Origin of the sequence: Bauldia sp., assembly GCA_037200845.1 — a bacterium.
In the GTDB taxonomy this organism is placed as follows: Bacteria; Pseudomonadota; Alphaproteobacteria; order Rhizobiales; family Kaistiaceae; genus DASZQY01.
In genome coordinates this window covers 2,101,693-2,156,323 of record JBBCGQ010000001.1, presented here as the reverse complement: position 1 = coordinate 2,156,323, position 54,631 = coordinate 2,101,693, and the positions used below count along the sequence as shown (strand labels likewise).

Here is a 54,631-nt window from a genome sequence, read left to right as displayed (position 1 = left end):
GAAAGCCTTTGTTTGTCATAGGGAAGCCTGTACTCTCGCCCACCTCTGGTGGCGGCCGGCGGAACTCCGCGCGAGACGGAGAGTCCCGGGTAGGGAAACGGATGACGGCGACGGTCACTGCTTCGCTGGACGTGATGGGCGGCGACAGGGGGGCGGAAGTTGTCCTGCCCGGCGCCGCGATTGCGCTCTCCCGCCATCCCGACATGAAGTTCCGCCTGTTCGGCGAAAAGGCCGTCGTGCTGCCGCTGCTCGACCGCGAGCCTGCCCTCAAGGCCGCGGCGACCTTCGAGCATTGCGATGTGTCGGTCAAAATGGACGACAAGCCCAGCCAGGCGCTCCGCCGTGGGCGCCGCGTCTCGTCGATGTGGCGCTCGATCGAGGCGGTGAAGGACGGTGCGGCCGGCTATGCCGTTTCGGCCGGCAATACCGGGGCGCTCATGGCGATGGCGAAATTCTGCCTGCGCTCGCCGGCCGGCATCGACCGCCCGGCGATCGCCGGCATCTGGCCGACGCTCACCGGCAAGTGCGTGGTGCTCGATTGCGGCGCCTCGATCGGCGCCGATGCCGACGCGCTGTTCGAGTTTGCGGTGATGGGCGCGGCGATGGCGCGCACGCTGCTCGCCAAGCGGCGGCCGACGGTCGGCCTGCTCAACATCGGCGTCGAGGAGGTCAAGGGGCTGGAACCGATCCGCCTCGCCGGGCAGATGCTGAAGGATGCCGCGCTCGCCGATCTCGACTACGTCGGCTTCGTCGAGGCCGACGACATCGGCAAGGGCCGGGCGGACGTCGTGGTGACGGAAGGCTTCGCCGGCAACATCGCGCTCAAGGCCGCCGAGGGCACCGCCAAGCAGATCGCCGGCTACATCCGCGAGGCGATGAACGCGTCGCTGATGGCGCGCATCGGCTACCTGTTCGCGCGCGGCGCTTTCCGGTCGCTGCGCGTCAAGCTCGATCCGAACGCGTCGAACGGCGGCGTCTTCCTCGGCCTCAACGGCATCGTCATCAAGAGCCACGGCGGCACAGACGCGGAAGGCTTCGCATCGGCCATCGAGATCGGCTACACGATGGCGCGGAGCAGCATCGTCGACGAGATCAACAGCGACCTTGCGGCGTATAGAGAGACGCAGGCGCGCATGACCGAGACGGTGGCCCAGAAGACGGGTGCGATGTGACGGCCATCCGTTCGGTCGTCGTGGGCCACGGTTCGTACCTGCCCGAAAAAATCCTGACGAATGCCGATCTCGCCAAGATCGTCGACACGTCCGACGAGTGGATCCAGCAGCGCACCGGCATCCGCGAACGCCACATCGCGGCGGACGGCGAACTGACCTCCGACCTTGCCACCAACGCCGCCCTGAAGGCGCTGGAATCCGCCAATCTCGGGCCCGACGACATCGACATGATCGTCATGGCGACGGCGACGCCGGACAACACCTTTCCCGCCGCTGCCGTCACCGTGCAAGAGAAACTCGGCATGACGCGCGGCGCGGCCTTCGACGTGCAGGCGGTGTGCTCCGGCTTCGTCTACGGCCTCTCCACCGCGGACGCGATGCTGCGCGCCGGCCACGCCGACAAGGCGCTGGTGATCGGCGCCGAGACCTTCTCGCGGCTGCTCGACTGGACCGACCGCTCGACGTGCGTGCTGTTCGGCGACGGCGCCGGCGCGGTGGTGCTGTCGCGCGAAGTGCAGCCGGGCACGATGCAGGATCGCGGCCTGCTGTCGTCGCATCTGCGCTCCGACGGACGATACAAAGATAAGTTGTATGTCGACGGCGGGCCGTCTTCGACGGGCACCGTCGGCCACCTCCGCATGGAGGGGCGCGAGGTCTACAAGCACGCCGTCGCGAAGGTCAGCGACGTCATCGAAGATGCCTTCGCCGCGACCGGCTTCACTGCTGCCGACATCGACTGGTTCGTGCCGCACCAGGCGAACGTGCGCATCATCGACTCCACCGCGATCAAGTTCGGCATCCCGACCGAGAAGGTGGTGCGCACCGTCGCCCGGCACGGCAACACATCGGCCGCATCGATCCCGCTCGCGCTCGCGGAAGCGTGTGACGACGGTCGCATCAAGCAGGGCGACCTCCTGCTATTGGAAGCCATGGGTGGCGGCTTCACGTGGGGCTCCGCAATTCTCCGGTGGTAGACCGTTCCGATTGCCAATCGTGGCGCTCATGTCACGGCGGCGCGAATCAGCCGGGGTCGGTTGATTCTCGCAACGGCTGCTAATAGGGTAACGTATTGGTTTGATTGGAAAGAATTCCGCATTGCGGCACCATCCATCGGAAGCGAGGCCATGGCTGGCAAGACGGTGACGCGCGCCGATCTGTGCGAGGCGGTCTACCAGACGGTAGGGCTGTCTCGGACGGAATCCGCCGATCTGGTCGAGCTGGTGCTCGATGAGATCTGCGGCTCCATCGTGCGCGGCGAGGCCGTGAAGCTCTCCTCCTTCGGCTCTTTCGTCGTCCGCAAAAAGGGCGAACGCGTCGGGCGCAACCCGAAAACCGGCGAAGAAGTGCCGATTTCTCCCCGCCGCGTCATGGTCTTCAAGCCGAGCAACGTGCTCAAGCAGAAGATCAACGAGACGCTGGTCGATGGCAGCGGCGAGGGTCACGACGCCGCCAAGGCGAACGGGAGCGGGTAGGGGCGAGCCTCCCGGGAACGCATGGCGTCCAAGGGCCCGCAAGCCTTCCGCACGATAAGCGAGGTCGCCGAGGAGCTCGAGCTGCCGCAGCATGTGCTGCGCTTCTGGGAGACGCGTTTCGCCCAGATACGCCCGATGAAGCGCGGCGGCGGCCGGCGCTACTACCGCCCCGACGACATCGATCTGCTCCGCGGCATCTGCTACCTGCTCTACGGCGAGGGCTACACGATCCGCGGCGTCCAGCGCATCCTCAAGGAGCAGGGCCCGCGTTTCGTCATCGGCGCCGGCCGCGGCGACATGTCGGAAGCCTTCACGCCGCAGCCGGAAGACATCGGCGAGGACGAGGAAGTCGAGGCGCTGGCGCTGCCCGAGGATGAAGGCGACGAGGCTGTGGCCGCCGACGGCGACGCAGAGGCCGACGACCACATCGAACCGACGTTCGACCCGCGGGAATTCCGCACGGCACCGCCGCCGTCGAGCGGCGGGCGGGCAACGGCCGGGTTGGCACCGGACGAAATCCGGCGGTTGCAGTCGACGCTGTCGGATTTGCTGGAACTGAAGCGGCTGCTGGATCAGGCGAGAGACTGACGTCGCCAGTTGGTCACCTCTCCCTCCAGGGAGAGGGGAGCTAGCCTAACCGCGGCTGTCCTCGACGATCTTGCGCAGCGCGTTGTTGAGGCGGTGCTGCCAGCCCGGGCCGTCCTCGCGGAAAAATTCCAGCACGTCCTGATCGAGGCGCAGCGTCACGCTCTCCTTCACACCGGGGATCGCGGCGGGCTTCGCCGCCGGCGCCGGAATCTTCGGCGCCTGCGGCTTGAATAGCGCCTCGGCGGCCTTCATCGGGTCGGACGGGCGGCGGCGTTCGGGGGGCTTGGACATCAGGGACTCCAGTCCTAGAAATGCTTCTTTGCAAACGCGCGGCCGGAAGCAGTCTTGAGGTACGCCTCGAAGGCATCTGCCTTGGCATGATCGGAAAACGCAACGTAGCCGACCGGCCTCCAGGGAGCGAACTTCTTGGTGTGCGGCGAGAGCCGGTCGTTATGTTCGCCAAACCGCCGCTTCAGATCGAGTGTTGCCCCCCATAATAGCGGCCGGGGAATTCGACGCTTTGCAGCATGTAGACGTATTTCATCAGGAAAGTCCGCCTTCGCGCCTGCGGCGCTACGGCGTGACATCCGCTTCGCACGCTACGACGTAATCACGCCGTAGCTAGATTTCGGCTTTGCCGAAATCAGCGAAGGCGGATGGTCGGAGCGACAGGATTTGAACCTGCGACCCCTTGACCCCCAGTCAAGTGCGCTACCAGGCTGCGCCACGCTCCGACGGCGCGGACTATAGGGATCGCCTTCCGCCAGTGCAACGCGCCTCAGGGCGCCTCGGCGCCGGCGGGCCGTGTCGTGGATGTCGGCGTTGCCCGCGATCGCGACGGCAGCCGTGGCGGCCAGACGAGAATCTGGGGCAGCGTCGCTTTCAGCAGGCGTTGGCCCGGCCGTTCGACGAACCGGAAGATCAGGTACGACAGCGCGAGGATGGCGAGCAGCGTGCCGGCGGCGATCGCGGCGGGAGGCGCAGCGGCGCCCTCTAACCGGTTGAATATCATGAAGCCCAGGTGCTGGTGCAGGAGGTAGAGCGGGTAGGTGAGGCCGCCCAGCGCGAAGACCAGCGCGGCGGGAAGCGGCAGGCGGCGCGGGATGAGGCTTAGCGCCACCAGCGCGACGGTCGCGAAGCTGATCGCGACGATGACGGCGTCGGAGAACGGGATGCCGAAGTGCGTGCGCTGCCATTCGGCGCCGATCGTGGCTTCCTTGGCGCCGACGATCGTCGCGACGGCGAGCAGCAGGAACGTGGCGAACGTGCGGTTGCCGGTGAAGAGAAGGTAGAGCGCGATGCCGGCGGCGAAGAAGCCGCTGTCGTCGGTGAGGAAGAGACGGCGCAGCGGCACCGAGTGCAGGAACATCTCGTTGACCAGCGACAGGGCGAGCCAGATCGCCAGCACGATGGGCAGCCGGCGGGCGAAGAGGCCGGTCGCGATCAGGACCAGCACCCAGCCGTAGAAGATGATCTCGTAGACGATCGACCAGTAGGCGCCGTCCATGAACGGTTGCTTGAGCGCCGGCGAGAAGATCAAAAGATTCGCCAGCCACTGCCCGCCGGTCGCGGTGAAGCGCGGTGCGCCGATGGCGATGGTCGCGACGAACGTCAGCGTCATGCAGGCGATGAAGCCCGGGTAGATGCGGGCGGCGCGGGCGACGACGAACTGTTTTGCCGTGCGGCCTTCCGCCGAATAGGCGATGACGAAGCCGCTGATGACGAAGAAAAGCTGGACGCCGAGGTAGCAGTACTTGGTGACCGGCGTCAGCGCGGGCAGCGAGAGCCACGTCATGTCGTCGGCGGCGGCGCCGCGGAAGGTGTAGTGGTAGGCGACGACCGAGAAGGCGGCGAGCAGGCGCAGCAGGTCGAGCGTCTCGATGCGGTTTTCGCGCTTCACGTCATGCCCCGTCCGTTTTGCGCCTCCGCTCTCAGGCTTATGCGATCGATGGTTGCGCCGAAAGCGAAGCCCGCGAGGAGAGTTAATTGCGCGCGGCAAGTGCGGTGGCGGCGGTAGCCGTCCGGCGCTGCTCGCGATGGAGCATGCGTTCGGTGCCGATCGCGCCCCACAGGATGCCGTAGAGCAGGAAGAGATGGCGCCAGTGGTCGTTATCGATGACGCTGTGCATCAGCAGCACGTGGCCGAGGTAGACGGCGAAGGCGCTCTGCACGATCGGCGTCCACGGTCGCGGCTTGAAGAGAAGAGGCGCGGAGGCGGCGAGCGTCCACAGCACCAGGATGATGTACGAGAAGCCGCCGAGCCAGCCGTAGACGGTGAACCCTTTGAGCCACATGTTGTGCTCGTCTTCGCCGAGCTGCTTGCCGAGCTCGAAGGGGCCGAGGCCGAATGGGCGCTGCTGGATCAGGAAGAAGCCGATCTCCTGGCGCTCGAAGCGGCCGAGGCGGCCCTCGTCGTAATCCTGCACGACGTGGGCGCGCTGGACGTAGAGGTCGCGGACGGCGGGGATGCTGATCGCCACCGCCAGCATCATCATCACCGCGGCGCCGCCGCCGACGAGATAGGCGACGAGGCGGAAGCGCATCAGCGAGCGCTGCGATTCGACGAAGGCGAGGTAGGCGACGACAAGGACGCCGAAGACCGCGAGCCCCCACGCGGCGCGCGAGAAGGCAAGGAAGGTCGCGAGCAGGATGATGAGAAACGCCGGGATCTCCCACAGCGACTCGCGCAGTTTGCGCGTGAGGATGTCGCGCGCCAGGAAGCAGAGCGGCAGCACGAGGAAGGGGGCGAAGACGTTGGGGTCCTGGAAGGGACCCATGGCGCGGTCGTACCGCTTGAACAGATCGGAGTGCGGCAAAATCTCGAAGTATGCGAGCACCCCGATCGCCGCCGCGATCACGGCCGAGGCGACGTAGGCATTCTTGATGATCTCCATGCGCCGCGCCGGATTCTCCATGATGACGGCGGCGAAGAACACCGAGGAGGCGGCGAGGAACGTCGTCGTCGCCATGTAGATGAACGGCTTGTTGAAGGCGTCGATCTGGGTGAACGACAGCCACCCGCCGGCGAGGTAGCAGAGCAGCAGGACGGTGAGCGGCAGCGTGTAGAGATTGAGGCGCATGCCGAAGACGGCCCAGACGATAAGGGTCGGGACAAGCAGCAGCTCGTACGGCGCCGGCTCGAAGATGACGAAGCCGCCAAGGAACACGATGGCCGCAACGGCAAGGTCGGCAATGCGCAGGCCGGCGCGCCAGCGCACCGGCGCCGCGGCGCTGCCGTCGAGCGCGAGCGCGCTCAATACGCCCCCGTCTTGTCGAACAGGCGGAACGGCGTCAGCGCCAGGATCTTGATGTCGAACATCACCGACCAGTTCTCGATGTAGTCGAGGTCGTACTCGGTGCGCCGGCGGATTTTCTCCGGCGTGTCGATCTCGCCGCGCCAGCCGTTGATCTGCGCCCAGCCGGTGACGCCGGGCTTGACGCGATGGCGGGCGAAGTAGCCGTCGACGACCTGCTCGAACAGGCGCTCCGCGGTATGGGCGTTGACGGCGTGGGGCCGCGGGCCGACCAGCGACAGCTCGCCGCGAATGACGTTGAACAATTGCGGCAGCTCGTCGATCGAGGCGCGGCGGATGAAGCGGCCGACGCGGGTGACGCGCGGATCGTTCTTGGTCACGACCTTCTTCGCCAGCGGGTCGGCGAAGCGGTGGTACATCGAGCGGAACTTCCAGACGTCGATGACCTCGTTGTTGAAGCCGTAGCGCTTCTGGCGGAAGAACACCGGTCCCGGGCTTTCCAGGCGGATCGCGATGGCGGTCGCCAGCATGATCGGCGACAGCAGCAGCAGCGCCAGCGACCCGACGGCGATATCGAACATCCGCTTCAGCAGCGAGTTCCAGTCGGTGATCGGCTTGTCGAAGACGTCGAGGAACGGCAGCGTGCCGATGAAGGAATACGAGCGCGGGCGGAAGCGCAGCTTGTTGGCGTGCGCCGACAGGCGGATGTCGACCGGCAGCACCCAGAGCTGCTTCAGCATCTGCAGCAGGCGGGTCTCGGCGGTCAGCGGCAGCGCGACGATGAGCAGATCGACGTGGGCGATGCGGCCGAAATCGACCAGCTCGGCGACCGTGCCGAGCTTCGGGTAGCCGGCGACGACGGAGGGCGAGCGGTCGTCCTTGCGGTCGTCGAAGATGCCGCAGATGCGGATATCGTTGTCGGGCTCGCTCGCCAGCGCGCTGATCAGCTCCTCGGCCGCGGCGCCGCCGCCGACGACGATGGCGCGCCGCTCGAGCAGGCCGGACTCGGTCCAGCGCCGGGCAAAGGCCGCGATCGACGGGCGGACCACGGCGATGGCCGCCAGGCCGGCGAAGTACCACGTGATGATCCACACGCGCGAATAGGCGTCGCCTGATTTGGTGAGGAAGGCGATGGCGCCGAAGATGGCGAACACGCCGGTCCAGGCGAGCCAGACGCGGCCGAGGCGGAGCACGCCATGGCGGAGCGCGGCGATGGTGTAGCCGTCGGCGGCCTGGATGATGAACAGCGCGGCAAGCGAACCGCCGATCAGCGGCACGGCGTAGAACGAGTCGAAGCCGTCGGTCGGCACGACGTAGACGGCGTAGATGACGGCGCCGAGCGCCAGGAGCACGGTGAACTCGAGCAGCCGCGCGGCGCCGGTGAAGATGACCGGCGACAGCGAGCGGCGGGCGAGCGTCGCGGCGGCGGCGCGGGCGGCGGCGGAAAGGACGGCGACGCGCGGCGCGCCGACGGGCGTGGCGACGACGGCGCTATCGGCGGTGACGGCGCTGGCGTGGATGCCGGGGTCTGTGGTGTGAGTCACGGTCTCGTTCATTCCCGCCGTTTCTTCCCTGGCTAAGGGCCTATGCTTCCCCCGGCTAACAAACGCTTGCCGGTCACTCGGAACGGTGTGTCGCTCACCGGGCGTCGTTAACGTGGCGTCACCACCCGCGCGTAGGCGCCGGCCACGGTCGCGGCCATTGCTTCGACGGCGAAGCGGGGACGGATCATGGCGCGCAGGCGCGCCGCGTCGGCGGGGGCTCCGGCCGGATCGTCCAGCGCGCGCATCATCGCGTCGGCGAGCGCGGCGGGATTCTGCGCCGGCACCAGGCGATCGGACTCGGCGCCGAAGATTTCCGGCAGGCCGCCGACGCGCGTGGCGATGGTCGGCATTCCGGCGGCGATGGATTCCAGGATCAGGTACGGCATCGACTCGGCCCGCGAGGGCGCCACGACTGCGTGGGCGAGGGCGAAGGCCTGGCGCGCCGGCATGGCGTCGCGGAAGGCGATGGCCTTGTCGAGGTTCAGCACCTTGGCCAGTTGGCGGAACCACGGCTTCTCGTCGCCGTCGCCGACCATCCATGCCGTCGGCGCGCGGCCGGTGCGTTCGCGGATCAGCGCCAGGGCGCGAATGAAATCTTCCGGCCCCTTGAGGCTGCGCATCATGCCGATGAACAGGAAGTCGCGGGCATCGGCATCGGGCGTGACGACGTCGAACTCCTCCTCGCGGAGGCCGTTCAGCGCGATCGCCACCGGCGCCTTCGGCTTGCCGACCTTGGCGATGTAGGCATCGGCCTCGTACTGGCTGACGAAGACGAACGCGTCGGTCATGTGGCCGAGCAGGCGTTCCATCGCGAAGTAGGCTTTGCCCTGCCGGCTCTGCGGATCGTAGTGCAGGCTGCCGCCGTGCGGCGTGTAGATGCGGGCGACGCGCGTGCCGGTCGCGCGGAGCAGCGTGCCGATGATGCGGGCGTAGGCGCCGCCCTTGGCGCCGTGGGCGTGGATCACGTCCGGCCCTAGCGCGCGGATTTCGCCCAGCGCGCGCCAGGCAGCGGCTGCGTCGGCGAGCGAAACCTCGCGCGTCATCGGAAAACGGTGGAGGCCCAGCGACAGCGTCGGAGCGATCTCGGCGAACAGCCGCTCCTCGAAGGCGCCGCCGGTGGAGGAGTCGCAGACTATGGCGACGTCGTGGCCGGCCCTGCGCTGCGCCTCGACGAGGTCGCGGACGTGGCGGAACAATCCGCCGACCGGTGAGCGGAAGCAGTGCACGATCCGCAGCGGGCGTTCGGCGCGCACCAACCCGTGCGGGCCGATCACGGACGATGCCGGGAGGCGGGCGATGGATTCGGTGTGCTTGGCGTACTGGTTCATGGGCCGCAAATCCCGCGAGTTGGCCTAGCCGCGAGATAGTGCGGACAGGCGGGAAACGCCTGCCTAAGTAGCTAAATTCGTTCTGTTTTGTCCGTTAAACCTGCGGTTAATCTTAATGCGGCGCGTGGGCGCGGTAGACGCCCTCGACCGTCGCCGCCATCGCCTCGACCGTGAAGATCGAACGGATGCGGATGTTGAGCGCCGCGGCCTTGGCGAGCGCCGCGCCGGGAGCCGCCAGAACCGCCGCCATCGCATCGGCGAGCGCCAGCGCATCGTTCGGCGGCACCAGGCGATCGGCGTCGGCGCCGAAGATTTCGGGGATGCCGCCGACGCGGGTCGCGACCAGCGGCATGCCCGCGGCGATCGCGTCGAGCACGATGTAGGGCATCGATTCCAGCCGCGAGGGAACGACGACGGTGCGCGCCAGCGTCATCGCGTCGCGCGCTGGCCGCGCGGTATGGAACTCGACGTCGTCGGTGAGGCCGAGCTCGGAGACGACGGTGCGGTACTTCTGCTCGTCCGGACCCGACCCGACGATCACCGCCGTCGGCGCCTTGCCGCTGCGGTGGCGGATGAGGGCGAGGGCGCCGATGAACAGATCCGGCCCCTTGTGGTCGCGGAGCGCTCCGATGAAAGCGAAGTCGCGCGCCGCCGCCGCCGGGATGACCGGCGCGAAGTCGTCCGGCTTCAGCCCGTTGTAGGCGACGACCACTGGCCGTGTGGTCTTGGCGACCTTGGCCAGGAACGCATCGCGCTCGAATTCGCTGACGAAGATGAACGCATCGGTGAAGCGCGCCAGCCAGCGCTCCCAGCGCAGCGCGGCGCGGCCGCGGAAACTGCGCGGGTCGGCGTGCAGCCGGCCGCCGTGCGGGGTGTAGATGCGGGATACGCGGGAACCAGATGCCCGCAAGCGTGTGCCGATCGTCCGCGCGTAGGCGCCGCCGCGGGCGCCGTGGCCGTGCAGAATATCGAGATCGAGTTTGCCGATGCGCTCGGCAAGAGCCAGGAATCCGCGGGCGTTCGTGATGCCGTGGCGCATCGGCTCGCGGATGAGGCCGAGCGCCAGCATCGGCTCGAGATGGGCGAAAACCTCCGCCTCGTTGCCGTCGCCGTCGATCGTGTCGCAGAGAATGCCGACGTGGTTGCCGGCCTTGTGCTGCGCCTCGACGAGATCGCCGACGTGGCGAAGAACGCCGCCGCCGGGCTTCTGCAGCATGTGAATGATGCGGAGCGGCGCCGGGGCATTGGGCCGGCCGCTTCCCGCTATCATCTGCCGAAGCTCATCGTTTCGCATCGCGGTTCAGATGATGCGCTCGCGCACGTAGATCGTATCGCCGGGCATGATCGGATCGGAAAGTTTCAAACGCGCCGATTCGACGCGGCCGCCGTAGCTGCGCGTCACCTCGACGGTGTATTTATCGGCGCGCGGCGTGAAGCCGCCGGCGACCGCGATCGCCTGCTGGATGGTCATGCCGGGGAGGAAGGCGAACTGGCCGGGCGTGCCGACCTCGCCCATCGCGAAGAACGGACGATACTGCCCGACCTCGACCGAGACGTCCGGGTGGCGGAGATATTGTGCGGCGAGGCGCCGCGTGACCTCGGCCTCGACGGCGGCGGTGGTCAGCCCGCGCGCCGGCACGCTGCCGATCAGCGGCATGGCGATATGGCCCGACTGGTCGACGAGGTAGGTGTTGGAGAGATCGTCCTGGCCGAACACGATGACGCGCAACTGGTCGCCGGCGTCGAGCTGGTAGGGCGCGACGAGTTCCGCATGCGTAGCGTCGGGAACGTAGGGCGTGCCGGCACAGCCGGTGAGCAGCACGAGGCCGAGAAGCAGGGGCAGGGCGTGCAGGCGCATCGGGGCTTTGGCCTCGGGAGAATCTCTGGCCGGATGATCGAGCCCGTATGGTTAACGCGCCGTAAAAATGAACACTTGGTTTCCTTCGTATCCGGCGCCGCTAATACATTGTTAAGCAAGCTTAACCGAAGGTATACTGCTCATGAGCCAAAATTAACGATGTGATTACCATAACTCCCCATCATCCCGGCAAAGAAGCTCTGGGAAGGTGAGTCTCGCGCCATGGAAAACCAGCCGGTCCCGGCGACGGACGTGGAGGTCGACTTCAAGGCATTGCTCGGGGCGCTTCGCCAGCGCCTGCCGTATCTCATTGTCTTCGTCGTGCTGGTCGCGATCGGCACCTACACGCTGCTGGCGCAGCTTGCGCCGGTCTACAAGTCCGAGACGACGCTGCTCATCCAGTCCGGCGAGACCAGCCTGACCGCGCCGACGCAAAGCGCGAACGATGCCGCGAGCGCCATCGACCAGCAGGCGATCACCAGCCAGGTGCAGTTGATCCGCTCGCGCGATTTGGCGCTGGCGGTGGTGCGCAAGCTCGACCTTATCCACAAGCCGGAGTTCGACCCGAAGGCGAACCCGTCGCTGATCACCAAGCTGCTGCAGAAGGTCGGCCTCTCGAAGCCGGACAGCACCGCGGTCTCGGAAGATCGCGTGCTCGACGCCTACTACCAGAAGCTGACGGTCTACGCCGTCGACAATTCGCGGGTCATCGGCATCGACTTTGAATCGACCGATCCGAAGCTCGCCGCCGACGTCGCCAACGCCGTCGCCGCCGAGTACCTGACGCTCCAGCAGGCGGCGAAGCACGACACGACCGCCGATGCGGCGCAGTGGCTGTCCGACCAGATCGTCGATCTCCGCGGCAAGGTGCAGGCGGCGGAAGCGAAGGTCGAGACGTATCGCTCGATGCACGATCTGTTCGACACGAGCAGCGGTGGGACTGGCACGGCGACCACGACGCTGCCGCAGCAGCAGCTCTCCGACCTCAACGCGGAACTCACCCGCACGCGCGCTGCCCGCGCCGACGCCGAGGCGAAGGCTTCGCAGATACGGCAGGCGCTGCAGTCGAACAACGTGCCGAACGTCAGCGACGTCCTCAACTCTCAGCTCATCCAGAACCTGATAGGCCAGGAAGTGGCGCTGCGGGCGCAGATCGCGCAGCTCAACGCGACGCTGCTGCCGGCGCACCCCAAGATGCGCGAGTTGAATGCGCAGCTTGTCGGCCTCGACGACCAGATCGCCGGCGAGGCGCGCAAGATTCTCGACTCGCTCGAAGGCGAGGCGAAGCTCGCGGCCGCGCGGGAAGACGAGATCCAGAACGGCCTCGTCGGCCTGAAGCAGACCGCCGCTACGGCCGGCGACGATGGCGTGGAACTGCGCGCGCTGGAGCGCGAGGCGGCCGCCGACCGCGACTTGCTCGAGTCGTATCTCGGCCGCTATCGCGAGGCGCTGGCGCGCGAGCAGGGCAACGACCTGCCGGCCGACGCGCGCATCATCTCGCGCGCCTCGGTCGCCAACGATCCCGACTTCCCGAAGAAGACGCCGATGACGCTCGCCGCGACCTTCGCGGCGCTGATCCTGGCGATCGCCTTCCTGCTCCTGCGCGAACTCGCCAGCGGCCGGCCGATGCGCGGCGTCACCTTCGCCGAGGCGCTGCCGCAGGTGCCGGACGCCAAGCCGGTCGACGGCCATTCGCGCTGGGCCGACGATCACAGCGTGCGCCGCATGATGCCGAAGGAGCCGACGCTGGTTCCCGAGATGATCGACCGCGTCGAGGAGTCGCTGAAGCAGATCACGCATCAGGTGGTCGAGACCGGCGCCAAACGCATCCTGGTCACGCTCGCCGAGGGCAGCGACAGCGACGGCCGACCGCTCGGTGCGGTGGCGCTCGCCCGCGCGCTGGCGCGTACCGATGCGCGCGTCGTGCTGGTCGATTTCCGCGGCGACGGCGCCGATGCCGCGTCGATGGGGGAGGGACCCGATCTCCCCGGCTTCGCCGATCTGTTCGACGGCGACGCGTCGTTCGCGCAGGTCATCTTCCGCGATCGCAAGTCGCGGGTGCATTTCATCCCCGCCGGCCGCAAGCCGCTCGGCCGCGATCTTCTCGATGACGAGCGGCTGGAGACGGTGCTCTCCGCGCTGACGCTGACCTACGACTACGTGCTGCTCGATGCCAGCGACGAGATGATCGGCGTCGTCGGTCCGGCCTGCGGCGCGGCGATGGTCGTCTCGGAATTCGGCGCCAGCGATCCGCGCACGGTCAATGCGTTCGACCGCATCGGCGACGTGTCGGACGCGGAGATCATGCTGCTGGTGGTCGATCCGCCGTCGCCGCATTCGGGCGAGCGGGCGGACATGGCCTCGGGCGAGGCGGCGTAGGCGAGGGCGGACGCGCCGCGTTCTGGGTCGGCACACCCCTCCCCAAAACTGCTTTGCGGTTTTGGCCCTCCCACAAGGGGAGGGCTCAGGCGGAGATTGCTGGAGCGTAGCGTTCCCACAAGGATGAACCCTCCCCTTGTGGGAGGGTCAAAAGGCCGTTTGGGAGGGTGTCTATCCTCCCGGCGGAAACCTAAGCTTCCGCCTCCGGCCGCAACATCCAGCGGATGATGAGCCCGGCCGGCACGATCCATACCAGCCCGGCGATGGCGAAGTAGATCGTCTGCAGCAGGATCGCGTCCTCGGGGACGTGCGCCACCGCAATGCGGACCGCCAGCAGCGCGTATGCCGGAATGAAGATCAGCAACAGCGCCGTCCCCAATATTCTCCGCGGTTTCTTCGGCAGCGCCATGATTCCCCGTGCGGTCTTGCCGCGATTGCCTCGCGGCCATCCGGGCTATATCGAAGCGGCGAAGGAGAGGGAAGGGATGACCACGCTCGCCGCCGAAGGGCCGATTGTCGCGATGCGCGATCCGGCGCGCGACCGCCGGCTGGTGCGCGCCTGGCTCCATCTCGTCGCGCTCATGATCATCGGCATCGTCGTGGTCGGTGGCGCGACGCGGCTCACCCACGCCGGCCTGTCGATAACGGAATGGCAGCCGGTGCACGGCGTCATCCCGCCGCTCAGCGACGCCGACTGGCAGGACGAATTCTCCAAGTATCAGCAGATCCCCGAGTTCCAGTTGAATCCGGGCATGACGCTCGCGGACTTCAAGGGCATCTTCTGGTGGGAGTGGGGCCATCGGCTGCTCGCCCGGCTCATCGGCGTCGTCGTTCTCCTGCCGCTCGTCCTGCTCTGGGCCACGGGGCGCATCGAGCGCGCGCTGAAGCCGCGGCTGGTCGCGATCCTTCTGCTCATCGGGCTGCAGGGCGCGGTCGGCTGGTGGATGGTCGCGTCCGGCCTCGAATTGCGCACAGACGTCAGCCAATACCGGCTGACGACGCACCTGACGCTCGCCTGCTTCATCCTCGCGTATGTGCTGTGGACGGCGCGCAGCCTGGCGCCTTCGTACACGCCGGCGGCGACGCCGACCCGCGCCGCGGCGGTGCTGATTGTCGCGCTCGCCTTCGTGCAGATTTTTCTCGGCGGTCTGGTCGCTGGGCTCGATGCCGGGCTGACGTTCAACACCTGGCCGCTGATGGACGGCGCGCTGGTGCCCTCGGGCCTGTTCCTGCAGGAGCCGTGGTGGCGGAATATTTTCGAGAATGTCGCGACGGTGCAGTTCGATCACCGGCTGGGCGGCTACGTGCTGTTCGCGGTGTCGCTGCTCTACGCGCTGTTCGCGAGCCGCACGCCGCAGGCGCCGGGCTCGCAGCGGCTCGCCTTCCTCGTGCTGCTGCAGGCCTCGCTCGGCGTCGCGACGCTGCTGACGATGGTGGCCCTTCCGCTGGCGTTGTTGCACCAGCTCGGCGCGGTGATCGTGCTCAGCTACGCCGTCACGCACCTCCGCGCCATGCTGCCGCCGCTGCCGGTGCGGATCGCGCTCGCGCCTAGCGCGTGACTTCGAACGCCAGGAACTGCGTGATCTGCGTGGCGCCGAAGTTGTTGTCCGACACCAGGATCAGCGTCTCGCTGCCGTTCGCCAGCTTCGGCCCCCAGCTTATGCCCTCGATGTTGTCGACGTAGCCGATGTTGGCCGTGTCGAGGTTGAGCAGGAGCTGCTTCGCCGCCGGCGTGTAGGTCGCGCCGGTGAGCGCGGGCAGGGCGCTCACGTCGGTGGCGGCCGAGGGATCGACGTCGTAGAGCCGGATGTAGTCCTTGTACTGGCCGTCGGCGGCCTGCACGCCGGAGCGCTCGACGACGATCAGGTGGCTGTCGTCGGCGAGGAAATCGCTGACGCCGTTGTCGGCGCCCTTGCCTTCGCCGGGCGTCGCGGGGATCGCGTCGACGGGGTAGGCAACCTCGCGCAGTACCTTGCCGCTGCGATCGAGCTCGGTGAAACGGGCGACGGCGCCGGCCTTCGGCGTCGCGATCGGGCCGTCCTCGTAGATCGCCTCCTCCATGCCGAGCCACGCCGACTTGCCGCCCGGCGCGAAGGCGAGTGACTCGAAGGTGAGGTTGTGGCGGCCGCCGGCTTCCTTGTCGGAGTGGACCGCGAAGATCGGCGGCGTCGGGATGTCGGCGACCTGCCTGCCGGTGCGGTCGGCGACGCGCAGGAACGGGTTGAGGTTCTTGTTGCGGTCGCCTTCGCTCGTCCACCAGACGTTGCCGTTTTCCGGATCGATGCGGATTGCTTCCGGGTCGGGCACCTCGCCGCCGGCCTTGGAATTCGGGTAAGGCTGGCCGCTCGCCTGCAGCAGCGTCACGGCGTGCTCCATGTCGGCGCGGAAAAGACGATCGGTGCTGAAGGTCAGCTTCACCGTGAAGAAGCGCGCCGGCGCGATGTCGGACTTGTCGTCGCTGATCGCGACGAAGTCGCCGGCCGCGGCGTCATAGTCGATGCCGGAAAGGCCGCCGACCAGCGCGCCATCGACCTTGGCGTCGTTCGGTACGGTCGCGGCGCCGATGAAGCGCAGCGACTTGATCGGCGCGGCCGAGGCCACCGACGAAAACGCGGACGCGCAGAGAAGCGCTATTGCGAGGGCGCGGAGCATCTTGTCTCTCCCGATGTTGGATGCCGCAATGCTGCATCGGGAGAGTGACAGGCGAATGTCGCGACGTTGGCGAACCTGCGACTACGGCAAGCTCGCTGTTTCCTCGAGGCCGAGCATGAGATTGAGGTTCTGCACGGCCTGGCCGGACGCGCCCTTGCCGAGGTTGTCGAGCTTGGCGAGCAGCACCGCCTGCTGATGCTTCGGGTTGCCGTAGACCGACAGCGTCATGCGGTTGGTGTCGTTGAGGCCCTCGGGCTCCGGATTGCGCGGATCGAGCGAGGACGCGTTGCCGATCGCCAGCGTCTCTTCCAGCGGCTCGACGGTGACGTAATGCTCGCCTTCGTAGTGCTCGGCCAGCGCGCCGTGCAGTGCCTCCAGCGTCGGCTTGCCGGGCATCGCCCAGAGCTGCAGCGGGATCGACACCAGCATGCCCTGCGCGAAGCGGCCGACGCTCGGGATGAACAGCGGCCGGCCGGCGAGATCCGAATAGGCCTGGATCTCCTCGATGTGCTTCTGCACCACGCCCATCGCGTAGAGCCGGAAGTTATCGTGGGTCGCGTTTGGCGAGGTCTCGTCCTCGAACGCGGTGATCAGCGACTTGCCGCCGCCGGAATATCCCGACACGGCGTTGATCGTCACCGGCCAATCCTTCGACACGAGGCCCTTCTCGACCAGCGGCCGCAGAAGCGCGATCGCGCCGGTTGCGTAGCAGCCGGGGTTGGAGACGCGGCCGGCGCCGACGATCGCGGCGCGCTGGGCGCCGTCCATCTCGGGGAAGCCGTACGTCCAGCCTTCGGCGACGCGATGCGCGGTCGATGCGTCGATGACGCGGGTGCGGTTGTTGCGGATCATGCCGACGGCCTCGCGCGCGGCGTCGTCGGGCAGGCAGAGGATCACGGCGTCGGCGTCGTTCAGCATCTCGGCGCGCGCGGCCGGGTCCTTGCGGCGCGCGGCGTCGATCGAGGCGATGGCGATGTCGCTCCGCCCCTCCAGCCGCTGCCGGATCTGCAGGCCGGTGGTGCCGGCCTCGCCGTCGATGAAAACCGTCGCGCTCACGTGTCTTCTCCCTTCCGCCGCTCGGCAAGCAGGCCGAGGTAGTACATCGCGATGGTCGATGCCGCGATGGCGGTGATATCGGCATGGTCGTAGGCCGGCGCAACCTCGACGACGTCGCCGCCGGCAAAATCGATCGGGCCGAGGGCGTGCAGGATGGCCAGCGCCTCGCGGCTTGAGAGACCGCCGGCGACCGGCGTGCCGGTGCCCGGCGCAAACGCCGGATCGAGGCAGTCGATGTCGAAGGTGAGATACGCCGGCATCTCACCGACGCGTTCCTTGATCTGTTCGGCGATGCCGGCGACACCCAGCGTATCGACCGCGTCCGGCCCCAGCATCGCGATGCCGAAATCTTCCGGCGCGTGCGTGCGGATGCCGATCTGGATCGAGCGGTGCGGATCGATGAGATTTTCCTTCACGGCGCGGCCGACGAACGAGCCGTGCGAGATCGCGCCGTCGTGGTCCGGCCAGGTGTCCTGGTGTGCGTCGAACTGCACGAGCGCCAGCGGCCCGTATTTGGCGGCGTGCGCCTTGAGCAGAGGGTAGGTGACGAAATGATCGCCGCCCAGCGAGAAAAGCTGCGCGCCGGACGCGATGATCTTCGCGGCCTCCGCTTCGATCACGGCGGCGAAATCCATCGGCCGGGAATAATCGAAATATGCGTCGCCGTAATCGACGACGGCGAGCGTCGCGAACGGGTCGGCGTGGAAGGGATACTGCGGGTCGCCATCCATGATCGCCGAGGCGCGGCGGATCGCCTGCGGCCCGAAGCGCGCGCCCGGCCGGTTGGTCGTCGCCTGATCGAACGGGATGCCCCACGCGACCGCATCGACGCCGGCCAGCTCGCGCGTGTAGCGCCGGCGCATGAACGACAGCGCGCCGCCGTAGGTCGGCTCCTGCGCGCCGCCTTTCAGCGGCCCGGTGAAGGCGTTGTCGGTCGGCGATTTCGGGCTCTGGGTCATGGCCTTTGATTTATCACACTGCGTGTTGGGAGGGTGGACCCCTCCCAGCCTCCCCTTTCAGGGGGAGCGGCTCTTCTGCGTTTGATGCAACGACACGCAACGAACTCGATGAACTCCTCCCCTGAAAGGGGGAGGGCGGGAGGGGGTCGCCTCAAGCGCACATGCACAAACAAAAAGGGCGGACCCTTGGGCCCGCCCTTTTTCCGAATTCCTTGCGCGGCTAGCGCTTGGAGAACTGGAAGGAGCGGCGGGCCTTGGCGCGGCCGTACTTCTTGCGCTCGACGACGCGCGAGTCGCGGGTGAGGAAGCCGCCCTTCTTGAGCACGGCGCGGAGGTCCGGCTCGTAGTAGGTGAGCGCCTTCGAGATGCCGTGGCGGACCGCGCCGGCCTGGCCGGACAGGCCGCCGCCGGCGACCGTGGCGTTGACGTCGTACTGGCCGTTGCGCGTGGCGGCGAGGATCGGCTGCTGCACGACCATCTGGAGGACCGGCCGCGCGAAGTAGGCGGAGAAGTCCTTGCCGTTGATGATGATCTTACCGGCGCCGCGCGAAATCCAGACGCGGGCGACCGCGTTCTTGCGCTTGCCGGTGGCGTAGGCGCGGCCTTGCGCATCGAGCTTCTGAACGTAGACCGGAGCCGAGGCGACGTCGGGCTTCAGATCCTGGAGAGACTGCAGGTCGGCCATAGTTATGCGGCCCTCTGGTTCTTGCGGCTGAGCGCCGCGATGTCGATGGCTTCCGGGTTCTGCGCGGCGTGCGGATGTTCCGCGCCGCTGTAGACCCGGAGATTCTTGAGCTGCTTGCGGCCGAGCGGACCCTCGGGGATCATGCGCTCCACCGCCTTCTCCAGAACGCGCTCGGGGAACTTGCCCTCGAGGATCTGGCGCGCGGTGCGCTCCTTGATGCCGCCGATGTAGCCGGTGTGCCAGTAGTAGGTCTTGTCCGTCCGCTTGCGGCCGGTCAGCACGACCTTGTCGGCGTTGATGACGACGACGTTGTCGCCGCAATCGACGTGCGGGGTGTAGGACGGAAGATGCTTGCCGCGCAGCCGGCGGGCGATGATCGCCGCCAGGCGCCCGACCACCAGGCCGTCCGCGTCGATCAGAACCCACTTCTTCTGAACGTCGGCGGCCTTGAGATTGAACGTGGACATGATTGTCTCGGGCTCGTTTCAAAGCGAAGGCGGCAAAGGGTGCCGCCAAGGTGCGCGGTTTCTATAGGGAAGGGCGCACACGGTCAAGCAAATGCGCGGAATAAATGCAAGTGAAATCAGAGACTTGCCTATGTGGTATTATGATACCGGCATATTTCGCGCGTGAGATCACCAATTGTCGAGCGGGCGACACCGCCCCGAACGGCCTTTGGCCGTTTGACCCTCCCACAAGGGGAGGGTTCATCCTTGTTGAAACACCCGGCCTCAACAAACTCCGCTTGTTGAGCCCTCCCCTTGGGGGAGGGCCAAAACCGCGAGCGGTTTTGGGGAGGCGTGTGCCGCAGCGGACTCGAACGATGGGTACGTTTGGCCTTCGCCCCTCCTTGAGGCGACGACGCGGCAAAGACCTCCGCCCCAAAAACGAAAAAGCCCCGCGGTGTTGTGCCCGCGAGGCTCCTTCTTCGATCCGGCGCTGGCGCGCCGGGGACGAATTTCTAGAAGTGCTTGTTGATGCCGAAACGGAAGAGTGTGTCGGTCAGGTGCACGGCCGTGACGACCGGCGAATAGCTGTGCTGATAGCTCTGGGTGCCGAGATCGGCGAAGAGCAACTCCGCCTTCCACGACCAGGTGTCGGTGATCTTCGACTCAACGCCGCCGCCGAACACGCCGCCGGTGTGGGTCGCCCTGGCGTCGGAGTATCCGACGGTCCGGTTGGTGATTTCGCGGAAGCCGTCCGTGGTGGCAACGCCGGCGGTCAAATAGAACAGCGTCGGGTTGCTCATCAGCGTCGACGTCCAGCCCAGGCGGGCGCGCAGGGTGGCGAAGTAAGTCTGCGTCATCCAGCCGTCCGTTGGATTCGGATTGTAGGGAACGCTGCTCGAATCCATGAAGGCGTGTCCGCCGATGCGGCCCCAGGAAGCGTCGCCTTCGATGCCGAAGACCATGTTGTTCATCGCGGCGAAATTGTAGCCCACCGTTATGCCCAGCAGCCCGCCGTTTGCGGGGACGTCGAGCGCCTTCCAGGATGTGATGTCAGGCGAGGACGTTGGTGCGGTGAATGCCGCCGTCGAATTGCCCCCACCATAAGAGCCGACTGCGCCGACGTAGAAGCCGGTCCAATTTGCTGCCACGGGGGCCGCTCCGGCGGAGCCCGCCGCGAGCATGGCCGATAGTGCGACGGCCGCGATGCTGCCGTGTGCGAGAAACTTCATTGTTGTCCAGCCTCCTGAGAATCGAATTGTGCTCGTTAGTCCGCCGGGGACGAACTAGGCGCAAAATCCGAGAATTGGGAACTGTGGAGGTGGCAGTTTTCCCCGCTGTCGGGCGGGGCCAATGCGAGTTCGCAGCGGCCTGTTGCAAATGTGCAGCAAGATTGGAGGCGCCCGGGAAAATCCCGGGCACCTCAGATTGCGGAGGAAGCTGTCACCGCTATTAGAAGCGGTAGTTCAGACCCAACTGGAAGCTGCTCGCCACCAAGTGCACGTTGGTGCCGCCCGCGGGGCCGGGAACCGCGTAGTTCTTCGTGCCTAGATCGGTGTAACGATACTCGCCGCGGACCGTCCACTTCTGGGTCAGCGCGTATTCCGCGCCGATACCTGCCGTCCAGCCGACGTGCGTCTGCGTGCTCGCACCGTTGAACGCCAGCGACTCCGTGCGCGTTCCGGTACCCCAAGCGACGCCAGCCGTTACGTACGGCAGCCAACGGCCCGAAGAGAACCCTAGGCGGCCACGCACTGAGGCCAGTTGGGTAATCTGCTGCTGCATGCTGATGATGCCGGGAGGACCAGCGCCGGGACCCGTCTGGGTGTCCGTGATGCCCGCCCACGACCAGTCACCCTCGATGCCGGCCACCAGCCCGCTGGCGAATTGCCAGTCGTAACCGACCTGAACGCCAGCGAACCCGCCCTTGGGGGTGAGGTCGCGTGCGCCGACAGCGCCATTGGCGAATTCAGCGTCAGCGCCTGCCAAGGCGTAACCGCCGTGAACACCGACGTGAAAGCCAGTCCAGCCGATGATCGGAGCAGAGCCGGGAAGCTGTGCCGGCGGCGTCACCACCGACAGGTCGGCGGCGGAGGCGGACCCGGCCGCTGCCAACACGCCAAACGCCAGCGCGCTCGCGCCAGCGAGAAATTCCTTACGCATCACATAACTCCACAAACGCAACAAACCCCGTGCCCACCGCGCAATTTAACGGCATCGTAATATTTCGCCACCGATTTCGCGGGTTCGGCGAATCAAGCAAGGTTAATGTTGCTCTGCAGCAACAATCGCAACCGACGCTAGAAACGAGGCGTGCCGTGGCCCATCAAAACCCAACCGATCCAACGCTTCGCGCGCTGTTCGGCTCCGTTCGCACCGTCGCCGTGGTCGGGGCTTCGACCAATCCGGCGCGGCCCGTCTACGGTGTCATGGATTACATGCTGCGCGCCGGCTACCGGGTCGTCCCGGTGAACCCCGGCCAGGCCGGCCGCGAGATACTGGGGCAGCGGGTTTACGCGACGCTCGCCGACGTTCCCGAGCCGGTCGACGTGGTCGACATATTCCGGCGCCAGGAGGCGCTCGCCGGCATCGTCGATGAGGCGCTGACGCTCCGCCCGTTGCCGAAGGCGATATGGATGCAGCTCGACCTCCGCGACGAGGCCGCCGCCGCCAAGGCCGAGGCGGCGGGCCTGACCGTAGTGATGGACCGATGCATCAAGGTCGATCACGCGCGGCTGCCGTGGAAAACTCACAGCTAGCTCTTGTTTGTTGCTATTTTGTCACGAGCCGTGATTCTCGCTCAACCCCTGCTTACCCTCTGCAACCTGCCCTGTTAACCTGTGGATAACTATTAGGGTGGGACGGGCGTAAGCGTTGTGTAACCGGGGTTAGCGTCATGAAAAGCGTTCGCGTTATCAGTGTGTTGGCTGCGGCTATCGCAGTTGCTGGGCCGGTGAGCGCCGTCCAGGCGACCAATTGGCAGGGAGCGTATGTCGGCGCCAGCGCCGGCTTCGCCTCGACAACCTGGCAGGGTGACCTCACCAAGTATCCGGGCGGCACGACGGCCGCCTTCGATTTCCCGATGGGAACGTACAAGTCGATCAACGGTGGCGGATTGATCGCCGGCGGACAGATCGGGTTCACGAAGCAGAGCGGCGACGTGGTCTGGGGCATCGAAGGGGATCTGTCCCACGTCGATGCCGATGCCTTCGGCGTGTTCGCGACCAAAGACTTCGGTCCGGGAAACCCGAGCGGCGCCACCAAGCAGGTATTTTATAAGCATATCCAGACCAATCTCGACTGGCTCGGCACCGTTCGCGGACGCGTCGGCGTTCTCGTCAACCCCGATACGCTGGTCTATGGGACAGCCGGCGTGGCGGTCGGCGGGACGTCTTCGCATCAGGACGTTTTCTTCGACGGCGGAGTTTCGGGTGACCCCAAGCTTCACGCCTCGGGCGATGCCAGCGCCACGAAGTGGGGCTGGACCGTCGGCGCCGGCGTAGAAAAGCAACTGGGCAACCATTGGAGCGTCAAGGCGGAGTATCAGGTGGCGGACCTCGGGCGCATCGACTACCGCTACATCGGCACGCACACCGGCTATCCGTACAACAACACTCCCGGTTCGGTGCATGACACCGACGGGTTCAGCCCCGAGCTGATCGTGCAGGTCGCCCGCGTCGGCTTCAACTATCGTTTCGGGGGCTAGCCTCAGCGGCATCGCAAGCTTCGCGAAAGAAGGCCGGGCCGCGCGCCCGGCCTTTTTGTTTTGCCGGCGCTAGCTGGCGCGTGCTCCGCCTGATGGCGGCGTCGAAGGTCCGTTCTTCGTTCCGCTTGTGGTCGGCGAGCAGCCCTCGCGTTCCGGCGGCCTGAAACAATAGTCTCCCGTCGATGATGGTGGCGGAACCGGCGTTTCGTCGCCGTGGTAATTTCCGGATGGCGATCCTTTGGCTTGGGCCATGGGGCGGCCTACCCATAGCCACCCCAGAAACCAAGGACATCCCGATGAGTGACGATCGCGTTCCGGCCTTTTCGACGCTGGCCATCCATGCCGGCGCCAAGCCCGACCCCGCCACCAATGCGCGCGTGACGCCGATCTACCAGACGGCGTCCTACGTCTTTAACGACACGGAGCACGCGGCCAAGCTGTTCGGCCTGCAGGCGTTCGGCAACATCTACACGCGCATCATGAATCCGACGCAGGATGTGCTCGAGCAGCGCATCGCGGCGCTGGAAGGCGGCACGGCCGCGCTCGCGGTCGCTTCCGGCCACGCGGCGCAGGTGCTGGTGTTCCACACGCTGCTGCAGCCGGGCGACGAGTTCATCGCGGCGAAGCAGCTCTACGGCGGCTCGATCAACCAGTTCAACCACTCGTTCAAGAATTTCGGCTGGCAGGTGAAGTGGGCCGACATCAACGATGTCTCGACTTTCGAGAAGGCCGTGACGCCCAAGACCAAGGCCATCTTCATCGAGTCGATCGCCAACCCCGGCGGCATCGTCAGCGACATCGCCGGCATCGCCAACGTCGCCAAGCGGGCAGGGGTGCCGCTCATCGTCGACAACACGCTGGCGACGCCGTACCTGATCCGGCCGTTCGAGCACGGTGCCGACATCATCGTCCATTCGCTGACCAAGTTCCTCGGGGGCCACGGCAACTCGATCGGCGGCGTCATCGTCGACGGCGGCAAGTTCAACTGGACGGCCAACAAGGGCCGCTTCCCGGCGCTGTCGGAGCCGCGGCCGGAGTACAACGGCCTGGTCATCGGCGAGACGTTCGGCAACTTCGCCTTCGCCATCGCGGCGCGCGTGCTGGGCCTTCGCGACCTTGGCGCATCGATCGCGCCGTTCAACGCGTTCCTCATCCTCACCGGCATCGAGACGTTGCCGCTTCGGATGCAGAAGCATTCCGACAACGCGGCGGACGTCGCAGAGTATCTCGCCGGCCACAAGAAGGTGACATGGGTCAGCTACGCCGGCCTGCCCGGCGACCGCTACCACCAGCTCGCGTTGAAATATGCGCCGAACGGGGCGGGCGCGGTGCTTACCTTCGGCATCGAGGGCGGCGACGAGGCCGGCAAGAAACTGGTCGAGAGCGTGAAACTCTTCTCGCACCTCGCCAACATCGGCGACACGCGCAGTCTGATCATCCACCCGTCGTCGACGACGCACAGCCAGTTGACGCTCGACCAGCGCAAGGCCGCCGGCGCCGGGCCCGACGTCGTCCGCCTGTCGGTCGGCATCGAGGACGTCGCCGACATCATCGCCGACCTTGAGCAGGCGCTGGCGAAAATCTGATGGACTTGCGCGCCTACATCCTCGCGGCGGCGGTCGCTGCCGCGAGTCCGGCGGGCGCGGCCGACTGGGACGCAACCTGGGTCGGCGGCTTCGACAATGGCGGCGATGGGGTTCAAGTCATTATTGCCGGCGACACGGTCGTCGGCTTCTTCCTCGGCGGCGACTATCTCGAGGTGACCGATCCTGGCGCGCTCGCCGCCGACGGCTCGCTGAGCTTCAAGTGGGACGGCGGCGCGGCGACGCTTTCGGCGGCCGGCGACAGCCATACGCTGACGATCCATGCCGCCGGTGCTGCCGATCGCGTCATCGAATTGAAGCGCGACCAGTAAGCCTCTTGCGAATGTCCGCGGAAAGGCACACATGCCTGCCCCGGGGCGCCCGTAAGAGTCCAATTTCATGAATGTTATCGAGGTCGAGAACCTCACCAAGTCGTTCGGCGAGGTCAAAGCCGTTGACGACATCTCGTTCGAGGTGCCGGAGGGCGAGATATTCGCCTTCCTCGGCCCGAACGGCGCCGGCAAGTCGACCACGATCAAGATGCTGACGACGCTGCTGCAGCCGACGTCCGGCACCATCCGTGTCAACGGCCACGATCCGGTCAGGGATCCCGACGCCGTTCGCCGCTCGTTCGGCATCGTCTTCCAGGACCCGGCGGTCGACGACGAACTCACCGCCTGGGAAAACATGGAGTTCCACGGCGTCCTCTACGGCGTGCCGAAGGCCAGGCGGCGGGCGCGCATCGACGAGCTGCTCAAGTTTGTCGAGCTTGAGGATCGCGCCGACAGCCAGGTCAAGGAATTCTCGGGCGGCATGCGCCGCCGTCTCGAGATCGCGCGCGGGCTGCTGCATACGCCCAAGATCGTCTTCCTCGACGAGCCGACGCTCGGCCTCGATCCGCAGACGCGCAATCACATGTGGAGTTATCTCCAGCAGCTCAACAAGAGCGACAAGACCACGGTCTTCTTCTCCACCCATTACATGGAGGAGGCCGAGCGCGTCGCGCAGCGCATCGCCATCATCGACCACGGCAAGATCGTCGCGATGGGGACGGCCGAGACGCTGCGCGCCGAGACCCAGACGAATTCACTGGAAGAGGCGTTCCTGGCATTGACCGGCAAGACGATCCGCGACGAGGAAGGTTCCTCGTCCGACCGGATGCGGACGATGATGCGCGTAAGGCGGGGGCGCTGAGCATGTGGCCCGCGATCTACATCATGTGGCTACGCCAGATGAAGCGGTTCATCCGCTCCAAGGCGCGCATCGTCGCGTCGCTGGCGCAGCCGCTCCTGTTCCTGGTCACCTTCGGCTTCGGCTTCCGCGCCATCTTCCAGCAGGCCGGCGCCGGCAACTACATCGATTTCCTGGCGCCCGGCATCGTATGCATGGCGATTGTTTTCTCGTCGGTCTTCTCCGGCATCGAGGTAATGTGGGACCGCCAGTTCGGCTTCCTCAAGGAGACTCTGGTCGCCCCCGTCAGCCGCACGGCGCTGATGTTCGGGCGCACGCTCGGCGGCGCCACGGTGGCGCTTATCCAGGGGCTGCTCGTCCTCATCGTGACGCTGATCGTCGGCTTCCGCCCGACGAACTGGGAGCTGGTGCCGGTCGCGATCGTCGTGATGGCGCTGATCTCGATCATCTTCACGGCGTTCGGCACGGCGGTCGGCGCCAAGCTCCGTGACATGCAGGGCTTCCAGCTCATCATGAACTTCATCATCATGCCGCTGTTCTTCCTGTCGGGAGCGCTCTTTCCGCTCGATGGCCTGCCGACGGTGATGTACTGGATCGTTCGCATCGATCCGCTGTCCTACGGCGTCGATGCTCTGCGCGGACTGCTCATCGGCGTCGCGCATTTCGGCGTGGCGCTGGATCTCGGCGTGCTGGTGGTCGTGGCCGTGGGCCTCGTCGGCCTCGGCGCGTATTTCTTCTCGCGGATCGAGGTTTAGGCCACCTTCGCCGGGGTGACGCGGCGCGCGATCTCCGCGCCGTGTTCCCGCTCGACGACGGCTATATCGTACTGGCTCTGCAGGTCGAGCCAGAATTGCGCGCCGTTGCCGAAATAGCGCCCGAGGCGGACGGCGGTATCGGCGCTGATCGCCCGGCGGCCGTTGAGGATATCGGTGATCCGGCCCGACGGCACACCCAGATCGAGCGCGGCGCGATTGGCGCTTAGTTCGCGCGCTGCCAGTTCGCGCTTCAGCAGGCGGCCTGGATGCACGGCGGGGGTCATTTTCTATCCCTTATGGTAGTCGATGATTTCGACATCGAAGGCGTCGCCTTGTCGATACTCAAAACAGATGCGCCAGCGTGCGTTGACCGTCATGGCCCACTGGCTCCGCCGCTCACCCTTGAGCTTGTGCAGCCCGACGCTTTTTAGCCGGCCGAGATCGCTCAGCGATTTCGCGACGTTCAACGCCAGCAGCAAATCGATCGCCGCGTCGAAATCCACGCCACGAAACTGGTTTGGCTGCTGGCCTTCCCAAACCTTGCGGCTGGCGGCATTCCGCCATGACCGGATCATGGCATAAATGTACTACGCGAGACGGCGAATGCAAGGGTGGGCAACCCGTTACTGTCCTGTGTCCCGCATCACATCGCGCGCCTTCCCACCGCCGTCCCGATCCGCCATAGTTTTGGCGGGGCGCATGACTGACTCGGGAACCGCATATTCCATGCACCTGTTCGCGCGCCTTGTTTTCCCTGCCGTTCTGCTGATTGCCGCGCCCGCCTTCGCCGCCTCCTGCCACAAGGAGCCGACGTTCGAGGCCTGGGTGCAGGGCGTGGCCGCCGAGGCCAAGGCCGGCGGCGCCTCGCAGCGGGCGATCAACGATGCGCTGGGCGGCGTCGTATTCGACCCGGCGATCGTCAAGAAGGATCGCGCGCAGGGCGTCTTCACGCAGGATTTTCTCCAGTTCTCCGACCGCATGGTCGCCGGCTACCGGATCACCAACGGCAAGGCGAACATCGCCAAGCTGAAACCGGTGTTCGACCGGATCGACAAGCAGTTCGGCGTGCCGGCGCCGGTGCTGGTCGCGTTCTGGGGGCTGGAGACAGACTTCGGCGCCTTCAATGGCGATGGTCCGACACTTACTTCGCTGGCTACGCTTGGCTACGACTGCCGGCGGCCTGACCTGTTCCGCAAGCAGTTGCTGTCGGCGATCAAGATCATCGACCGCGGCGACCTTTCCGCTTTCCAGATGCGCGGCCCATGGGCGGGCGAGCTCGGCCAGCTCCAGTTCATCCCCGAGCGCTACTTCGACTTCGGCGTCGACTTCGACGGCGACGGTCGCGTCGATCTCCTGCACTCGTCGGCCGACGCGCTTGCTTCGGCGGCTAACTACCTCAAGAGTCTCGGCTGGCATCGCGGCGAGCCTTGGCTGCAGGAGGTCGATGTTCCGAACACGCTGCCGTGGGACCAGGCCGACATCTCGATCAAGTTGCCGCTGTCGCAATGGTCGGCGTGGGGCGTGACGCTGGCGAACGGCAAGCCGCTGCCGGCGAAGGGCCCCGACGCCTCGCTCCACCTGCCGATGGGCCGCAACGGTCCGGCGTTCCTGGCGTACCCGAACTTCGACGTCTATCTCGACTGGAACAACTCGCTGGTCTACTCGACCACCGCCGCCTACTACGCGACCCGGCTGGCGGGCGCGGGTCCGGTCCATCGCGGCTCCGGCGTCGATCTGCCGACGGTCGCCGAGATCAAGGAGATCCAGAAGCTGCTCGCCGCGCAGGGCTACGACATCGGCAAGGCCGACGGCATCATCGGCGCGGCGACGCGCGCGGCGGTGAAGGCGATGCAGATCAAGTACGGGCTGCCGGCGGATTCCTATCCGTCGGAGGAATTGCTGGATAAGTTGCGGGGCGGGTAGCCGCGTCAGCGGTTGCTGAGGCACACCCCTCCCCAAAACCGCTTTGCGGTTTTGGCCCTCCCGCAAGGGGAGGGCTCAGTGGAGTCGGGGTCGGGCAGCCAGGATGAACCCTCCCCTTGCGGGAGGGTCAAATCGCCGTCAGGCGATTTGGGGAGGGGTGCCTCTCATCTCCTCCGACGAAGCTACGCCTTCACGCGCACGTACCGCCCCGGGGCCGGCTCGATGCCGCGCCCCACGGGCCTCGCCTTCACGCGGCGCTTGTCCTGTGCCTCGATCCACTGCTGCCAGTGCGGCCACCAGGAGCCTTCGTGCTCCTTGGCCTTCTTGGCCCAGGCGGCGAAGCCGTCGCCCTTCGGCGCCGGGCCGGTCCAGTAGGCGTACTTCTTGCGCGACGGCGGGTTGATCACGCCGGCGACGTGGCCGGAGCCGGACAGCACATACGTCACTTTGCCGCCGAAGTATTGCGAGCCGAAGAAGACCGAGCGGGCAGGGGCGATGTGGTCCTCGCGCGTCGCCAGGCTGTAGATCGGCGTCTTCACCTTCTTGAGGTCGACGCTGACGCCGCCGAATTTCATCTTTCCCTTCGACAGCTCATTATCGAGGTAGCAGGCGCGCAGGTAGAAGGCGTGGTTGGCGGCCGGCATGCGCGTCGCATCGGCGTTCCAGTGGAGCAGGTCGAAGGGCGCCGGCTCCTTGCCCTTGAAGTAATTCGAGATGACGTAGGGCCAGATCAGATCGTTCGAGCGCAGCATGTTGAACGAGGCGGCCATCTCGCGGCCCTCGAGATAGCCGCGGACGCTCATTTCCTTTTCCAGCGAAGCAAGCTGCTCCTCGTCGACGAAGACCTTGAGGTCGCCGGCGTAGGTGAAATCGACCTGCGTCGCGAACAGCGTCGCCGCCTTGATGCGCGTGTCGCGCTTCGCCGCCATGTAGGCGAGGGAGGCGGAGAGCAGCGTGCCGCCGACGCAGTAGCCGACGGCGTTGATCTCTTTCACCTTGAGGCGTTTGCAGATGACATCGACGCTTTCGAGGACGCCTTCGCGCATGTAGTCCTCGAAGGTCTTCCTGGCCTGGTGCTCGTCCGGGTTTACCCACGAGACGACGAACACCGTGTGGCCCTGCTCGACGCACCAGCGGATAAACGATTTTTCCGGGTTGAGATCGAGGATGTAGAACTTGTTGATCCACGGCGGGATCATCAGCAGCGGCCGCTTCAGCACGGTCTTGGTCGACGGCGCGTACTGGATCAACTGGCAGATGGCGTTCTCGTGGATCACCTTGCCCGGGGTCGTGGCGATGTTGACGCCGAGCTTGAATTTCGAGTCGTCGGTCTGCCGGATCTTCAATTCGCCGTGGCCGGCCTCGATATCCTCGGCCAGCATCTTCATGCCGCGCACGAGATTGCCGGCGTTCTCGGTCAGCGTCTCGCGCAGCACTTCCGGGTTGGTGAGGGCAAAGTTGGAAGGCGCCAGCGCGTTGGCGATCTGGCGGACGTAGAATTGCGCCTTCTGGCGCGTGTGCTCGTCGAGACCCTCGGCGTCGTCGACCAGGCTCGCCGCCCAGCGCGCCGTGATCAGGTAGAACTGCTTGAGGAAATCGAAAAACTGGTTGGACGACCACTCGGAGTCGAGGAAGCGCTTGTCGCCGCCGTCAGGGATCGCGAACGGCGCGACGGTGATGCCCATCATGCGCTGGAGCGCGTTGGTCCAGAGGCCGGTGTACTGCATGTAGAGCCGGTTCTGGGCGTCCAGCGTGCGCGCCGGTTCGGCCAGCCAGTAGTCCGCCACCTTGGTCAGCGTGCGGACGATGTCGGTCAGGCTGTCGCCGAAATCGAAGGCCTGCTTGCCCGACTCGCGTGGTTTCAGGTACGCGGAGGCAGCCTTGCCGGCCTCCTCCAGCATCCGGGCGAGGTTGCGGGCGAAGGCTTCCGGGTCGCGGATGGCGTAGCTGATCTGTGGTGCGGGGCTGTTGGACTGCATGTTTTCGGAATAAATGGCGGGCCCTTTGCCCGCTATTTCGACATAATACGCAGGTAGTTAAGGTCTGCCTCACGGAATTCCAAGCGAAGTGTTTAACCCTTTGGTCACCAGCGCAGCCGACAGTCGGTGTGGCATGATCCGGACGGCAGAATCATTTATGCGGCAGGGGTTTGCGGCCGCTTTGGTGGTCGGCGTTGCGCTCGCGCTGTCGGGCTGCGCGCTCGGCATGAGCGAATTTTCCCGCACTGCAGCGAACACGGGCACCGGCGCGCCGGCCGTGAAGGAAGCGGTAATGGAAGAGGGCGCCATCCCGCTGAGGCCGGCGGCGCTGGTCGAGGAAGACGTGGCGCCGGTCGTCGAGAAGTCGCCGGCTGCGGTCGCCGCGGAGACGGTCGTGCCGACTTCCACGTACCCGAACCTCAACGTCATCCCGACCCAGCCCAAGGGCAAGCTGCTGTCGCCGGAAGAGAAGCAGAAGGTCATCGCCGAGCTCGAGGCGCTGGCCCGCAGCCAGGGCGATGCGCTCGCCAAGGAGCGAGCTACGGCAGCCGCTGCGTGCGATAATCTGAGCGCAACCGAGCTCCGCAAGCGGATGCTCCAGGGCGCCTGCTGACCGGCAAGCCGGTCGTCGAAATTCCCCCGTTTCATGTTATTAATCGCGCCCTTAGCGGGTGCTCGTCAGGGACAACGGCAATGAGCGAATTCTACAGCGTGCGGCGTCTGCCGCCTTATGTCTTCGAGCAGGTCAACCGGCTGAAGGCATCTGCCCGCGCATCCGGCGCCGACATCATCGACCTCGGCATGGGCAACCCGGACCTGCCGACGCCGAAGCACATCGTCGAGAAGCTGGCCGAGACGGCGCGGCGCGAGGACACGCACGGCTACTCCGCCTCGCGCGGCATCAGCGGCCTTCGCAAGGCACAGGCGGCTTATTACGCCCGTCGCTTCGGCGTGAAGGTCGACCCGAACACGCAGGTGATCGCCACCATCGGCTCGAAGGAAGGCTTCGCCAACATAGCCCACGCGATCACCGCGCCGGGCGACGTCGTGCTTTGCCCGAACCCGAGCTACCCGATCCATGCCTTCGGCTTCCTGATGGCGGGCGGCGTCATCCGCTCGCTGCCGGCGACGCCGGGCGAGGAATATTTCCACGCGCTCGAGCGCGCCGTGATGCACTCGACGCCGAAGCCGATCGCGGTCGTCGTCTGCTACCCGTCGAACCCGACGGCCGAGGTGGTCGATCTCGATTTCTACCGCGACCTGATTTCCTTTGCGCGCCGGCACGAGCTGCTGGTGCTGTCCGATCTCGCCTATGCCGAGGTCTACTTCGACGGCAATCCGCCGCCCTCGATCCTGCAGGTGCCGGGCGCCATCGACATCGCCGTCGAGTTCACCTCGATGTCGAAGACGTTCTCGATGGCGGGCTGGCGCATGGGCTTCGCGGTCGGCAACGACCGCCTGATCGCCGCGCTCGGACGGGTGAAGTCGTACCTCGACTACGGCGCCTTCACGCCGATCCAGGTCGCGGCGACTGCGGCGCTCAACGGTCCGCAGGACTGCATCGACGACATGCGCGCGACCTACAAGGGGCGGCGCGATGCGCTGGTCGATTCCTTCGGCCGGGCGGGGTGGGAGATACCCTCGCCGCGGGCTTCGATGTTCGCGTGGGCGCCGGTGCCGGAAAAATTCCGCGCGCTGGGGTCGCTCGAATTTTCCAAGCTGCTGATCGAGAAGGCCGACGTCGCGGTCGCCCCGGGCATCGGCTTCGGCGAGCACGGTGACGGCTACGTGCGCATCGCGCTGGTCGAGAACGAGCAGCGCATACGGCAGGCGGCGCGCAACCTCCGCAAGTTCCTCGATACGGCCGACAAGACGCTGCACAATGTCGTGTCGATCAACGCGGCGAGGTAGTTCCTCGTCGGTTTGCGGCACAAGCGCTGCTGTCGTTCCCGCGAAGGCGGGAACCCAGTAAACGCAGCAGAATGTTGTTGAGCGAAACCATGGAACGGCGCGTTTGCCTACCTGCGCGGCACATGCGATGCAGCAGGGGCTACTGGGCCCCGCCCTTCGCGGGGACGACAGCAGTGTGTAGTCTCGGCGAAGCAGAGTTTTTCGCATGAACGCGCCCCTTCGCATCGGTGTCGCCGGCCTCGGCAATGTCGGCACCGCGCTGATCCGCCTCCTGTCTCGCCACGGCAACGACCTTGCCGTGCGCACCGGCCGTGCGATCTCCATCGCGTCGGTGTCGGCGCGCGACCGCCGCAAGGATCGCGGCGTCGACCTTTCCGGCTTCACGTGGTTCGACGATCCGGTGGCACTGGCGCGCGATCCCAGCTCGGAAGTCTTCGTTGAGCTTATCGGTGGCGCGGATGGCGTGGCGCTCGCCTCGGTGAAAGCCGCGATCGACGCCGGCAAGCACGTCGTCACCGCCAACAAGGCGCTGCTCGCCGAGCACGGCGTGGCGCTGGCGCGGGCTGCCGAGGAGCGCGGCGTCAGCCTCAACTTCGAGGCGGCGGCGGCGGGCGGCATCCCGATCATCAAGACGCTGCGCGAATCCCTCGCCGGCAATACCGTGACGCGCGTCTTCGGCATTCTCAACGGCACCTGCAACTACATCCTGACCCGCATGGAGCAGGACAAGATTTCGTTCGACGAGGCGTTGGCCGCTGCGCAGAAGCTCGGTTACGCCGAGGCGGACCCGACGTTTGACGTCGGCGGGCAGGACACGGCGCACAAGCTGGCGCTGCTGACGGCCATCGCCTTCGGCTCGGAGATCGACGCCAGCTCGATCTATGTCGAAGGCATCTCGTCGATCACGCCGGCCGACCTCGAGGCGGCGGACGAACTCGGCTACCGCATCAAGCTGCTCGGCGTCGCCAGCCGCACCGATAGCGGCATCGAGCAGCGCGTCCACCCGACGATGGTGCCGCGCTCCTCGGCGATCGCGCGCGTCGATGGCATCACCAATGCCGTCGCGGTCGAGGGCGATTTCGTCGGACAGCTCGTGCTGTCCGGTCCGGGCGCCGGCGGCGATGCCACCGCATCGTCGGTGATGAGCGACATCGGCGACATCGCGCGCGGCGATCGTGTCGGCACCTTCGGGCGGCCGGCGTCGAGCCTCGAGCCATATCGCCAGGCCGCGATCCGCCGGCACGAGGGCGGCTACTACATCCGCTTGTCGGTCTACGACCGGCCGGGCGCGTTCGCGGCGATCGCGCAGCGCATGGCGGACGCGCAGATCTCGCTGGAGTCGATCGTGCAGCGTCGCCGCGCCGCCAAGACCAGCGCGCCGGACCTCGTCGTGCCCGAGGCGCCGGCGCCGGTGATCCTGATCACCTACGAGACGACGGAAGCGGCCGTGCGCTCGGCGCTCGAGGCGATCATGGCCGACGGCCACATCACCAGCGACCCGCAGGTAATCCGCATCGAGCCGCTGGCCTGACGATGGCGCGGCTCAACATCGGCAACGGCGCGCTGTCGGTCGCGGTCGATACGCTCGGCGCCGAGCTCGCCTCGATCCGCACCGCCGACGGCGGCGAGTGGCTGTGGCAGGGCGACGCGGCATGGTGGCAGGGCCGCGCGCCGGTCCTGTTCCCCATCGTCGGGCGCGTCGCCAACGGTGTGCTCGTCATCGACGGCGCCGCCTATCCAATCGGCACCCACGGCTTTGCGCGTGGCAGCGAGTTCGACGTGGCGGAGGCGAAGGCCGAGACGCTGCGCCTTCGCCTGGTCGATTCCGCCGAGACGCGGAAGCAGTATCCGTTCGGCTTCCGGTTCGATCTGGTCTTCTCGGTCGAGGGCGGCACGCTTGGCGTTCGCGCCGAGGTCACCAATGCCGGCGCCGCGCGGATGCCCTTCTCGCTCGGCTTCCATCCGGCGTTCCGCTGGCCGCTGCCGGGCGGCGAGGGCAAGCCGCACTGGGTGACGCTGGAGAAGCCCGAGGCGCCGCCGACCACGCGCCTAGGCGAGAAGCTGATGACCGCGCCCGGCCATCAGCCGACGGTGTTCGCCAGCGGCCGCTATGCCCCGAAGGCCGAAGATTTCGCCGGCGACGCGATCATCCTCGATGGTCTCGCGAGCCGCGCCGCGACGTTCGGCGTCGACGGCGGCCCGGAAGTCCTCGTGACCTTCGCCGATTTCCCGACGCTCGGCATCTGGCAGAAGCCCGGCGCGCCGTATCTCTGCCTTGAGCCGTGGCAGGGTCTGACGCCGCTGGTCGGCGCCAGCGAGGCGATCGAGGACCGGCCGGGCATCGTCTGGCTGGAGCCGGGCGCGACGCGCCGCTTCACGATGACGATTACGCCGCGGGCGTAATTTGGTGCCACATCGACGCATCCTCTCTCCTGTCATCCTTCGGTGAGGCCAGAGGCCTCGACCGGAGGACCGTTATCCTCGTGCACCGCCCTGCTTGTTGATGCTGGTCCTCCGGTCGGCGCTCCGCGCCGCCGAAGGATGACAGTGGAGAGGAGGCGCGGGCGAAGCCACTGTGGTCCGTTGGGCCTGCCGGCAGCTTGACTCGCCGCGCCGCCCGCGCGACTTTGCTGGCGTGCCGGTCGGCCTTTCCTCGCCAGCTTGTTGCTGGCCCGGAATCGCCTTCCGGCTTTTTCGTTTCAGCCGGTCAATGACGTGCGCTCGTGCAGCGCATCGATCAGGATCCGCTTAAGCGGATGGCGTGTGCCGGCGAGATCGCCGTAGGCACATCCCGTCAGAAACGCGGCAAGCTGCGCGAGTTCCGGTTCGCCGCCCGTCGTGCCTGGCTCCGCTCCGCGATCCACCGCGAACCAGATGTCGTCCGACGCCGCCAGATGATCGATGACGCCGAGCGCGAACGGCAGCTTGAGCTTGTCGGTCGAGGCGTAGAGCAGCGGTCGGGCGTATCCGGTCTGTCGCCGGAGCGCCGCGATCGCCCGAACATGGCGCGTCGGGTCGGTCGTGCTGAGGATGCCGGCGAGCAGACGCCCGCTGGTGCCGCGGTAGGTCCAGACTGGGGTTGCGGCCCGCGCGAGCGCAGGTGTGGCGAGCGTGGCGGCAACTGCTGCCACGAACTGGCGTCGATTCATGCAAGACAAGCGTTTCTCCCCGTATTTCGCCGGCTCACATTAGGCGAGGGCAGGGCGCCGCGCTATGAATCTCCGCATGAGTCCTGCGCTTGCCTACAAGGTTGCCGGCCCGCCGCCGCGGACGTTCCTCGGCGTCGAGCATTCGCTGACCGGCAAGCGCTGGGCCGAGCGGCTGACCATCGAGGGCATGGCAAACGCGCTTGCCATGGCGCAGCGTCACGAGATCCCCGACATCGTGGCGCGCGTGCTCGCCGGCCGCGGCGTGCTGGCCGACGATGCGCCGGCGTTCCTGTCGCCGTCGATCCGCGCGCTGATGCCGGATCCGGCGAGCCTCACCGACATGGACAAGGCGGCGGCGCGCATCGCCGATGCCATTGTCGCGTCGGAGAAGATCGCGATCTTCGGCGACTACGATGTCGACGGCGCCTCGTCGTCGGCGCTGCTGGCGCGGTTCCTCCGCCATCAGGGCCTCGACCCGCACATCTATATCCCGGACCGGCTGTTTGAAGGTTACGGGCCGAACGTCGAGGCGATGAAATCGCTGGCCGCGCTGGGCGCCAAGCTCGTGGTCTGCGTCGATTGCGGCTCGACCAGCTTCGACGCGCTGGAGGCGGCGCAGGCGCTTGGCCTCTCGGTCGTCGTCATCGATCATCACGAGGTCGGCGTCGCGCTGCCGGTTGCCGAAGCCGTGGTCAACCCCAACCGGCAGGACGACCTTTCCGGCCTCGGCTACCTCGCGGCGGTCGGCGTCACCTATCTCGCCATCGTCGCGGTGAACCGGCAGCTACGTCTGCGTGGTGTCTACGCCACGGGCCGCATCGAGCCGGACCTTCTCGCCTGGCTCGATCTCGTCGCGCTCGGCACGATCTGCGACGTCGTTCCGCTCGTCGGCCTCAACCGCGCGCTGGTGTCGAAGGGGATGCTGACGCTGGCGCATCGCGAGAATCGCGGCATCGCGGCGCTCGCCGACGTCGCGCGCATCGGCGGGCCGATCGCGCCGTATCATCTGGCGTTCCTGCTCGGGCCGCGCATCAATGCCGGCGGACGCATCGGCGATGCGGCGCTCGGCGCCCGGCTGCTGGTGAGCGACGATCCGGCAGAGTGCGAACGCATCGCCGTCGAGCTCGACCGGCTCAACCAGGAGCGCCAGGCGATGGAGGCGGCGATGGTCGAGGAAGCCGTCGCCGAGGCGGAAGCCGAGATCGGCCCGCAAGAGGCATGGAGCGCCGGACGCGCGACGGGGACGGAAAGCAGGGGGCCGGCGGTCGTGGTCACCGCCAGCGCGCGCTGGCATCCGGGCGTCGTCGGGCTGATCGCGTCCAGGCTCAAGGATCGCTTCCAGCGCCCGGCCATCGCCATTGCCTTCCGCAACGAGACCGGCACGGGCTCCGGCCGTTCCATCGTCGGCGTCGATCTTGGCCATGCGGTGCGCACCGCGGTCGAGCGCGGCATCCTGATCAAGGGCGGCGGCCACGCCATGGCGGCGGGCCTCACGATCCAGATGTCGCGGCTGGGCGAGCTCCGCGCGTTTTTCGAGACGATGCTGCATGGGCCGGTCGCCGCGCATGACGGGCACCACCTCGACATCGACGCGGCGCTGTCGGCGCGCGGCGCCAGCGTCGAGCTGATCGAAAGCATCGAGAAAGCCGGGCCGTTCGGCGCCGGCCATCCCGAGCCGGTGTTCGTGTTCCCGAACCATCGCGTCGCCTACGCCGACCTTGTCGGCAACGGCCATCTGCGCATGACGCTCGCCTCCGCCGACGGCGCGATGATCAAGGCGATGCTGTTTCGCGCGGTGGGGACGCCGCTCGGCGATGCGATCCAGAAGGCGCGCGGCCAGTTGCTGCATGTCGCCGGCACGCTGTCGGTCGATGCGTGGCAGGAGCGGCGGCAGCCGTCGCTCCGCGTGCTCGATGCGGCCGAGCCGGTGACGCCGTAACGCTCGGCGCGTCGTCCCCGCCGGCGGGGGGATGACAGGGAGGGGATGCGCCTGCCAGCGGTTGATCGCGCCGCCGATTGAGGCGATAAGGCGCGCCATGCGTGGACGTTTCGTTCCCCTATCGCTTGGCCGGCGGCTCGTCGTCGATCTGACGCGGCTGCACGTTCCGAGCGTGCCCGTGCAGCGGATGATGAACATCAAGCCGCTGATCGCGGCGCGCGCCGCCGCCAAGGGCAAGCCGTCGTGGCCGGCGATCTTCGCCAAGGCCTACGCGCTGGTTGCCGCCGACGAGCCGATCCTGCGGCGTGCCTACGTCAAGTTGCCGTCGCCGCGGCTCTACGAATATCCGACGAGCACCGTGTCGCTGGTGGTAGAGCGCGAGCACGAGGGCGAGATGATCGTGCTGACGATGCTCATCTTCAACGTCGCCGAGCAGTCGCTCACGTCGCTCAGCGACACGATCCGCACCGCGAAGACCGTGCCGATCGAGCAGGTGTCGAGTTTCCGGCGGATGCTGCAGCTCGCGCGCTGGCCGACGCCGATCCGCCGCGCCGTCTGGTGGCTCGGCCTCAACATCGGCCGCCAGCGCGGCAATTATTTCGGCACCTTCGGGCTCACCGTCTACTCCGGCCTCGGCGCGGAGTCGCTCCACCCGATCTCGCCGCTGACCGGCGTGCTCAACTACGGCGTCATCGCCGACGACGGCACGGTGGCGGTGCGCATCATGTACGACCACCGCGTCCTCGACGGCTCGATGGTGGCGCGCGTGCTGGGCAAGATCGAAGAGAAGCTCAACGGGCCGGTGCTGGCCGAGCTTGCTGCGCTGGCCTAGCCATGGCTGACGCCCGCTCCGATCGGCTGGCGCTGACCTACGATAGCGCGGGCCTCACCGATGGCGTCGGCGCACAGCTCCAAAGAATCTACGGGATATATTCGATCTCGCGGCTGCTCGGCGTGTCCTACGTCCACACGCCGATCGGCCGGGTCGACTATCAGGGCCTGTCCGCCCTGCAGCGCAACGCGGCGGACGCTTCCTTCCACGCCGAGTTCAATGCTCTCTGCCGCATCCCGTCGGATCCGCTGCCGACCAACAAGGTTCGCACCGTCGCGCTGAAGAATATTTCGCCGGAGATATTCCAGCAGCTTGTCGCGGCGTCGAAGGCGCCGGAGAGCGGCGGCCTGCCGCTGCTCGTGCAGTTGCGCCTTCCCTATGGCATCGCCGACCGGTTTCCCGAGTGCTACGAAATCTGCAAGCAACTCTCGCCCTTCACGCGCGATGCCGGCCGGCGGCTGCGGGTCGCCCTGCATGTGCGGCGGGGCGAGCTGTTCGTCGTCTCGTCCGATCGGATGCTGCCGAATTCGTACTACGTCGATGCGGCGCAGAAGGTCGTGCGCACGCTCGATGCGCTCGGTGTCGATTACAGCATTGAGCTGCATACGGAAGTAGCCGATGCCGCGTTCACCGTGCGGCCGGGCGATCATGGCATCGGTGACCGCATCGCCGTGTCGGCGGCCGTCACGCCGGCGATGTCGCGGCTGGAAGAATTCGACGTGCTGCCGAATCTCGTCCGTTGCATCAACGAGCCGGCGGTCGATTGCCTGCGCAAACTCGCGACGGCGGACGTGCTGGTGATGAGCCACTCGTCGTTCAGCTATGTCGCGGCGATCCTGAACCGCAGCGGCGTCGTCCTCTACCACCGGTTCTGGCACAACCCGCTGTCGTCGTGGCTTACGATGGGCGACGCGGAGCCGCTCGACGAGCCGCGTTTCCGGCAACGCATCGAAGGCCTGCGGTCGCAACTGGCGACCGGCGGCGCGTTTCCGGAAGCCGAGCTCAACGGCCTGCGCTGACCGGCGCGCCGGCGACCTCGAAGGCCGCGTCGACGACCGCGTGCAGGTCCTTGCCGGCGTCGCCCTTGAACCAGGCATCGACGCCGGCGGCGAAGGCGTTGACCGCCGATCCGGCGACAATGCGGGCGAACAGCGCGCGCTTGCGGCCGCCGCCGAGGCGCGGGGCGAGGACCTCGGCGAGCGCCGTCGTCCACAGGTCGCGCTTCTCGAAACTCTTGGCGAGCAGCGCCGGCGTCTCTGAGGCGAGCGACAGCATCGCCTTTCCCCACTCCGGGTCCTCGTCGTAGTAGCGCAGCAGGGTGCGGAGCGCCGCCACGGCCGACAGGTAGGGTGCCTCGTTGTCCGGCCGCGCCCGGCAGGCCGCGACCAGCTCGCCGGTCAGGTCCTCGTACCAGACGAAGACGAGATCCTCCTTGGTCGCGAAATGGCGGAAGAAGGTCCGCCGCGAGACGAGCGGCCCGACGATGTCATCGACCGTCGTCCTGTCGAAGCCGTTCTTCACGAACAGCGCGATCGCCGCCCGGGAAAGTTCGCGGCGGATTTCGTTCCGCCGGCGTTGCCGCAGTCCATCGCTCATTTTGGCACTCAGTGTCATTTTTCTTGACAGCATGATCCTGAAGGCCATATTGGCACTCAATGCCAACTTAATCAACAGGAGCTGTGAGTCATGGAAAAGCATGTCTTCGTCACTGGCGCGTCGTCGGGCCTCGGCCGGGCGACCGCCTTGCAGTTTGCCAGAATGGGATATCGCGTTCTCGCCGGCGTGCGGCGCGAGGCCGACGCCGACTCGCTGCGTGCCGTGGGCGTTGGCATCGTGCCGGTCATCATCGAGCTTGCCGATGCGGCAAGCGTCGAGCGCGCGGCGCGCGAGGTCGATGCCATCGTCGGCGAGTCCGGTCTCGCCGTGCTGGTCAACAACGCCGGCCACATCCTGTATGGGCCGATCGAGTACACGGCCGCGGCAGACGTCAACCGCCTGTTCGAGGTTCTCGTTTTCGCGCAGGCGCGCCTCACCAACCATTTGCGGGCGGCACTCCGCCGCTTCCGTGGCGCGCGGCCGAAGGTGCTCAACGTTATTTCGTGGTCGGCGCTCGAGGCCAATCCCTTCGTCGGCTACTACGCCGCCGCCAAGGCTGCGTTCTTGCGGCTGTCGCAAGGCCAGTACTATGAATTCGCCCGCTACGGGATCGACGTCGCGGCGATAGTGCCCGGCCTGATGAGGACGCCGTTCGTGCAGCGCGCCCGCCAGCAGATCGCCGACACGCTGGCGCGGCTGCCGGCAGAGGCGGTGCGCAGCTATGGCCGCGACTTCAACCATTTCGCTACGATGAGTTCCGCGGCCGAGACCAGTCCGGTCACGGCCGCGCCCGAAGCCGTCGCGCGCCGTATTGTCGCGATCGCCGGCCGCGCGCGCCTCTACGAGCAGTACAAGGTGGGCATCGACACGAGGCTGGTCACCGTGCTCAGCACCGTCCTGCCGTTCTGGGCGCTCCGCCGAATCAAGATCGCGATGTTCGGCCTGGATGACAGGGAGAGGAAACGTTGGTGCGCCCTACGGGAATCGAACCCGTCTTTGCAACGTGAAAGGCTGCCGTCCTAACCGATAGACGAAGGGCGCAACGCGCCCCGCTTATACGGACGGCCCGGCACCGCATCAATAGGTGATGGTGACCACGACGCTGTCGTTGTACGTGCCGGCCGAGGGTGTCGCCTGGGCCGGCACGCGGCCGTAAACGGTGAGGTTCTGCTTGGCGCCGCTGCCGGTTCCGGCGGCGGTGTTGGAGCCTATGGTGCTGCCCCAGGCGGTCGCGAACAGGCCGTCCTGGTAGAGGCCATAGGTTATCGCCTCGGCCGACTTGGTCATCTTGCGCGCCGTCGGCCCCGTGCCGGTGCCGCCGTTGCCGAGCGACACGGTATAGGTCGTCGATGGCGTGCACGTGACGCCGACGCGGCCGTTGGCGGTGACCGGGCTGGAGAGGACGCCGAACGAGCCGAAGCTGACGTTGTCGGTCTCGACCAGGCAGTTCTTGGCAATATTGGCGGAGACGGTGAAGCCGGCGGTCGCCTGCGCGCTGAGGCTGGGGAGGGACAGAGCGCAGGTGAGCAGCGTCAGGATCTGGCCGTAGTCGAACTTCACGTCGCCGCTGCCGAACGTCGAGAGATAGGACGCCGGCGCCGCCGGGTTCGAGCCCGTGGGCAGGCGGGCGTACATCTGCACCGTCGTGCTGCCGGCGCCCGACCCGTTGAGCGCGACCGTGATGACGGGCACCGTGCCGAACGCGGTCGGGTAGTTCGTGCCCCATACGATCAGGCGGGTCGGGTCGGTGTAGAGCTGGTAGCCGAGGGTGCCGCTCGGCGTCCCCGTCATCAGGCGCGGCGCGGTGCCGCCGCCCGATCCCGATCCGATGTTGGCGCAGGCGAAGACGTTGGGCGGCACCGGCGCGCCCAGGATGACAAGGCCGCCGGTGCAGGCGACGGTGACGTTGGCGGTGACGTCCACTTGCGGACTGGACAGGGTCGCGACCGTGCCGAAATTCACCGAGTCGATGCTGGCCGTGCAGGAGAGGGCGGCGGACGGTCGGCAGAGCGCCATGAGGACCACCAGCGCCAGCCAGAGCGGCGACAGTCTCAGAGGCATTTGACGCCCTCAATGCTGGTTTGCAGTCCGGCGGCGTGGAAGGCGAAATGCGCGGTGCAGGTCGCGCCGTTGCCGAGATCGACGGTGATCGTGTTCGCGGCGCTGAGGCCCGTAAGGAACGCCTGGCCGTCATACCCGACGGCGAACTCGCCGCCGCTTGCGAGCGTGCCGGTCGCGCCCGGCGGCAGGAACGCGCCGCTCACGTCCTGCAGGATGACGACGGCCGACGCGCCCATCGGGCGGACGCCGAAATCGACGTTGACGCCGGCGCGGTCGGCGGGCACGACGCTGGTTTTGGTCAGCGTCGCCTCGCTATCCGCCGGCAGGTCGTCGGGCGCGATGGCGAGGCCGTTGCGCTGGTAGGCATGCAGCCCGGCGACCAGCAGCTTGCCGCGGCGGTCGGTGCGGCCGACCGGCCGGTTCTCCGAGTAGACCTCGACGCCCGGCGCGCCGGCATCGACGATGGCGAAGGCGTCGTCGATGCGGTTGGCGGCGTAGACCTCACCGCCGGCGAAGACGAGCGATCCGTCCGCCTCGGCGGTGCCGCGAACGCCGGCCGTGGTCGCGTCGAAACTGGCGCCGAGCCGGGCCGCCTTGCCGCGGTAGGTGCCGGCGGCGCGGACGGCGGCGTTGCGGCCGCCGGCGTCCGAACTCGCCTCGAGGCGCCAGCCGAAGGAGCCGGGGGCGCTGTTCGCGGTCTTCGACAGATCGACGGCGGCGCTGGCGCGGTCCGCGACGCTGGCGGTCGCGGCGAAGTCGATGCCACCGGGCAGCGGCCGCGAGAAGCCGACGAAGATGCCGAGATTGCGCTCACCCTCCACCGACGCGAAACCGTTCACGTACACCGTGCCGTCGCCGAACAACGGGCGGCTGTACGAGAGGCCAACGACCGAACTCGTGCTCGCCGCGACGAGGCGCGTGAAGGTGAGCGCGACCGCCCCGGCGTCGAACAGCGTCAGCGACAGGCTCGCCTGATCGATTTCCCGCGCGGGACGGAAATCGCCGCCGCTGCCGGTGGCTGCGGTGACCGAAGCGACGTCGGCGTAGTCGCCGAAGGTGCGCGTCGCGTGCAGGCGCAGCGCCATGCGGCCGATGGCGAGATCGATGCCGCCGTGGAGCGCGAGGCCGGTGTGGCTGCCGGCGCTCGCGGCCGCGGCGAGATCGAAGATGCCCAGGCGCGCGACCGGCATGACCACGCCGCCGCCGGCGTTGACGATGCCGCCGGCGGCCTCGCCGTGCGCCTCGAGGGTGATCGTGTCGGTGAGGCCGTAGCGCAGGCTCGCCGAGGCCGCGGGCATGCCGGTATAGTCGGCCGAGAGGATGCCGAAGGAGCGGCGCGGCAGGCCGGCCTCGGCGGAGAAATCGTACAGGCCTTTGCGGAGCAGCACGGAGGAGGCGAAGAACGGCAGCTCGGTCGCCGTCTTGCGGCCGAAGGCGTCGGTGACGACGATGCGCGCCGTGCCGGCGCCGGACACGACCGGCAGCGCCGCGATGGAGAACGGCCCCGCCGCGACGGGGCTCGAATAAATCTGGGCGCCGTTGGCGTATATCTCGACGGTCGAGGGTACCGCGGAGCTGCCCTCGAAGCCCGGCACCGGCATGGTGACGAGATCCGGCCGCAACGAGAAGTTACGCGCGACCTGCACGCCGCCCAGCCGGTAGGGCCGCGTCCATGATAGCCCGCCCGAGATGAAGTCGCCGGCCTTCCACGTCAGCAGCGTCACCGGATCGGAGCGGCTGAAGGTCGTGTCGAGCCGCACGATGCCGGGATTGTCGCTGCCGGCGCGCGCGACGAGCGACTGGCTGACCAGTCCGCCTTCGAAGAAGACGCGGCCGTCGAGGTTGGCGGCGACATTCGGCTGCGCAGCATCGCCGAGGCTGCCGAAGAGGGCGTAGTTCAGCACCGCGCCGCGCCCGCTGGTGGCAACGACCGGCACGTCGTCCGGCCGCGCGTTCAGCGTGTGGTGCACGAGGCCGGAGACTGCGGCGGTGATCGCGATGCTCTGGTGCACGGTGTCGTAGCGGTAGGTCACGCCGGGCAGGCGCTTCAGGTCGACCAGCCCGTCGCCCGCGAGGCCGCGCTTGTCGAGCGCGATGCCGATCTCGGCGAGTTCGCTGGCCGCCATGGCGAGCGTGCCATCGCCGCGCTCGGTGAACTCGGCGATCAGCCCGGTCGGGACGCCGTTGAGGCTGACCTCGAGCAGGCGCGCCGAGTCGGACGCGGCGGCGGGAAGCGCGGCGGCAAGGCAGAGACACAGGAACAGGGGCAGTCGGCGGGCCGGGCTAGGCGCCCGGCTTGATGACCACGGGCACATCGACTTTGCCCTTGTCGGTGTCGAAGCTGAGGGTCGCGGCGCCGGAAGTCGGGGCCGTAGCCGGCGCGGGAATGCTCCACGTCATGGTGCTGCCGCCGAGCACGTATCCGGCAAGGCCGCCGACAAGCGTGTGCGTCTTCTCCTTCGTGCCGATGCTGAGCTGCGAGATGCGCAGCCGCGCGGCGCCGCGGTTGGTTGCCCGCACCAGAAGGTGGCCGTCGCTCGACGCGACCGACCAGACGACGCTCGGCGCGGCGGCCCCGGCCGCGGCGAAGAAGACCGGAATGGAATAGCGCAGCAGCAGCGTGATGCTGTCTTCGGTGGCCGGCGCGCGGGTCGGCAATTCGTCGGCGAGGATGCGGTAAGCCTCCTCGCCCTTGATCGCGGTCTTGGCGACGCGGACGACCCGCACCGTATAGTCGGTGCCCGGGACGAGCTTGAGGATGGGCGGGCTCACGATCACGTCGCGCGTCGGCTCGAGGATGTCGCCGCCCGGTCCCTGACGCCAGCGGAAGACGCGCACCTGCACGTTGATCGGCTCGGTGCCGCCGTCGGACAGCGTGAGGCTCGCCGCCGCTGCCGGTGCGACGCGCTCGATGCTGATCGGCATGACGCGGAGCGCTGCGGCGCTGGCGCCGGTGACGCCAAGCGCAAGGATGGCGGCAAGAAGGATGAGGCGTGCGATCACGGTGCCGCGTCCTAATAGGTCACGGTGACAGCGACACTTTCGGTATAGATGTCGGCGCCCGCCGGGGTCTGGACCGGTACGAGGCCGTAGACCGTATAGACCTGCGGCAGGCCGTTGCCTGTGGCCGGCGTCGTGTCGGTGCCGATCGACTGGCCCCAGAACGTGCTGTGGCCCACCTCGTGATAGAGCGCGTAGTTGACCTTGTTGGCGGGAACCGTCGTGCCGCTCATCTGGCGGATTGCCGTCGTCTCGGTGCCGGCGAGGTTCAGGCCGATGTTGTAGCTCGTGCCAGCCGTGCACAGGACAGTCAGCAGGGAGGTTGCCTCAAGCGCGGCTGTCATCACGCCGGTCGAGGCGAAGGTCATCGGCGTGCCGCCGACAACCAGGCATTGCGAGAGGATCGTCAAAGAAACGGCGATGCTGCCGGTCGCGGTGGCGGCCTGGCCGCTGCCGGGCAACAACGCCGCGGCCAGCATGGCCAGCGCGGCGGGCACAATACGGAAGCGCATCTCGTTCCTTAGGGTTGTGGGATCGCCACAATAGCGCCCTCTATGATTGTGCTGGCGACCTCCTAATAGGTGATTAATGCATCCGTACTATTGCCACTGTCGCCTACCAGGCGCCCGTGTTCGGCATTGATTTCCAGGGCTCCGCCGGCGCCTTTGCGGCGCCTTTCTGCAGAATCTCGATCGAGATGTTGTCGGGCGAGCGGACAAAGGCCATGCGACCGTCACGGGGTGGACGGTTGATGGTCACGCCGGCCTTCTGGAGGCGGTCGCAGAAGGCGTAAATATCGTCGACCTCATAGGCGAGGTGGCCGAAATTGCGCCCGCCGGCATAGACCTCGGGGTCCCAGTTGTAGGTGAGTTCGATCGGTGTCTCTTCCTGGCCCGGCGGCGCGAGGAAGATCAGCGTGTACCGTCCCGCGTCGTTGTCGCTCCGGCGGATTTCCTTCAGGCCGAGCAGGTCGCGATAGAAGCGCAGCGACTGCTCGACGTCGGTCACGCGCACCATGGTGTGGAGATACTTCATCGCCGGGCTCCGTTTTGGTCGTGGCGGGGGAGGATAAGTGGCTGACCCTGAAAGGCAACTTCACCGACTGTGGCAGGGACCACACAGCCGGGCCTCGATGACACAGGCGAGGGCCCAAGGGGCTTTCGCGCGGGTCCGTGACTGCTATGGTTAATGCGGATTCGGCGAGGCCAAAGCCGAAAAGATGCGTGCGAGGCAGTCGGCATGGGGGCGAAAGCTTCTCCAGAACAACTTCCGCTTGGCGGTGACGTCAATGAGGAAGCACCCGTAGATCTCATCGAGATTTCCGGCGTTATCAAATGGTTTGACGCTTCGAAGGGCTATGGATTCATAGTTCCCGACAGCGGCATGCCGGACGTGCTGCTGCACGTCACGTGCTTGCGCCGGGGCGGTTTCCAGACCGCCTACGAAGGCGCGCGCGTCGTGGTCGAGGTGCTCAACCGCGTCAAAGGTCTGCAGGCCTTCCGCGTCATCAGCATGGACGAATCGACGGCCATCCATCCGCCGCAGGTCACCACCGCGCGCACGCACACATCGGTTGTACCTACAAGCGGACTGGAGCGGGCGGTGGTCAAGTGGTTCAACCGCGTGCGCGGCTACGGCTTCCTGACGCGCGGCGAGGGGACGGAGGATATCTTCGTCCACATGGAGACGCTGCGCCGCTACGGACTGACCGAGCTGCGTCCCGGTCAGGTCGTGCTGGTGCGCTACGGCAACGGGTCGAAGGGCCTAATGGCCGCGGAAATCCGCCCGGACGGCGGCGGCAGCTTCCCGTCGCACTAGGTGTCCACTAGCGTTGGCGGCTGAGCCAGGCCGCCAACGACACCAGCCCCGACAGCACGAGGAACGCGGCGAATCCACCGGTGATGGCGCGCGTGCCGATCGACGGGATGAGCACGAACGTCGTCACCAGCGTGCCGGCGATGTTGCCCGCCGAGGAGATGGCGAACAGGCCGCCCGAGATCGTGCCGGCGTCCTCCGCATCGCGGAGCAGCAGTCGCACCGCCAACGGCGAGTACATCCCGAGGATCACCAGCGGCGGGAAGCAGACGATGGTGCCGCCGATGAAGCGTGCGGTGGTGTCGTCCGCGATGCCGGACAGGAACGCCTCCAGCCCGCCGCCGACGAGCAGCCAGACGAAGACGATGTACGCCGCCGCGACGAGCTTGATCCCGGCGGCGAAGGCGAACGTCGGGAACCGGTCGGCCGCCATGCCGCCGATGAAATATCCGGCCATCAGCCCGGCGACGACGATCGAGATGATCGTCGCCCAGGTGTAGATGTCGCCGCCGAAGAGCGGCGTCAGGATGCGGCTGGCGATCATCTCGAAGCCCAGCGTGATGAAGCCGAGGGTGGCGACGTCCGCGACGACCAGCGCCGCGGCGCCGGGACCGACCGCGAGGCGCCGGTGCAGGCCGGCAATCGTCATGTCTGCTTCTCGTTGTGGCGCTCGATCGCCTTCAGGTACTCGACCGGCGCGAAATCGTCGGTGAGCGGCTTGGTACGATCATCCCACGACGGATTGAAGCGGCGCGTGAGCAGCGTCGGCAGATCGTAGCGGAAGCCATACTGCACCTGGCGCACCGCGGCGAGCTTGCCGACCTCGTCGTCGGTCTTCTCGGGTCCGTTGTAGGCGACGACGACGATGTTGCCTTCGCCGGAGAGGAAGACGACATGCTCGAACGCTGACCTGATCGTCGCCACCGCGCTGTCGAACAGCATGGTCGTCGGCTCGACGTTCTGCACCGCGACGCCGCCCGGGTTCAGATGCGCGGCGACGAGTTTGTAGAACTCCGTCGTCAGCAGGTGGAACGGCACGAACGGGCCGCGGTAGGCGTCGATCAGGATGACGTCGAACGTCTTGTCGGTCTTGGTCAGCCAGACGCGGCCGTCGTTGATCTCGAGGTCGAAGTTGGGCTCCGGTTTCACGCCGAAATATTTGTCGGCGAGGTGGGCGACCTCGGGGTCGAGCTCGACAGCGGTGTAGTTCAGCTCCGGCACCGATTTGTGCAGGTACCAGCTCGTCCGCCCGCCGCCGAGGCCGATGATCATCGCGTCCCTCAACTCTGACGGGTAGGAGAGGGCGGCCGCGACCATCGACTGGGTGTAGGTCACCGGCAGGTCGAGCGGGTCTTTCGGGTTGACGATCGATTCGATGTAGTTGAGCCGCTTGGCGCCGAACAGCAGCATCAGGTCGCCGTCGGCGCGGCGGTAGACGCTGATGTCGTTGTAGAGCGACTCGACTTCCTCAACGAGCGCCGGCCGGTCGGCAGTGGCGACGGGTTCCGGCGCTGGCGCGCTGACATGGCCGAAGATCGCGTATCCGGCGACCGCGGCGACCACGACCGGCAGGCCGACGACGGTCAGCCAGATCAGCGCCACATTGCGCTGGCGGGGGGCGGCGTTGGCGGGCGGGGCAGGCGGGCGGCGCTTCGGGCGGTTGGTCATCGAGCCTTAGGTTCTGCGAGACTGAAAACGGGCGCCCGCCCGGCTAGGGCGGCGCGGAGTATAGCCAGCGGCGGCGGGGTGACAACGCGCGCTTGAAGCGGGGCGGGGCAGCGTGTAAGCCCGAAACCAGGTCGCGGGGCGTAGCGCAGTCTGGTAGCGCATCTGGTTTGGGACCAGAGGGTCGCAGGTTCAAATCCTGCCGCCCCGACCAAAAAATTTTCCTGCTCAAGGCCATTTGTCGCACTTTCCTTGTCACGGAAATGACATATGTGGCCCGCCCGTTGCTTGGGGTGCGCACGTCAACGGGGCTCATGTGCTTTGATACTCCTAGATGCGATCCAGCCGCGTGGCATCGTGTGGTTGGCTTCCTATCCGAAGTCCGGAAACACATGGGTGCGCGCGTTCCTGTACACGCTGCTCATGAGCCTTTTAGGCACCAGGGTCGATAACCTCGACCTCGATGCGGTCGCCTACTTCGGCGAAAGCGACCGCCTGATCGAGTATTACGTTCCCTATCTCCCCGATCCGGGGGCGGTGCGCGACCGCGCGGCCGTCGCCATGGCGCGGCCCAAGGTGCAGGCCGCCATCGCCAGCGGTTCGCCGGGGCCGGTGATGATCAAAACGCACAACGCGCTGATCGACTATCTCGGCGCGCCGCTGGTCAACCGCGCGGTCTCGGCCGGCGCCGTCTATGTCCTGCGCAATCCGCTCGACGTCGTCATCTCGCTGTCCCATTTCCGCGGCCTGACCATCGATGCCGCCATCGAAGACATGGCGACGGCCGGCGCCTCGACCGAGACCAACGACGAGGACGTCTATTTCGTCACCAGCTCGTGGAGCGAGCACGTGGCGTCGTGGACCGGGCGGCCGACCGACGCGATCCTGCCGGTGCGCTATGAGGACCTGCTGGCAAAGCCCACCGAGATGTTCACCGCGATCGCCGCCCACGTCCGCATGCCGGCGACGCCGGAGCAGATCGCGCACGCCATCGAACTCACCACCTTCGAGCGGATGCAGAAGGCGGAGGCGGAAAAGGGCTTCCTCGAGAAGCCGCCGCACCTGGAACGCTTCTTCCGCGAGGGGCGCGCCGGGCAGTGGCGCGAGACGCTGACCACGGCGCAGATCGAGCGCATCGTCGCCACGCAGGGCGAACAGATGGCGCGGTTCGGCTACCTGCCGACGTAGCGCGCGGGCGCGCGCCCGCCATCCACACCTATCCACAGGTCGCCGGATTGACGCTGGATCGAGGGACGCCGCGCGGTCACGTTCAGCCATTGGGCGATTCGTTGCGTGGCTAAAGGCTTGCCTATGTTCCGCGGTCTGTACATCAATCTCGAGCGCGCGCCCGATCGCCGGCAGCACATCCAGACGGAGCTCGCCCGCGTCGGGCTGGCCGATCGATACGAGCGCGTTCCGGGAATCCCGAAAGAGCGCGGAACGGTCGGGTGCTACCAATCGCACCTCCACTGCCTCGACATGGCGCGCAGCGGCACCAGCATCGTCCATGTCGTCGAGGACGACGGGCTGTTCACGCCCGAGGCGCGCGACTTCATGCTCTCCGACGCGCCGGCGCGGCTGCTGCAGGAATTCGACATGGTCTACCTCGACATGTGGGTGGACCCGGAGCCGAAGCAGCTTGCGCGCTATCACGAGGCGATGCGGACGCCAGGGCCGATGAACCTGCGCGGTGTGCGCGTCGGCTGCGTGTCGTCCTATCTGGTGAGCCCGGACACGGCGCGGAAGCTGTACAGGCTGCTGCGCCAGAAGCAGCCGCCGATCGACAACCTGATCAATGGGATGGTGCAGACCGGCGAGATTAAAGCAGCGGTCATGGTCCCGTTCCTGACCGGCATCGACATCGAGTTCGGGTCGCACTCGCAGATCCAGACGCGCATCGATACGCTCGAGCAGCGCCGCTACGTCATGCTGCGCACGTCGTTCTTCATCGACCGCGGCCGGCAGCAGCACTGGAAGATCGCGGGCTGAGCCTTCCGGCTTTCGGAGTGGCGACCCCGGCAGGGCTCGAACCTGCGACCTGCCGCTTAGAAGGCGGCTGCTCTATCCAGCTGAGCTACGGGGTCGAGCGCCGGGCTAGTGTGTCCATGGCTCGGGGCGGCCGGTGCGGAAGTTGTCCGAGTACGACAGCTTCTTCGGCGCCGGCGTCTTGTCGTCGAGGACGGTGAAGGGGATGCCGTTGCGGTGGGCGTATTCCACGGCCTCCTCGCGCGTCGCGAACTCAAGTCTGATCTGGCGACGCATGTCGGTGGTCGAGGTGTAGCCCATCAGCGGATCGGCGGCGGGGCGGCGCTCCGGCTCGTATTCCAGAACCCAGTTCAGCGCCGCGGCCTTGCCGGACTGCATGGCGGTACGAGACGGGCGGAAAATTCGGGCGAGCATTGATTCCCTCGAAACGTAGCGGTCGCCGCTGTTCAAGCATCAACGCGAGAACAGCGCAATCCGGAGGCCGGCCACAACCTTAAACATAGCCAAATCCCGGTGCTACCCGGGGTGTTTCGCGACGCGACCCTACCGCGCCGCCCAGATCAGGCCGCGGCGGACGATTTCCTTCATCGGCGGCACGTTGAACTCGGATGCGACGTGGCCCAGGGCGGAGTAGAAGACGCGGCCCTTGCCGTAATGCTTCTTCCACACCACTGGCATGACGGCGCCGGCCACCCACGGTGCGTGCTCGCCGGTGAAGGTCGTCGTCGCCAGCACCTCGTTCAGCGGGTCGACGTGCATGTAGTACTGCTCGGAGCGGTACGGGAAATCGCCGATGCCGGCGACGACGGGATCGTCCGGGCGGGTGATGTTGACCGTGTAGTCGATGATGTTGCCGGGGTGCGCCACCCACTGGCCGCCGACCATGAACTGATACTCCACCGCCTCGCGGAAGGAGTCGCCCATGCCGCCGTGGAAGCCGCCGATGCCGACGCCGCCCTTCACCGCGGCGGAGAGATTGGCGAGCTCGTCCTTCTCGATCTTGATCTGCGTGATGATAGGCACGATCAGATTGAGGTCGGCGATCGCCGGGTCGGCGAAGGCCGCGGTGCTGTCGGCGACACGCACGTCGAAGTTTTCCTCGGCGAGCATGTCGCGAACGATGTTGGCGCACTGTTCGGGCTCATGCCCGCTCCAGCCGCCCCAGACGATCAGCGCGCTTTTCATCAGTCGAACTCGCCGGTCTTGAGGTAAGTCGGCATCATCGCCGGGCGTTCGGGCCGCGTCGTCATCTCGATGTGCCGCTTTTCGTCCGAGGAGCGCTGGAAGGCTTCCATGACTTCCAGCACGTGGAAGGCGAGGTCGCCGCTGGCGCGGTGCGGGCGGCCGTTGCGGATGGCGGTGGCCATGTCGGCGACCGCCATGATGCGGAGATTGTGCTCGGCGTGGCCGTGCTGGATCGGCACCGGCTTCCAGTCCTGATCGGCGGTCGCGATGAGGATCTCGCCATCCATCCAGTTGGGGTCGGGGACGCCAAGCGTCCCGGTCAGGCCGTAAAGCTCGATTGGCGCGTGGCGGTAGCGCGGGATGTCGAAGGAGAGGACGACGGTGACGATGGCGCCGCTCCAGAATTCCAGCGTGGCGGCGGCGTGGGTCGCGACCTCGACCGGCATCATCTGGCCCTTGAGCGGCTCGCTGGTGATCGGCCGTTCGCTGCGCGCCTTGGACGTGATGGCGGCGACGCGTTTCACCGGCCCCAAAAGATTGACCAGCGCGGTGATGTAGTACGGCCCCATGTCGAGCACCGGCCCGCCGCCCTGCAGATAGTAGAAGGCCGGGCTCGGGTGCCAGCGCTCGTGGCCCGGCGTGCCGAAGAAGGCGATGCCGGTGATCACCTGGCCGATGGCGCCTTCGTCGATCAGCTTGCGGCACGTCTGGTGGGCGCCGCCCATGAACGTATCCGGCGCGCCGCCGACGCGCACGCCCTTTGCCTTTGCCGCGTCGATCAGCTTCCTGCCTTCGGCGACGGTGACGCCCAGCGGCTTCTCGGAGTGGACGTGCTTGCCGGCGGCGATCGCCTTGAGGCCGACCTCGACATGCGCCTTCGGCACCGTCAGGTTGACGACGATGTCGACTTCCGGATCGGCAAGCAGCTCGGCGACGGATTTCGCCGGCACGCCGAACTCGGCGGCGCGCGCCTTCGCAGCATCCATGTTGATGTCGGCGATGCCTTTGACGGCGAGGATGGGGAAGGAAGGGGCCGCCTTCAGGTATTGCGACGAGATGTTGCCGGCCCCGATCAGGCCGATACCCATGGGCTGCACGCCGTTCCTCCCTTGAACTGGTCTTTTTCTCTTCAAAACGCGCGGCCGAGTTATTCATGGCCGCGGTTCACCGTGTCAATGCTTTGCAGGACGCGCCGGGTGATGCGGCGCCGGCTTTCCTGCTAACGTCCGCGCCCCATGCTGGCTGCGGAAGTCGAACGGTTCGGTGCCTTCCTCGCGCGTTCGCCGCGCGCGAGCCTTGCCGCAATCTTCATCGCGGCGCTGGCCTGCATGCTGCCCGGCTTTGCCACGATCGCACCGCTCGACGGCGACGAGCCGGGCTATGCGGTGGCGGCGCGCGAGATGGTCGCTACCGGCGATTATTCGACGGTGCGGCTGCAGACCGAGGAGACCGAGTGGCGGCCGCGCGGCGCCTACTGGATCGAGGCGTTTCTGTTGCGGCTGGCCGGCGACAACCCGCCGATCGCCGTCGCGCGCCTGCCCTCGCTCATCGCCGGGGTAGCGGCGGCGATGCTGACGTGGTGGCTGGCGATGGCGTTCGGGGCGCCGATGACGGCGCTGGTCGCCGGCCTGTTCGTGGCGGCGAGCGGCATCGTCGGCCTCGAGGCGCGGCTGGCGACGCCCGACGCGATCCTGCTCGCGGCGACCACGCTCTGCGGCGGCGCGTTGGCGCGGGTGTGGCTCAGGCGCGACGGCAAATCCGACGATCTCGTCGCGGCGCTGTTCTGGACCGGGCTCGGCCTCGCGATCCTCGCCAAGGGCTGGGTCGCGCCAGCGATTGTTGCGGCGGCGGCGCTCGTTCTCTCCATCGAGCGCGGGACGCCACGCTGGCTGATGCAGTTGAAGCCGGCGCTCGGCGTCGTCTGGCTGTTCCTGCTCATCTCGCCGTGGCTGATCGCGGTGACGCTGACGCTGCTGCAGGGCGTCACCGACAGCGCCAGCGCGCAGTACCTGCTGCAGATCGGCGTGCCGTTCCAGATCCAGGCGCCGCCGGGCAGCTACGCGCTGATCCTGCCGCTGCTCGCCGGCCCGGCGGCGACGTTCATCTTCACGGGCCTGCCGTGGTTCGCGGCGGAGCTCCGGCGGCCGGTCGTCTTCTTCGCGCTGGCGTGGGGCGGGCCGCTGTGGCTGGTGGCGGAATTGATCAACGTCAAGGAGCCGCAGTGGGTGCTGCCGGCGATCCCGGCGGTCGCGCTGCTCGCGGCCGCGGCGATCGACGCCGGCACGGCGAAGATCGGCGGCCGCATCTCGTGGTTCTATTCGCTGGGGCCGCTGCTCTGGCCGCCGCTGGTCGCGCTGCTCCTGCCCGGCATCTTCTTCTCGATCGAGGGATACTTCCCCTGGGGCATGACCGTCGCCTTCGCCATCGCCGGCGTGCTCGGGCCGCTGACGTGGCTGTTCCTGCGCCGCGGCGCGCTGGTCGCGGCGGCGCTGACGGCGGTGGTCACGGTCTTCTTCATCTATGTCGGCTTCTTCGGCTCGTTCGTGCCCGGCCTGTCGGGCTTGCGCGTCGGCGAGCGGATCGCGGCGCTGGCGAAGCAGGCGGAGCTCTGCGCGCCGCAGACCTTCGCCGCCGCCGGCTATCCGGAGGAGAGTCTGGTCTACGCGCTGGGGCCCGACACGCGTCTCGTCGATGCGTGGTCGGCGGCCGATTTCCTGAACACCAACGGCTGTCGCATCGCCGTCGTGGACGCATCGCAGATATCGGCGTTCCGCCAGCGCGCCGAGGACCTCGGGCTGGCGCTGGTCGACAAGGGACGCATCGGCGGCTTTGATCTCCGCAAGATGCACGTTGTCGACATCCATCTGTTCGTCGCCGGAGGCGCTGCGCCGTGACCGACTACGCAACCCGGGTGCGGGTGAACTGGGAACTCGCGGCGCGCCGGATGCGGGCGGCGCGCACG

General features: G+C 67.1%; 56 protein-coding genes and 4 tRNA genes (1 of these 60 cut by a window edge). 26 read left to right on the top strand and 34 right to left on the bottom strand.

The genetic code is table 11. From position 1 onward, the window contains the following. The first annotated feature begins 101 nt into the window (after positions 1-101). From plsX to WDM94_10575, 4 genes are all read left to right on the top strand, one after another. Positions 102-1,172, top strand: a complete 1,071-nt coding sequence (plsX, locus tag WDM94_10590; GenBank protein ID MEJ0013049.1) for a phosphate acyltransferase PlsX — start codon at positions 102-104, stop codon at positions 1,170-1,172. Next, positions 1,169-2,146 (top strand): beta-ketoacyl-ACP synthase III, encoded by a 978-nt coding sequence (locus WDM94_10585; GenBank protein MEJ0013048.1) that lies wholly within the window; start codon positions 1,169-1,171, stop codon positions 2,144-2,146. The genes plsX and WDM94_10585 overlap by 4 nt, the downstream gene beginning before the upstream one ends. 150 nt (positions 2,147-2,296) lie before the next feature. Next, complete coding sequence (locus WDM94_10580) at positions 2,297-2,644, top strand: integration host factor subunit alpha (GenBank protein ID MEJ0013047.1); 348 nt, start codon at positions 2,297-2,299, stop codon at positions 2,642-2,644. Positions 2,645-2,665: 21 nt separating this feature from the next. Next, the gene (locus tag WDM94_10575) at positions 2,666-3,232 is read left to right on the top strand and encodes a MerR family transcriptional regulator (GenBank protein MEJ0013046.1); all 567 of its coding nucleotides are present in this window, start codon (positions 2,666-2,668) and stop codon (positions 3,230-3,232) included. A gap of 45 nt (positions 3,233-3,277) precedes the next feature. On the opposite strand, the gene WDM94_10570 is transcribed toward WDM94_10575, so the two are convergent. From WDM94_10570 to WDM94_10530, 9 genes are all read right to left on the bottom strand, one after another. Then, a complete protein-coding gene (locus WDM94_10570; GenBank protein MEJ0013045.1) occupies positions 3,278-3,523 on the bottom strand; it encodes a BrnA antitoxin family protein in 246 nt (81 codons plus the stop codon). Positions 3,524-3,537: 14 nt separating this feature from the next. Then, positions 3,538-3,819, bottom strand: a complete 282-nt coding sequence (locus WDM94_10565) for a GIY-YIG nuclease family protein (GenBank protein ID MEJ0013044.1) — start codon at positions 3,817-3,819, stop codon at positions 3,538-3,540. A gap of 70 nt (positions 3,820-3,889) precedes the next feature. After that, positions 3,890-3,966: transfer RNA gene (locus WDM94_10560), tRNA-Pro, on the bottom strand. A 44-nt stretch (positions 3,967-4,010) separates the two neighbouring features. Beyond that, positions 4,011-5,132: an acyltransferase gene (locus WDM94_10555; protein ID MEJ0013043.1), complete on the bottom strand. Its 1,122-nt coding sequence runs from the start codon at positions 5,130-5,132 to the stop codon at positions 4,011-4,013. An 82-nt stretch (positions 5,133-5,214) separates the two neighbouring features. Beyond that, positions 5,215-6,489 (bottom strand): hypothetical protein, encoded by a 1,275-nt coding sequence (locus WDM94_10550; protein MEJ0013042.1) that lies wholly within the window; start codon positions 6,487-6,489, stop codon positions 5,215-5,217. Beyond that, positions 6,486-8,042, bottom strand: coding sequence for an undecaprenyl-phosphate glucose phosphotransferase (locus WDM94_10545; protein ID MEJ0013041.1), 1,557 nt, complete (start codon positions 8,040-8,042; stop codon positions 6,486-6,488). Before WDM94_10545 ends, WDM94_10550 begins: the two co-directional genes overlap by 4 nt. A 95-nt stretch (positions 8,043-8,137) precedes the next feature. Beyond that, complete coding sequence (locus tag WDM94_10540; GenBank protein ID MEJ0013040.1) at positions 8,138-9,358, bottom strand: glycosyltransferase family 4 protein; 1,221 nt, start codon at positions 9,356-9,358, stop codon at positions 8,138-8,140. A 112-nt stretch (positions 9,359-9,470) separates the two neighbouring features. Beyond that, the gene (locus tag WDM94_10535; GenBank protein MEJ0013039.1) at positions 9,471-10,628 is read right to left on the bottom strand and encodes a glycosyltransferase family 4 protein; all 1,158 of its coding nucleotides are present in this window, start codon (positions 10,626-10,628) and stop codon (positions 9,471-9,473) included. Positions 10,629-10,658: 30 nt separating this feature from the next. Next, complete coding sequence (locus WDM94_10530) at positions 10,659-11,216, bottom strand: polysaccharide biosynthesis/export family protein (GenBank protein MEJ0013038.1); 558 nt, start codon at positions 11,214-11,216, stop codon at positions 10,659-10,661. 222 nt (positions 11,217-11,438) lie between these two features. Here WDM94_10530 and WDM94_10525 point away from each other — a divergent pair, with 222 nt between their 5' ends. After that, positions 11,439-13,595: an exopolysaccharide transport family protein gene (locus WDM94_10525; protein MEJ0013037.1), complete on the top strand. Its 2,157-nt coding sequence runs from the start codon at positions 11,439-11,441 to the stop codon at positions 13,593-13,595. A gap of 190 nt (positions 13,596-13,785) precedes the next feature. On the opposite strand, the gene WDM94_10520 is transcribed toward WDM94_10525, so the two are convergent. Further along, entirely contained in the window at positions 13,786-14,004 is a 219-nt protein-coding gene (locus tag WDM94_10520; GenBank protein ID MEJ0013036.1) for a DUF2842 domain-containing protein, read from the bottom strand. Positions 14,005-14,080: 76 nt separating this feature from the next. Here WDM94_10520 and WDM94_10515 point away from each other — a divergent pair, with 76 nt between their 5' ends. Next, positions 14,081-15,154, top strand: a complete 1,074-nt coding sequence (locus WDM94_10515; protein ID MEJ0013035.1) for a COX15/CtaA family protein — start codon at positions 14,081-14,083, stop codon at positions 15,152-15,154. Here WDM94_10515 and WDM94_10510 read toward each other — a convergent pair. The 7 genes from WDM94_10510 to WDM94_10480 form a co-directional block, all read right to left on the bottom strand. Beyond that, the gene (locus WDM94_10510) at positions 15,144-16,247 is read right to left on the bottom strand and encodes an esterase-like activity of phytase family protein (GenBank protein MEJ0013034.1); all 1,104 of its coding nucleotides are present in this window, start codon (positions 16,245-16,247) and stop codon (positions 15,144-15,146) included. The genes WDM94_10515 and WDM94_10510 overlap by 11 nt on opposite strands. Before the next feature lie 81 nt (positions 16,248-16,328). Next, a complete protein-coding gene (gene argC / locus WDM94_10505) occupies positions 16,329-17,303 on the bottom strand; it encodes an N-acetyl-gamma-glutamyl-phosphate reductase (GenBank protein ID MEJ0013033.1) in 975 nt (324 codons plus the stop codon). Beyond that, a complete protein-coding gene (gene speB, locus WDM94_10500; GenBank protein MEJ0013032.1) occupies positions 17,300-18,262 on the bottom strand; it encodes an agmatinase in 963 nt (320 codons plus the stop codon). The genes argC and speB overlap by 4 nt, the downstream gene beginning before the upstream one ends. A gap of 220 nt (positions 18,263-18,482) precedes the next feature. Next, on the bottom strand, positions 18,483-18,947 hold the full coding sequence (gene rpsI, locus WDM94_10495) for a 30S ribosomal protein S9 (GenBank protein ID MEJ0013031.1): 465 nt from the start codon (positions 18,945-18,947) through the stop codon (positions 18,483-18,485). Positions 18,948-18,949: 2 nt separating this feature from the next. Continuing rightward, complete coding sequence (gene rplM / locus WDM94_10490) at positions 18,950-19,414, bottom strand: 50S ribosomal protein L13 (protein MEJ0013030.1); 465 nt, start codon at positions 19,412-19,414, stop codon at positions 18,950-18,952. 494 nt (positions 19,415-19,908) lie between these two features. Further along, the gene (locus WDM94_10485) at positions 19,909-20,625 is read right to left on the bottom strand and encodes an outer membrane beta-barrel protein (GenBank protein ID MEJ0013029.1); all 717 of its coding nucleotides are present in this window, start codon (positions 20,623-20,625) and stop codon (positions 19,909-19,911) included. Between the two features lie 220 nt (positions 20,626-20,845). After that, on the bottom strand, positions 20,846-21,556 hold the full coding sequence (locus tag WDM94_10480) for an outer membrane protein (protein MEJ0013028.1): 711 nt from the start codon (positions 21,554-21,556) through the stop codon (positions 20,846-20,848). 155 nt (positions 21,557-21,711) lie between these two features. Between WDM94_10480 and WDM94_10475 the strand changes: the two genes are divergently transcribed. From WDM94_10475 to WDM94_10450, 6 genes are all read left to right on the top strand, one after another. Continuing rightward, on the top strand, positions 21,712-22,152 hold the full coding sequence (locus WDM94_10475; GenBank protein ID MEJ0013027.1) for a CoA-binding protein: 441 nt from the start codon (positions 21,712-21,714) through the stop codon (positions 22,150-22,152). Between the two features lie 137 nt (positions 22,153-22,289). Next, positions 22,290-23,099, top strand: coding sequence for an outer membrane beta-barrel protein (locus WDM94_10470; GenBank protein ID MEJ0013026.1), 810 nt, complete (start codon positions 22,290-22,292; stop codon positions 23,097-23,099). A 296-nt stretch (positions 23,100-23,395) separates the two neighbouring features. Beyond that, on the top strand, positions 23,396-24,685 hold the full coding sequence (locus tag WDM94_10465) for an O-acetylhomoserine aminocarboxypropyltransferase (GenBank protein ID MEJ0013025.1): 1,290 nt from the start codon (positions 23,396-23,398) through the stop codon (positions 24,683-24,685). After that, a complete protein-coding gene (locus WDM94_10460) occupies positions 24,685-25,014 on the top strand; it encodes a hypothetical protein (GenBank protein ID MEJ0013024.1) in 330 nt (109 codons plus the stop codon). Before WDM94_10465 ends, WDM94_10460 begins: the two co-directional genes overlap by 1 nt. 67 nt (positions 25,015-25,081) lie before the next feature. Further along, positions 25,082-25,876 carry an ATP-binding cassette domain-containing protein gene (locus tag WDM94_10455; GenBank protein MEJ0013023.1) on the top strand — a complete coding sequence of 265 codons (795 nt, stop codon included), beginning with the start codon at positions 25,082-25,084 and terminating at the stop codon, positions 25,874-25,876. A 2-nt stretch (positions 25,877-25,878) separates the two neighbouring features. Next, positions 25,879-26,628, top strand: a complete 750-nt coding sequence (locus WDM94_10450; protein ID MEJ0013022.1) for an ABC transporter permease — start codon at positions 25,879-25,881, stop codon at positions 26,626-26,628. On the opposite strand, the gene WDM94_10445 is transcribed toward WDM94_10450, so the two are convergent. Continuing rightward, the gene (locus tag WDM94_10445) at positions 26,625-26,912 is read right to left on the bottom strand and encodes a HigA family addiction module antitoxin (protein ID MEJ0013021.1); all 288 of its coding nucleotides are present in this window, start codon (positions 26,910-26,912) and stop codon (positions 26,625-26,627) included. The two genes, WDM94_10450 and WDM94_10445, sit on opposite strands and share 4 nt — an antisense overlap. A 3-nt stretch (positions 26,913-26,915) precedes the next feature. Then, a complete protein-coding gene (locus WDM94_10440) occupies positions 26,916-27,203 on the bottom strand; it encodes a type II toxin-antitoxin system RelE/ParE family toxin (protein MEJ0013020.1) in 288 nt (95 codons plus the stop codon). A 124-nt stretch (positions 27,204-27,327) separates the two neighbouring features. Here WDM94_10440 and WDM94_10435 point away from each other — a divergent pair, with 124 nt between their 5' ends. Beyond that, positions 27,328-28,551 carry a lytic murein transglycosylase gene (locus WDM94_10435; GenBank protein MEJ0013019.1) on the top strand — a complete coding sequence of 408 codons (1,224 nt, stop codon included), beginning with the start codon at positions 27,328-27,330 and terminating at the stop codon, positions 28,549-28,551. Positions 28,552-28,733: 182 nt separating this feature from the next. On the opposite strand, the gene phaC is transcribed toward WDM94_10435, so the two are convergent. Then, positions 28,734-30,530: a class I poly(R)-hydroxyalkanoic acid synthase gene (phaC, locus tag WDM94_10430; GenBank protein MEJ0013018.1), complete on the bottom strand. Its 1,797-nt coding sequence runs from the start codon at positions 30,528-30,530 to the stop codon at positions 28,734-28,736. A gap of 157 nt (positions 30,531-30,687) precedes the next feature. Between phaC and WDM94_10425 the strand changes: the two genes are divergently transcribed. The 4 genes from WDM94_10425 (at position 30,688) to WDM94_10410 (ending at position 34,844) form a co-directional block, all read left to right on the top strand. Next, the gene (locus tag WDM94_10425; GenBank protein MEJ0013017.1) at positions 30,688-31,143 is read left to right on the top strand and encodes a hypothetical protein; all 456 of its coding nucleotides are present in this window, start codon (positions 30,688-30,690) and stop codon (positions 31,141-31,143) included. A gap of 80 nt (positions 31,144-31,223) precedes the next feature. Further along, positions 31,224-32,441, top strand: coding sequence for an LL-diaminopimelate aminotransferase (locus WDM94_10420; GenBank protein ID MEJ0013016.1), 1,218 nt, complete (start codon positions 31,224-31,226; stop codon positions 32,439-32,441). 205 nt (positions 32,442-32,646) lie between these two features. Next, on the top strand, positions 32,647-33,972 hold the full coding sequence (locus tag WDM94_10415) for a homoserine dehydrogenase (protein ID MEJ0013015.1): 1,326 nt from the start codon (positions 32,647-32,649) through the stop codon (positions 33,970-33,972). A gap of 2 nt (positions 33,973-33,974) precedes the next feature. After that, complete coding sequence (locus WDM94_10410; GenBank protein ID MEJ0013014.1) at positions 33,975-34,844, top strand: aldose 1-epimerase family protein; 870 nt, start codon at positions 33,975-33,977, stop codon at positions 34,842-34,844. 296 nt (positions 34,845-35,140) lie between these two features. Here the strand turns inward: WDM94_10410 and WDM94_10405 are convergent, their stop codons facing one another. Beyond that, entirely contained in the window at positions 35,141-35,590 is a 450-nt protein-coding gene (locus WDM94_10405) for a hypothetical protein (GenBank protein ID MEJ0013013.1), read from the bottom strand. 76 nt (positions 35,591-35,666) lie between these two features. Here WDM94_10405 and recJ point away from each other — a divergent pair, with 76 nt between their 5' ends. From recJ to WDM94_10390, 3 genes are all read left to right on the top strand, one after another. Next, a complete protein-coding gene (recJ, locus tag WDM94_10400; GenBank protein ID MEJ0013012.1) occupies positions 35,667-37,529 on the top strand; it encodes a single-stranded-DNA-specific exonuclease RecJ in 1,863 nt (620 codons plus the stop codon). A 97-nt stretch (positions 37,530-37,626) separates the two neighbouring features. Next, positions 37,627-38,361: a hypothetical protein gene (locus WDM94_10395; GenBank protein MEJ0013011.1), complete on the top strand. Its 735-nt coding sequence runs from the start codon at positions 37,627-37,629 to the stop codon at positions 38,359-38,361. 2 nt (positions 38,362-38,363) lie between these two features. After that, positions 38,364-39,380 carry a hypothetical protein gene (locus WDM94_10390; GenBank protein ID MEJ0013010.1) on the top strand — a complete coding sequence of 339 codons (1,017 nt, stop codon included), beginning with the start codon at positions 38,364-38,366 and terminating at the stop codon, positions 39,378-39,380. On the opposite strand, the gene WDM94_10385 is transcribed toward WDM94_10390, so the two are convergent. The 7 genes from WDM94_10385 to WDM94_10355 all read right to left on the bottom strand — a co-directional run bounded on the left by WDM94_10385 (position 39,364) and on the right by WDM94_10355 (position 46,053). Continuing rightward, positions 39,364-40,698 (bottom strand): TetR family transcriptional regulator, encoded by a 1,335-nt coding sequence (locus WDM94_10385; protein MEJ0013009.1) that lies wholly within the window; start codon positions 40,696-40,698, stop codon positions 39,364-39,366. The two genes, WDM94_10390 and WDM94_10385, sit on opposite strands and share 17 nt — an antisense overlap. A gap of 225 nt (positions 40,699-40,923) precedes the next feature. Then, a tRNA-Glu gene (locus WDM94_10380) sits at positions 40,924-40,998 on the bottom strand. A gap of 36 nt (positions 40,999-41,034) precedes the next feature. Next, the gene (locus tag WDM94_10375; protein MEJ0013008.1) at positions 41,035-42,018 is read right to left on the bottom strand and encodes a spore coat protein U domain-containing protein; all 984 of its coding nucleotides are present in this window, start codon (positions 42,016-42,018) and stop codon (positions 41,035-41,037) included. Then, a complete protein-coding gene (locus WDM94_10370; GenBank protein ID MEJ0013007.1) occupies positions 42,009-44,333 on the bottom strand; it encodes a fimbria/pilus outer membrane usher protein in 2,325 nt (774 codons plus the stop codon). The genes WDM94_10375 and WDM94_10370 overlap by 10 nt, the downstream gene beginning before the upstream one ends. Next, the gene (locus WDM94_10365) at positions 44,302-45,021 is read right to left on the bottom strand and encodes a molecular chaperone (GenBank protein MEJ0013006.1); all 720 of its coding nucleotides are present in this window, start codon (positions 45,019-45,021) and stop codon (positions 44,302-44,304) included. The genes WDM94_10370 and WDM94_10365 overlap by 32 nt, the downstream gene beginning before the upstream one ends. Before the next feature lie 11 nt (positions 45,022-45,032). Beyond that, positions 45,033-45,530, bottom strand: coding sequence for a spore coat U domain-containing protein (locus WDM94_10360; protein MEJ0013005.1), 498 nt, complete (start codon positions 45,528-45,530; stop codon positions 45,033-45,035). A gap of 103 nt (positions 45,531-45,633) precedes the next feature. After that, positions 45,634-46,053: a VOC family protein gene (locus WDM94_10355; protein MEJ0013004.1), complete on the bottom strand. Its 420-nt coding sequence runs from the start codon at positions 46,051-46,053 to the stop codon at positions 45,634-45,636. A 204-nt stretch (positions 46,054-46,257) separates the two neighbouring features. On the opposite strand from WDM94_10355, the gene WDM94_10350 reads away from it, so the two are divergent. Beyond that, on the top strand, positions 46,258-46,836 hold the full coding sequence (locus WDM94_10350) for a cold-shock protein (GenBank protein ID MEJ0013003.1): 579 nt from the start codon (positions 46,258-46,260) through the stop codon (positions 46,834-46,836). Between the two features lie 7 nt (positions 46,837-46,843). Here WDM94_10350 and WDM94_10345 read toward each other — a convergent pair whose 3' ends face one another. Together WDM94_10345 and WDM94_10340 are read right to left on the bottom strand one after the other, a co-directional pair. Continuing rightward, positions 46,844-47,482, bottom strand: coding sequence for a fused MFS/spermidine synthase (locus WDM94_10345; protein ID MEJ0013002.1), 639 nt, complete (start codon positions 47,480-47,482; stop codon positions 46,844-46,846). Then, positions 47,479-48,501, bottom strand: a complete 1,023-nt coding sequence (locus WDM94_10340) for a fused MFS/spermidine synthase (GenBank protein ID MEJ0013001.1) — start codon at positions 48,499-48,501, stop codon at positions 47,479-47,481. The genes WDM94_10345 and WDM94_10340 overlap by 4 nt, the downstream gene beginning before the upstream one ends. A 134-nt stretch (positions 48,502-48,635) precedes the next feature. On the opposite strand from WDM94_10340, the gene WDM94_10335 reads away from it, so the two are divergent. From WDM94_10335 to WDM94_10325, 3 genes are all read left to right on the top strand, one after another. Continuing rightward, positions 48,636-48,712 (top strand) — tRNA-Pro (locus tag WDM94_10335). A 56-nt stretch (positions 48,713-48,768) separates the two neighbouring features. Beyond that, positions 48,769-49,686 carry a sulfotransferase domain-containing protein gene (locus WDM94_10330; protein MEJ0013000.1) on the top strand — a complete coding sequence of 306 codons (918 nt, stop codon included), beginning with the start codon at positions 48,769-48,771 and terminating at the stop codon, positions 49,684-49,686. 123 nt (positions 49,687-49,809) lie between these two features. Continuing rightward, positions 49,810-50,487: a hypothetical protein gene (locus tag WDM94_10325; protein ID MEJ0012999.1), complete on the top strand. Its 678-nt coding sequence runs from the start codon at positions 49,810-49,812 to the stop codon at positions 50,485-50,487. 18 nt (positions 50,488-50,505) lie between these two features. Here WDM94_10325 and WDM94_10320 read toward each other — a convergent pair. From WDM94_10320 to WDM94_10305, 4 genes are all read right to left on the bottom strand, one after another. Then, a tRNA-Arg gene (locus tag WDM94_10320) sits at positions 50,506-50,582 on the bottom strand. A gap of 10 nt (positions 50,583-50,592) precedes the next feature. Next, positions 50,593-50,898 carry an ETC complex I subunit gene (locus WDM94_10315; protein MEJ0012998.1) on the bottom strand — a complete coding sequence of 102 codons (306 nt, stop codon included), beginning with the start codon at positions 50,896-50,898 and terminating at the stop codon, positions 50,593-50,595. Between the two features lie 129 nt (positions 50,899-51,027). Further along, positions 51,028-51,669 (bottom strand): ThuA domain-containing protein, encoded by a 642-nt coding sequence (locus WDM94_10310; protein MEJ0012997.1) that lies wholly within the window; start codon positions 51,667-51,669, stop codon positions 51,028-51,030. Continuing rightward, positions 51,669-52,766 (bottom strand): Gfo/Idh/MocA family oxidoreductase, encoded by a 1,098-nt coding sequence (locus WDM94_10305; GenBank protein ID MEJ0012996.1) that lies wholly within the window; start codon positions 52,764-52,766, stop codon positions 51,669-51,671. The genes WDM94_10310 and WDM94_10305 overlap by 1 nt, the downstream gene beginning before the upstream one ends. 138 nt (positions 52,767-52,904) lie before the next feature. On the opposite strand from WDM94_10305, the gene WDM94_10300 reads away from it, so the two are divergent. Beyond that, complete coding sequence (locus tag WDM94_10300) at positions 52,905-54,563, top strand: glycosyltransferase family 39 protein (GenBank protein ID MEJ0012995.1); 1,659 nt, start codon at positions 52,905-52,907, stop codon at positions 54,561-54,563. Beyond that, positions 54,560-54,631, top strand: the 5' end (the start) of a protein-coding gene (locus WDM94_10295; GenBank protein MEJ0012994.1) for a phosphatase PAP2 family protein. Its footprint extends 798 nt past the window's final position; the window shows 72 of its 870 coding nt (coding positions 1-72); it begins with the start codon at positions 54,560-54,562; its stop codon lies off the right edge, out of view. The genes WDM94_10300 and WDM94_10295 overlap by 4 nt, the downstream gene beginning before the upstream one ends.

Excerpts from the sequence above, each read along its gene's own strand:
- WDM94_10465 (MEJ0013025.1), top strand. The coding sequence starts at position 23,396 with ATGAGTGACGATCGCGTTCCGGCCTTTTCGACGCTGGCCATCCATGCC.
- WDM94_10415 (MEJ0013015.1), top strand. The coding sequence starts at position 32,647 with ATGAACGCGCCCCTTCGCATCGGTGTCGCCGGCCTCGGCAATGTCGGC.
- rpsI (MEJ0013031.1), bottom strand. The coding sequence starts at position 18,947 with ATGGCCGACCTGCAGTCTCTCCAGGATCTGAAGCCCGACGTCGCCTCG.
- WDM94_10350 (MEJ0013003.1), top strand. The coding sequence starts at position 46,258 with ATGGGGGCGAAAGCTTCTCCAGAACAACTTCCGCTTGGCGGTGACGTC.
- WDM94_10460 (MEJ0013024.1), top strand. The coding sequence starts at position 24,685 with ATGGACTTGCGCGCCTACATCCTCGCGGCGGCGGTCGCTGCCGCGAGT.
- WDM94_10340 (MEJ0013001.1), bottom strand. The coding sequence starts at position 48,501 with ATGACCAACCGCCCGAAGCGCCGCCCGCCTGCCCCGCCCGCCAACGCC.
- WDM94_10425 (MEJ0013017.1), top strand. The coding sequence starts at position 30,688 with ATGCGGCAGGGGTTTGCGGCCGCTTTGGTGGTCGGCGTTGCGCTCGCG.
- WDM94_10315 (MEJ0012998.1), bottom strand. The coding sequence starts at position 50,898 with ATGCTCGCCCGAATTTTCCGCCCGTCTCGTACCGCCATGCAGTCCGGC.
- WDM94_10370 (MEJ0013007.1), bottom strand. The coding sequence starts at position 44,333 with ATGTGCCCGTGGTCATCAAGCCGGGCGCCTAGCCCGGCCCGCCGACTG.
- WDM94_10325 (MEJ0012999.1), top strand. The coding sequence starts at position 49,810 with ATGTTCCGCGGTCTGTACATCAATCTCGAGCGCGCGCCCGATCGCCGG.
- WDM94_10470 (MEJ0013026.1), top strand. The coding sequence starts at position 22,290 with ATGAAAAGCGTTCGCGTTATCAGTGTGTTGGCTGCGGCTATCGCAGTT.
- WDM94_10575 (MEJ0013046.1), top strand. The coding sequence starts at position 2,666 with ATGGCGTCCAAGGGCCCGCAAGCCTTCCGCACGATAAGCGAGGTCGCC.
- recJ (MEJ0013012.1), top strand. The coding sequence starts at position 35,667 with ATGAGTCCTGCGCTTGCCTACAAGGTTGCCGGCCCGCCGCCGCGGACG.
- WDM94_10480 (MEJ0013028.1), bottom strand. The coding sequence starts at position 21,556 with ATGCGTAAGGAATTTCTCGCTGGCGCGAGCGCGCTGGCGTTTGGCGTG.
- WDM94_10540 (MEJ0013040.1), bottom strand. The coding sequence starts at position 9,358 with ATGAACCAGTACGCCAAGCACACCGAATCCATCGCCCGCCTCCCGGCA.
- WDM94_10355 (MEJ0013004.1), bottom strand. The coding sequence starts at position 46,053 with ATGAAGTATCTCCACACCATGGTGCGCGTGACCGACGTCGAGCAGTCG.
- WDM94_10420 (MEJ0013016.1), top strand. The coding sequence starts at position 31,224 with ATGAGCGAATTCTACAGCGTGCGGCGTCTGCCGCCTTATGTCTTCGAG.
- WDM94_10515 (MEJ0013035.1), top strand. The coding sequence starts at position 14,081 with ATGACCACGCTCGCCGCCGAAGGGCCGATTGTCGCGATGCGCGATCCG.
- WDM94_10580 (MEJ0013047.1), top strand. The coding sequence starts at position 2,297 with ATGGCTGGCAAGACGGTGACGCGCGCCGATCTGTGCGAGGCGGTCTAC.
- WDM94_10525 (MEJ0013037.1), top strand. The coding sequence starts at position 11,439 with ATGGAAAACCAGCCGGTCCCGGCGACGGACGTGGAGGTCGACTTCAAG.
- WDM94_10375 (MEJ0013008.1), bottom strand. The coding sequence starts at position 42,018 with ATGCCTCTGAGACTGTCGCCGCTCTGGCTGGCGCTGGTGGTCCTCATG.
- WDM94_10310 (MEJ0012997.1), bottom strand. The coding sequence starts at position 51,669 with ATGAAAAGCGCGCTGATCGTCTGGGGCGGCTGGAGCGGGCATGAGCCC.
- WDM94_10360 (MEJ0013005.1), bottom strand. The coding sequence starts at position 45,530 with ATGCGCTTCCGTATTGTGCCCGCCGCGCTGGCCATGCTGGCCGCGGCG.
- phaC (MEJ0013018.1), bottom strand. The coding sequence starts at position 30,530 with ATGCAGTCCAACAGCCCCGCACCACAGATCAGCTACGCCATCCGCGAC.
- WDM94_10565 (MEJ0013044.1), bottom strand. The coding sequence starts at position 3,819 with ATGTCACGCCGTAGCGCCGCAGGCGCGAAGGCGGACTTTCCTGATGAA.
- WDM94_10450 (MEJ0013022.1), top strand. The coding sequence starts at position 25,879 with ATGTGGCCCGCGATCTACATCATGTGGCTACGCCAGATGAAGCGGTTC.
- WDM94_10300 (MEJ0012995.1), top strand. The coding sequence starts at position 52,905 with ATGCTGGCTGCGGAAGTCGAACGGTTCGGTGCCTTCCTCGCGCGTTCG.
- WDM94_10330 (MEJ0013000.1), top strand. The coding sequence starts at position 48,769 with ATGTGGCCCGCCCGTTGCTTGGGGTGCGCACGTCAACGGGGCTCATGT.
- WDM94_10395 (MEJ0013011.1), top strand. The coding sequence starts at position 37,627 with ATGCGTGGACGTTTCGTTCCCCTATCGCTTGGCCGGCGGCTCGTCGTC.
- WDM94_10510 (MEJ0013034.1), bottom strand. The coding sequence starts at position 16,247 with ATGCTCCGCGCCCTCGCAATAGCGCTTCTCTGCGCGTCCGCGTTTTCG.
- WDM94_10455 (MEJ0013023.1), top strand. The coding sequence starts at position 25,082 with ATGAATGTTATCGAGGTCGAGAACCTCACCAAGTCGTTCGGCGAGGTC.
- WDM94_10390 (MEJ0013010.1), top strand. The coding sequence starts at position 38,364 with ATGGCTGACGCCCGCTCCGATCGGCTGGCGCTGACCTACGATAGCGCG.
- WDM94_10385 (MEJ0013009.1), bottom strand. The coding sequence starts at position 40,698 with ATGGTTGAAGTCGCGGCCATAGCTGCGCACCGCCTCTGCCGGCAGCCG.
- WDM94_10530 (MEJ0013038.1), bottom strand. The coding sequence starts at position 11,216 with ATGCGCCTGCACGCCCTGCCCCTGCTTCTCGGCCTCGTGCTGCTCACC.
- WDM94_10345 (MEJ0013002.1), bottom strand. The coding sequence starts at position 47,482 with ATGACGATTGCCGGCCTGCACCGGCGCCTCGCGGTCGGTCCCGGCGCC.
- WDM94_10445 (MEJ0013021.1), bottom strand. The coding sequence starts at position 26,912 with ATGACCCCCGCCGTGCATCCAGGCCGCCTGCTGAAGCGCGAACTGGCA.
- WDM94_10570 (MEJ0013045.1), bottom strand. The coding sequence starts at position 3,523 with ATGTCCAAGCCCCCCGAACGCCGCCGCCCGTCCGACCCGATGAAGGCC.
- WDM94_10405 (MEJ0013013.1), bottom strand. The coding sequence starts at position 35,590 with ATGAATCGACGCCAGTTCGTGGCAGCAGTTGCCGCCACGCTCGCCACA.
- rplM (MEJ0013030.1), bottom strand. The coding sequence starts at position 19,414 with ATGTCCACGTTCAATCTCAAGGCCGCCGACGTTCAGAAGAAGTGGGTT.
- speB (MEJ0013032.1), bottom strand. The coding sequence starts at position 18,262 with ATGACCCAGAGCCCGAAATCGCCGACCGACAACGCCTTCACCGGGCCG.
- WDM94_10440 (MEJ0013020.1), bottom strand. The coding sequence starts at position 27,203 with ATGATCCGGTCATGGCGGAATGCCGCCAGCCGCAAGGTTTGGGAAGGC.
- WDM94_10485 (MEJ0013029.1), bottom strand. The coding sequence starts at position 20,625 with ATGAAGTTTCTCGCACACGGCAGCATCGCGGCCGTCGCACTATCGGCC.
- WDM94_10520 (MEJ0013036.1), bottom strand. The coding sequence starts at position 14,004 with ATGGCGCTGCCGAAGAAACCGCGGAGAATATTGGGGACGGCGCTGTTG.
- WDM94_10545 (MEJ0013041.1), bottom strand. The coding sequence starts at position 8,042 with ATGAACGAGACCGTGACTCACACCACAGACCCCGGCATCCACGCCAGC.
- plsX (MEJ0013049.1), top strand. The coding sequence starts at position 102 with ATGACGGCGACGGTCACTGCTTCGCTGGACGTGATGGGCGGCGACAGG.
- WDM94_10410 (MEJ0013014.1), top strand. The coding sequence starts at position 33,975 with ATGGCGCGGCTCAACATCGGCAACGGCGCGCTGTCGGTCGCGGTCGAT.
- WDM94_10435 (MEJ0013019.1), top strand. The coding sequence starts at position 27,328 with ATGACTGACTCGGGAACCGCATATTCCATGCACCTGTTCGCGCGCCTT.
- WDM94_10535 (MEJ0013039.1), bottom strand. The coding sequence starts at position 10,628 with ATGATAGCGGGAAGCGGCCGGCCCAATGCCCCGGCGCCGCTCCGCATC.